Source organism: Flavobacterium sp. GCM10023249 (genome assembly GCF_042653365.1).
Classification (GTDB): Bacteria; Bacteroidota; Bacteroidia; order Flavobacteriales; family Flavobacteriaceae; genus Flavobacterium.
This window is the reverse complement of sequence record NZ_JBHSHZ010000015.1, coordinates 55701-107019: the sequence shown is the minus strand read 5'-3', so window position 1 is coordinate 107019 and position 51319 is coordinate 55701. Positions and strand designations below refer to the sequence as shown.

Below are 51319 nucleotides of genomic sequence, written 5' to 3'. Positions count from 1 at the left end.
TTTAGAGATTGTTTTGTTAGATTTGTTTTGAAGTGGATTGCGGGCACGGATTGCAAATCCGCGCTATCGGGGAATAGGGGCTTATCAACTAATGTTTATTTTAACAATGGAGTTGGTAATCGTGGTTTTCTTGATGTTCTTGATAGAACTAATGGAGTTATTTATGATTTTAAATTTGGTAATGCCGTTATGAGCCCTGCCCAGTTTGGCAAATATTCAAGAAACTTTGAATTACCTATACAAATAATTAGACCCTAACATGACAGAAGAAATTAAAGAGATTAAAAAAAGAGTTACTGAGGAATGGTTAAGTTCTGTTCCTCAGCTTTCAGCATTTGCACAGAATAAGCTTTACAGAATAGTTGGTTGTTCCATCATTGGAGTAGAATTAGTAAAGCTACCAAAAGTAGAAGATTACAGACCTCACTTTGTGTTATATCCATTATGGAAAAGTGATTTAAAAAATTGCTTAGATAGTCCTACAATACTAATTGAAGTATGCAACAAAAAGGGGTTGCAGTTTTCTATACCTTTCTTGAAACATAGTGCCTATTTTAATGAAGCTATTGAATGCTTAAAAAAACAAGTGCCAATTTTATTTACCGAAAATGTGCCGTTGAAATCTTTGTTTGATTTAATAGATAGTCGTTTTAATGATGTTTTGGTTAAATCAAATTCTGCACAACAAGCGAAACTATTTGAGTTAAAATTTTATTCAGCTCTATACACAGGGAATAAATCACAGGTTCAAGGTGTTTTAAATCAAGTTGAACAGGCGAGCAAAAATTGGAATATGCAGATGTTTGAAATGTGGTATGGAAATTTTGATTTGTGGTTACAAGTATTACAAGGAAAAGCTAGTAGCAGAGAAGATTTTTTAAAGGAGATAGAAGCAAATAAGAAAGACAAAAAAATATTGCAGTTAAAGAGTTCAGAACTTACAGCATAATAAAAAGCCTCCCGCGCTAACGCGAGCTTCTAGCTCGTGCACAAAGTAAAGTTTTATAATCTTTACAAAAGCTCATAAATTGTAAAAGGCTTACCTTTAAAAAAACCAGTTGAATTTTTCAACTGGTTTTTTTATTTACTTGACATTCTTCGAAAAACTCATGGCTAGAGTTTCAGGAATCAGGACACCTATTTCGACTTTATCGTTTAAGGCACCTTCAACTTGTATTGGACTTGACTTTCGTAAAATTCCCTGATGGACTCCAATTGCTTTTTTTATTGTTGGATAATTCGTTTCTGAAATTGTAAATTCAAAATGAACAAACGTTTTGTTTAAAATTCGGTATACAGCCATATTGATAAGATTTAGGATTTATTTTTTATTGAAAATTGTTGGTTCTTCCAGCCATTCCGGCTTTTGTTCGTAACCAAAAGGAAAACCGAAAGTATTTAAAAATTCCAACCAAACTGGTCGTGGTACATCTCGAGAATTGACAGTCATTTTAGTTTGTACTTTAAAGTCATTGATTAAAGTATTAAGATTTCCACGAATGGTTGTTGTGGAAAATTGCCGACCATACATTTCATAAATTTTGCCTTTTTTAGGTTGAGGCGGTAGTTCTTTTAATGGAATTTGAGTTTTCATTAGTGTGGTATTTGAAGTTAGTTTTTAGTATTCATCATTTAGGCCAAAAATGACAACCAGTAGTGATGTTCCCCAACTGATTACGGCCATAGGGTTTTTAAAATAAATACAAAGGCCAATCGAAAAGGCACATAATAGGATCATTGACATTCGGAGTAGTTTCAAGATTTTCATAGTTTATAGATTTAATAGTTGTTCGTGTAATTGGTTGATTGTTTTGGTTGCTGTGAACTTTTCAAAGTCTTGGGTTTCGTCTGCATTTTGACAGATGTCGACTAAAATGACCGCTTCTGTAATTGAAAAGCGGAGCGTAACCGGTTTTTGCTTTTTTGCATTTTCACTTTTGTTTCGCAGCTTCAGGAATATTGCTTTAGATTGGTCCAGTTTCAAGATGCTGTTGAAATAATTCTGTTCTTGTTTCGCTACCTCATTGTTGCGCTGAGCGTACTTATGGTTAAGTGACATAAGTGCAACTATTTCGCTTTGTGTTATTTTATTCAACTTTATCATAACTTGACTTCTGCAACCAGTTTTCCGGCTTCGTAAAACTGTAATTTGTTTGTTATTAGCTTCAATGTGGGGTTTTCTGCAAACCGCCTGACCATTCCTTCAATTATTGCTTTTGTGGGTTTGTGGTTCTGCTTAATAGGAGAGTACCACACTTTGTTTTCTTCGGTTCGGGTTGTCAAAATCACCATTTTGATTTTGGACAGTTTGGGATCGAAAATTGGCATCAGCAATTAAAATCATTAAGGTTATACTGTACATTGTTGTATTTCTGTTCCAGTTGTTGTTTCAATTGCAACTGGTTGCGCTCATTCAACAACTTATTAATGTGTATTGAAAGGTTTTCCTGGAACTCTTTCGGTAAATTGTTTTGGACATATTTTTTGAGCTGATCGTAATCTATCTTATTGTTCAAAAACTGGTTTACTTTAGTATTGTATTTGTAACTCAATGCACGACGTTTTGCTTTTGCTTCGGCTTTAGCACGCACCTGACCTTGTTTTTCTATTTTTTTCAGATGGTTCTTGTATTTCTCTTTGGTGTATTCGAACCCCATTTCATACGATTTGGTTCTCGAAAAATCAAAGTAATTGTTAGGGTAGAGGATTTGCATATTTGGATTCTGTAGGAACCATTTACGGGCGAATTCCAATCTCCAACGCAGTTCTTGAATATCATCAAGGATATTTACTTTCTGCATCGGGTTTCCGTTAAATAATCTGAATTTCGATTTCAAATACTGGTTGAGAGCGAGTTTCCAAGAACCAGGATAAGCGGTTGTATTGTTTTTCCATAGTTTGTTGGACGATTTAAAGAAATCCTGAACGACAACTTGAACAAATTCCTCATTGGTGAGTGTTCCGTTGTACGCTTCGTGGGTCAAGTAGCGAATATCAATCGATTTATATTCGATAAACTGGTTTTCAGCCAACTTCTCAGCAAGAATTTGTTCGTCTTCGAGAGTTCTCAATAAATTTTCTGAAAAATTTGCGCCGACCGCCGCCCCCTCCGTTTTTTTTGCTTGATTGCGTACTGGTGTTCCTGTAGAAAAATAAGTAATCGTGAGGGCTTTGCCCGAACTCCCTTCTTTCAGAAAATCGGTTGTACCGTTTTCTTTCTTCTCTTTTTTATCTTTAATTGCTCTAGTACTTACATCATTATCAGGTAAAATTTTCCCTTCTTCGGGGTTAATTGATTGGTTTTCAAACTTCCTCATTTGGTTGTTTTGGAAATCCAACACCGTTAAAATTTCAGGGTTAACGTGGCATTCTATAGCCGATTTTGAGCCTTTAAAACATCGTCCGGTTAATACACCAGCCTCGAAAAGTCGGTCGCGGTGGTTACGTACAGTTTTAGAGCATAAATCAAGCGCTTGGACACCGTTGCGTTTCATTTGGGTAATGAACCAAGAATTGAGCTTCATGGGCGAAATAGGACGCTCTACAGCAACCAAAAGCTTCATGTACTCGCTGTTCTGATTGATCAATTGTGCATTGTACGCCGATAGAATGGCCGAAAACAACAACTCAGTTGCATATTTAACCGGTTGTATTTTTACTTTTTCGAGTTGGATAGTTCGATCGTTGTAAAATTCCTCAACTTTTTGATTGTAGTCGCGAGAATTTAGGTGTGAATAATTCTTGTAAAACAGAGTGATAAAAGTGTTCTCCACTTCATTGCGCTCCTGGGTTTTATTGATCGTACTGTTCCATAGTTCAATTGCAGCATTTTCCTCCGAAGTTTGGGTGTTATATTTTGCAATGTACTTGCGGTAATTGTCCATTGTGATGGCAAAAGCTTCATCTACAATACACGGATAAACAGCCGAAAGAATAGTGGGATTTTCTTTGATGAATTCTGCTTTTTTAGCATCGATGGCCGCTTGTTGCGGTTCGGAAGTGTAGGCATTGAGAAGCGTATTTGCGATATTGAAAACGCTTGTTGCGATGGTGTTGTTGTGGTTTTTCATTTTCGCGGGGTTAGGTTTATCAGGGAAAGTTTGGGAGCTTTCCCTTCTAAACAATTACATAGCTTTGCTATACTGGTTTCTTTCACCTCGATGAATGGTTGTAGAGTGTGGTGAGCAACGTTGCATCGATACTATCCAACCAAGAATCAACCGGGTTTTCTTTTTTCCTTTTTTTGGTTGCAACCGGTTTTCCTAAATCTTTATCAATGGCAGCACGCAACTCGCTCAATTCCTCATCGGAAAGGAACATCTTGGCGTTCTGATAAATTGATAATACTTTAGGGTTCATTGTGTAGTTATTTTCCGGTTACAATTTCATAATCGATTACTTCGATATCCTGAGCGATTGTATTCTCCATTATTTTAAAAGTTCTTTAAGTTCCTTTTTGCGTGCTTCTACAATGTTCTTGATTTCGCGCATCGCTTCAATGTTACTTGTTCGGCCATCAATGATGGATAGCACGATTTGACGGTTAAATGCATTACCGTTTGAGGTTTTCATACCAATCTCGTTCAGCTTCACAGCAATGACTTTGGCAAATCGGCCTCCTAATGCCTCTTTAATTTTTTGTTTATTCATATCTCAATCTGTTTGTGTTTTGTAAGAAAAAACTTCTATATTTACTATTCGCCAGCGGTTAATTGGGGTAACTTTAAAAAACTGGCTTGATTCAATCAATTATGGAAAACACGAGTACAATCTCAGTTCGTGTTGGAAACAGTTGTTTAGTCTTGCAAACCAATGACAGCAAACTATTTGCTTATTTGATTTGTGGCGCAACAATTGGCTATTTGATGGCAAGAGCTTTTGAATAGTCCAACAAATTAGCATCGCATTAGCGGTGCTTTTTTGCTTTATAGAAGTTTCAATATTTTCAATGAACTTGTATTTGCCATTGGCATACGTTTTGCCTTATTGTATAGTTATCAGGTTGCTCAATTTTGCAACTGGTTGCAACCATATTTTTAGTATATTGGCATTTGTTTTAGTATTGTTTTTTGAATCATTTTGTATTGATTTCTAAAACAAAATAAAGACAAAATTTTGACTTAATAAAATAAAATGGACAAAATTTTTACAATAAAAGAAAGAATTTTACAATTCATTGAAAATCAAGGAATTAAAAAAGAAGATTTTTATAATAAAACTGAAATTACTGCTTCGAATTTTAAAGGAACTGGTTTAAAAAGTGAAATTGGAGGTAATAAATTGGTTAAAATTTTGACTGTTTATCCTAATATCAATCCTGATTGGTTATTGACTGGGAATGGTGAAATGTTGCGTGATGGCAACCAAAATTTGCAACTGGTTGCAACCAACCAGGATAATGAAGATGTTGTATTACTAAAGCAGCATATTAAACTACTCAATAAACAAATTGAAGAATTAACCGGTGATCAAAACAAAATGTCTGTGCAAAGCATGGTAGAGTTTTTGTATGATGAAGCGAAAAAACGCTCTATTCTTGAGGATTTAGAAACCTTGGAGAAAATGGCTAGGGAGAAGAAGAAGGAAACGAATGGGAAGAAATAGTTTACTACCTTGTTACCTATCGCTATTAATTTAAAAACGATCGAATAATTGTATTCAGCTCGTTATTGTTGTTCTTTTCATCAATCTCGTTTAGCTCTTCTTTAATCTTTGCAATAATATCAAATACCTCTTCTTGGGTAATCTCATTATTTTTTAGGGCATTTATGGCGTTTTGAGAGATGATTTTTAAATGATCATACTTCTTTTTAGGCTTCATTCGTCTTTTTACTTCTTTGGATTTGTAAATACGTCAAGTCTAAAACACTCTCGAGTAATGAAAGTCGCTCCTTTTGTTCTTTGTCTTTGTTGAAAAAACTAGATATGAAAAATATGCTTAGAGCGAATAAAAGCGAAGCTCCAAAAACAAACCAGTTGAAGATAGAAGTGTCGCTGTAAGTAGTTGAAAAGAAAATCCAATGCAATTGGAGAAAGCTTATGTAAATAGGGATATAGTAGCTTATTTTATAAGGTTTGAACTGATTGGCAAAAATCACAATTAATAATGCAATGGTTTGTGAACAAGCCCAAGCAAGTTGTTCTGTGTCTGCAAACCCGTAATTATTATTTAGTTTTATGTTGAAGTAAACACTAATTTTATCTAAAAGTAAAATTGCACCAGCGGCAATAATCAATATTGATGATAGTAAACGGCTCATTTGTTAAATTTCTGTTGCGAAACTAACGATGAGCCGTTATATTTTAGTACGGTAAAACCTCAATTTTTGTTAAAACTTTTCTTACATTAAGGCCTTCCTGATCCTCTGTTCAAATCATCTTCGACAGGTGGTTCTACTGGTGGAGTAGTGGTTGCGAATGCAGTTTGCATTTGGATAAACATTTCGGCACCGCCTTTGATTGTTTGCAACTGGTTGCGTGTCAGTTGGGTAAAAGTGTTTTTCATCTTGTTTATTTATTTAATGGTTAAATACTATTATGCAATTGGACTTAGTTTTGTTGTCCTGGTATGCGAATTTTTGGTTTTTCAACATCTTCGGTTTCTTGGCCACCATAGATTTTTTGGAGTTGCTCTTTGGTCAATTTCTCAAAGTATTTTGTCATCTTTTTTAGGTTTTTTTTCATTCAAATTTAAACAAACGCAAATATCCTTGTGCGTATTTTCTTTAAAATATTTTTTACTGCATTTAAGTATCAAGTAAAAATACCTAACTAAATCTAGGTATTTTTATTGAATTTAAGTTTTTTCTTACGGTATGTGGTGGTTTTTTTGTAGATTGGTTTTTGTAAGTAGTAACCACACTTAAAAGATTGTATTTTATTATTAAATCGTTTAGGTATTGCGCATATTTATTAGTTATGCGTGAGTTAAAACAGACATCCAAGTAAAATAAAGATATATGAAAATAGAAAGTTTCAAAGTACACGGACTTCATGGTAAATCAAATTATGATATACAGTTTGAGGACAATTCGTTAATTCTTGTTGCTGAAAACGGTTCCGGTAAGACAACTTTAGTGAATATGTTTTATTACTTTTTATCACGACAATGGAGAAAATTAAATGAATATCAATTTGAAAAAATCACATTGAGAATAAACTCAAAAGAGTTTTCCTTTGACAAAAAAAACTTTAAAGAAGTACTTTTAAGAGATTCAAGAATTTCAAAAAGATTTCCAATACGATATTCAAAAATTGCAGAAGAAATTATCAGTAAGTATAATCTCATCGAAATTAGAAGAAATCCAGAAGTTATCGAAAGAATTGCAAGTCAGTATGATGCTCCTGTCGGATTAATTCATGATATAATCATGATGTATAGCGATGAAGAACATCGAATAGAGAAAGATAACCGAGTACAACAACTTGAAGAATTTCTAAATACTGAATTCAAAAATATACAAATAGTATACCTACCAACTTATAGACGTATTGAAAAAGATTTGAAAAATATATTTCCACATCTTGAAGAAAGCATGAAGGAATATGAATACAAAAGGCGCAGAAAATTTTTAACGGAAAGTTCTGATTATATTGAATTAGTTGAATTTGGTATGGATGACGTTAAAGAAAGAGTGGAGAGAAGATGTACAGAACTAAGAAGCCATTTTTACAATAATCTAAGTGGAAAGATAACAGGTTCTTACTTAGAGGATATTCTAAATAAAAGATATAAGTCTTTTGATTCTGAAAAAATACAAAGTTTCAATGATGAAGCTTTGAAATATCTCTTAAAAAGATTGGATGACAGCATCATTAGTGTAGACGGCAAAAATGAATTGAGAAAATTCGTCGAAAAGGTTCGAGATGAAGGAGCAATTGGAGATGAAGATAAAATAAACGCATATTTTGTTTGGAAACTGTTTCAAATTTATGAAGAACAACAGAAGGCCGAGTTAGATATTAATAGGTTTGTTAGCATATGCAATGATTATATAAAAGATGGCAAACATTTTTACTATGATAATGATACTTTTAAAGTTGATATTTTTTTGGACGAAGATTTAAAACAAACATCACTACCATTTGAATTACGACCAGGAGAAAAATTAAAAGACGAGAAAAATAGAATAGAATATAAAGATTTATCATCGGGTGAAAAGCAAATAGTTTCACTTTTCAGCCATTTAATCTTAAGTAAAAAAGACTATTTCATTATTATTGATGAGCCTGAACTTTCTCTCTCTGTTCCTTGGCAAGAGAGATTTTTGCCTGACATAATCAAATCAGGTGGTTGTCAAGGCGTATTGGCCGTAACCCACTCTCCATTTATTTTCAAAAATAATCTGAAACAGTATTCACACTCATTAGAGGAATTTTTAATAAAATAATATCTTATGGCTTTTATAGACGTTTTAGAGAAGGCTGGAGATATCCCCGAAGCTTCATACATTAAATTTTTGCATCAATATAAATTTAAAGATAAAACACTTCATTTCTTTTTTGAAGGACTTGATGACCAATCATTCTATGTTAATTTTCTTGAAAATATTTTCCCTGAAGATTACACATTCCATTATTATGTTTGTAATGGAAAGGATAATGTTTATACAAATTATAATGACATAAATTGGTCTGTATATAATAAGAATAGAGTGCTATTTTTTACAGACAAAGACCTAGATGACATAATTGGAGTAGCAAACGTCAAAGATGAAAATATCTTTGAAACTAAATACTATTCAATAGAAAACTACCTAGTTACTGCCGAAGTATATGGCAGATTTTTAAGAGAAATCTGTTATGTTATGGAAGATCAAGTTATTGAAGATTTAAAAAAGGAGTTTATTAAACAATTAGACTTCTTTACTGAAAAAATGACGAGTATTTCTGCATGGGTAGTTTATTGCAGGAAAAACAAGCTGCCAGTTAACCTTAGTGACATTGACATATCAAAAATATTTTCAATTTCAAATGATTTCAAAATAAAAAGAAATCTTTCAAGTGGGCATAAAACTCCTTTTGAATATATATGCTCAACTACTAAAACAAGCCATTATAATTTTACTGAAATAAAAAAAATATCAAAAGATCTACGGAATATTAAACCTGCAAAAAAATTCTTGAGAGGTAAATATGAATTATGGTTCTTATACGCATTTTGTAAAAATACAATTGACATTACAATCCCATTTTTGAACAAAGAAATAAAAAAGCATAATTTATCAAACGAAGTAAAGAAAACTAAATGTAAAGTGACTATTCCAATTAAACCTGAAAATATTATCCAAATTACTGCGCCTAGAGTAAGACTTTCTGCAGACATTGCTGACTTTCTCAATGAGAATTTTCGGAAGGTAACTCACGCTTAACAGTACCTACAAGAAATTGGCGATTCATTGGTTAAATAACGCTGTGTGCTTCGTATCAAGTTAAGTGCTGGCAGACAGTTTAGAGCTCCGTAATCGCCACCTAAGGGTAGTTGCAAAACGATATGGGCAATTGTAAAAAAGGATTAAGTTGAATTAAGAAACAATGAATAAATTTCAATATCGATTATCACAAAATCAAAAGACTGAGATAGCTCATAATCTAATAGATATTTTACAGAAAGATGCTGACATTTTAGATTCTACCTTAACATTTATTTTTAATTGGATACGCACTGGACCTGATGAAAAAAGAAAAGCTTTTTTCGATGTCTGGGATATTGTTTTAAAGAATTATCTACCAGCAACAAGACCGATTTTATTTCGCTCATGTGGAAGAATTAGTAAGAACGGTAAGATTGCAAGTTTTACTGGAAGACTAGAATGTGCAAGAAGGATAAGTGAAAGTAGTGGCTTTTTAATAATTTGTGATACTAAAGAAACTCTTGAAAGTGAAAAACGTTTTTATAAGCTAGGTAGTTACAAACATACATTTTACCCTCTTGTTGATGTTTTAATTAAGGCAAAAAAATCCAGAGGAAGTAGATTTTCTCAAAGTTTCTTGGATGAGTTCATTGGCGAAGATGAATATATAATGAGGATAAATCTAGGTTACTCGTGCAGTTTTAAGTGGGTGAAAAATGCTTAAAAAATATTAATACAACAGCCTATAACAGCGGTTTTTAAGAAATTGAAATTTTAAAATTTAACTAATTTTTACTTTTAATATTAGTATTTTAGATTAAGATTGGATGTTAATGAAAATTTCAACTTTAGTAAAATAGCAGATCATTGTTAATTTTATGAAATATGAAGACTTTCAAGTATAAGAGTTTATCAAAAGAACATAAATCAAAGTATTGGTTTGATGTTTTTAAAGCTATTGAGAATAATAAAGAAGACAATAGAACTCTTATTCTCATAACGCATGGTTTTTTGGAAATAATGACAGAAATATTGATAAATGAATTAACAAAAAATAAAAGTAAAATTTTGAACAATGGCTCTATTTATTCCTATTCAGTTAGGTTGTTGATATTGAATGAAATGGGAGTGATAGGGGATTATAGGTATTGTCTTTTGGATTATTTTAGACAGCTTAGAAATAAAGCCGCACATGAAGCTTTGTTTAAAATAGAACTGCTAGAAATTAAAGATTACGTCAATTCATTGGAAAAAAAAGCATACGGTAATAAAACACCTTTAGAAGCAAAGCCATCTTTAGAATCAAAATCATCTTTAAAATCAAAAACATTTAAGGAATTTTGTATACATATTTTGGTGACATTTTGGGTTGACCACTCTGAGATTTTTGCTAAAAGTATTTTGGGAATTGATAATGAGTAGAGTTTATTGTAAATAGCATAATTTTACATGAGTAACGATGTGATTATTTACCTATCACTTTCACTTGCTGATTAAAAATCTATCAACTTTTAGCTATATATTTGAAAAAGTTTGTGAGTTTTTTACAGACTAACTTATATTACTTTAAGCCAAAATTTATGGAAAAAAATCACTTGGAAGATTTCTTAAAAAACTACCCTCTTTACAAATCATTTCGAATTGTAGAAAATTATCAAGCAGGAAATTCACATTATAATAATCCTTATTCTTTTATTGGTGAAACTTTCATGTATTATTGTGAAAATGAACTGGCAGAGAAAACCTTTGAATTGGAACTTCCAGAAAGTACTGAGAGATTTTGGGGGACTCAAGATGGTGAAAAGATACCTGAAAGTCTTTTTGATAATACAAAATGTTTAAATTTTGTTGAACATTTTATAGGATGTTGTAAATCTTGTAAAAAATATAAAATAAACCTCACTTTACATGTTTGGAGTGATAACAAAATTCCAAAAAAGAAGTATAGACTTTCGGGTGTAGCAGGAACTAGTTCTCCAAATAGTGAATTTGATGGAATTTCCTCAAATATATTTGTTGAGAAAATTGGTGTATTCCCTAAACCAACATTTAATGTTGATCAAGAAATAAAAAAACATTTTGATCGAGAAACAAATAATTGGTATTTCAAAGCTTGTAAATGTATTCAAGATAATTATGGAATTGGTGCATTCGCATATTTTAGAAGAATTATAGAGAAAGAACTCTTAACGATTGTTAAAGAAATTTCAGATTTAGATCCTACAAATTTAAAGATAAAGAAACTTTGCGAGGAATATAATTCTACTAATCAAGTATTTTCAATATATGAAAATATATTTGAATTTCTTCCTAAGTCTTTGCAATCTTTAGGTATAAATCCAATTAAAACTCTTTATAATCAGACATCGGAAGGGTTGCATTCACTTGATGATAAAGAGTGTTTATCGAGAGCAGAAAGTATAGATGTAATTCTTAGATTTGTTATAAAGAAAATTAATGAGGAACAATCTGAAATTCTTAAAGTTAAGGAAGCTATTAGAAATTTAAAATAAAATTCTTTGTGATTGCTGAACAGTTTTAGTATGAATGTTTTTTGAAAATAACTGCAGATCTATATCTAATTTGGAACACGAAAACGAACACGATTTCACTATATTTGATACAAAATAACGGCTTTGAAGCCCAATAAAATGGTTCTATTTTTTGAGTTTTACTATTCATAACCCTGAGGTCACGGGTTCAACTCCCGTCCTCGCTACAAATTACAACCCTAAACCCTTGATTTTAAAGAGTTTAGGGTTTTTTGTTCACGAGATTTTCACGAACCGCTATTCTAACTCCTCTATTTTCATCTTATTTAACCAATTCAAATTCAATTTAATATCTTTTAATATTTAATAGTTAAATTGAATTTTCAAAATATTTTGGACGCACAATTGTAAATTTATAAAAAAAATCAAACATGTTCAAAAGCCAACTGACTCGTAATTAAAGTGTCTTTTTTTATGAATTTAAAAGCGGAGCCCTTATGTGTAATGTCTGTTAAAAAATTAAACTCCAGACCACTTTTTATTGTAAATAATATATCGTCCAGATTCAAACTTTTTTCTTCAACGTATAACTCCAATGTAGCCAATAGACCTCTTTCTCTTTGCTGAATGATAATTCCAGATTGAAATTCATCTGCCAAAATCTCTTTACGAATTTGAAACAAGGGAAATAAAACCATTTCATTAAACAATTCAGAGGCGTACCACTTCATTACTTTTTTTCGATCGAACCAAATTTCTAATTGATTTTTAGGGGTATCCAACATTCCTGAAATACTTTGAAAAGGAATATCATCAATTGATTTATATTTAGGGTTCTTCAAATCATAAAAGAAGAAAGGATCAACAATTTTATCACTTAAACTACTGTGTTTTTTCTTTGCAAGTTCTTTCCAATTTACGATAATATCGTCGGGCAAGTATAAACGCCTGATCTCTATTCCTTCTCCGAATAAGTTGATTTTGATTTTTGGCAATGATTTTTAATTTAAATTTATTAAGCATGTTAGATTTCTTATCCGCCAAGGTATGTAAGAACATTCAATATTCTAAATCCTTTTTAAGTTGCTTGATTAACATTTCATCTTCATAGTTCTGTTCTATTCCACTAACAAAATTCACTAAAGCAGTAACTTGCTTTACATAGATAGTTCGAAGTAATAACATTTCTCTCTTTGCAGATTTATAGACCCAACCGTACTGCATTTCCCATAAATTTCTAAAATAACTGATATCTGCTTTGCCCTTGTTACATCCGAGAATAAATAACTTTTCAGCAATTTCAAATCTTGAAATCAAATGATTTCTGCTATTGTCTACGACTGTTTTTGTAAGCAATGATTTTAAATTTTCTAAGACTACATCTCTTGCTTTTGCACCTAAATACTCAAGTCTCTCCTTAACATCTTCTGCTTTATTACTATTTGTTTTTTCAATAAAATAACTAAGAAGATTATAGTTCATGTTTTCAATATTCCAAAATTCTTTAGTGCTTATGTTGTGAATCCTTTTTGCTGTTTTAATTTCTTCTTTGAAATAAGGTGCAACTGTTTCAATACTTTCCCACAACTCAGTAAAATCCTGAACAAAATAGATAATTCTAACACTGCAAGAATCTCCAAAAGATTGCAAATATTCTAATTCTTCAAAATAGTGGTTTCCCAAATACTCCCGACAGGAAATGTATTTTTCCCGTCCCGCTTTTAAATCCTCATAGCAAAATTCTTTAAGTTCTTTAAATCTATGTTTCGGTAACGTGTAAATATTGAATTGCTGATCATAATTGAAATGTAACAAATCATGCAAAATTATGTAAGATGCTTCGCAGCAAATTTTAACTTCATTAAAAAGAAAATTGTATTTGGATTGCAAATCAAGTGATACATTTTGAGGTATTCCGTTATTTTTAGTAGATGTCCCAGATAGATTTTCTATTTTTCTAAAACAATGAAGCAAGGCAAAAGAATCAATAGCAGAGTTAAAAAAAACATCTTTTTTTTCAGGTAATTCAGGATAACTACAATAATAACTTTGTTGCTTTGTAATTTCATTATAAGCGGATATGAAAATTGAAAAATCATAATTCTGACTTCTTTTATCAATAAGAAGCTCCCATTGCTGAGAGCTTTTATTAAATACCTCTACATAGCAGTATGCAACTTCCATAATATCTAACGTTTATGCCAGGAAGCCCCTTTGTTTTTGGAATAATAGGTTCCTTTTGTAGTTGTTGCTAAAAGTTCATTACCGTTTTCCATTAAATCAATGAATTCAAAAATTGATGATTTTGAGGATCTGGAATGCCATGATCTGCCGTCGTTTTTAGAATATTCAATACAATTTTTTGAAGGATTAATGCGTAATAATTCTCCTTGGTGTGCGACCATTTGTCCCATATTTTTGAATTTAAAATTATGTTTCAAATCTATAGTGAGACACCGCCAATAAGTGGCAGTTAAAACCCAATTTTTACGGTTTTTGTTTTTTTATCCCATTTTTCATTTTCACAAAATGAGACAATCTCATCAAATGATATTTTGGAGCCAGTAACCACTTCCGTCATAATACACTTCCGAGTTATATTTTCCATTTCTCCACCCGAAAACTGAAATTGTTCTGCTAATTTTTTTGCTTGCTTTATGGAAAGCCATGATAATTTTGATTTCCAAATTTTTGCTGCAATATCAATACCCGGAACATCAAATTGTACTTTAAAAAGAAATCTTCTTTCAAATGCTCTGTCCAAATTGTCCACCAAATTTGATGTAGCAAACATAATACCGTCGAAATTTTCTAATTCTTCCAAGAGTATATTTTGTATGGCATTTTCAGTATCCGCAACTGAGGAAGCACCTGCACTTTTTCTTTTACCAATAACCGCATCCGCCTCGTTAAAAAGTAAAATAGGACAAACTTTTTCCTTTTTTTTAAATTCATAATAATCGGTAAATATCTTTTTTACCAGTTTTTGACTTTCACCAAACCACATGGATTTCGTTTCTGAAATTTCGACTTTAAAAACGGGACGGTTGTATTTTTTTGCTAATTGGTAAACCGTTTCTGTTTTACCTGTTCCTGGTTCGCCATATAAGAGTACTGTTAAACCAGATGGCATTTTATTTTCGTTTAATTTTTTTTGCATTAAACTAAAAGCTTTATGAGACATGCTTTTGAAAACTGGTTCTAATTGCAATTTTTCTGACCTATTATAATACAAATTGGTCTTATGAATTTTTTCTGGATATAATAATTTTTGATTATTATTATCTGCATAATCAAACTTTATCCCCTCCATATTATACAACATATTTATAGCTTTTTGAGTAAGTCTAATTTTATGTTGATTTGAAAATTCGGCATTATTTTTTTCAATTAGATTCAAGGTATTCAATTTCGTTTTGCCTTCTAAAAATTTGCTTATATAATCAAAAGTATCTCGATTACGATTAGTGAAATCATTTACGGTTGATTGTAGTCCGGAATTAAAATTGTTATCGCCAGCATTTATAGCGTCGAGTATCACATCAAAAAAAACAAAAGAGTCGATTGCTTCTAAATTATTTAATGCATAATTCACCAATTTATATTTTTGATTACTTATTAATAACTTATTAAACTGATGTTTAAAATAGCGATAGTCAATTTCGTTATTGTCCTTTTTATTGCTTAATTTATCCATATCTGCAAGAAATTCATTAAATGTATCTTCCTTTGATTGAATTTCGATTAAGTGTGGTGGAATTGGTTTATTTTCCAAAATGAATTCCAATAAATGGGATGGTAAAAAATAATCTTCTCTTGAAAGATTGCGGAAGTTCTTTTTGCTTAATATATTTTTTTCTTGCAGTGTCACTAAATGATGAGTGTACTGAAGAAACTCTATTTTTTCCAATTCAAAATACTTTATAACCTCAATAAGTTCGATTTCATCTAAACATGAAAGACCTATAAAACTTGCCAATAAAATACTTTGTATTTCATTTAGTTTAAAATAATCTGACACAAGAGCAATTTCACTTTGCACTTTTTCATAGTTCTCTAATTTTAACTTTGAATCTTTTGAAGTATAATGAATATTCTCCAAAGCCTTTAAAATTGTCATTCCTTTTGTTTTCATAGCCTATTGATTTAAGTATGAAACAAAACTAAAACGACACTCTGCCAAAGAATGTCGTTTTAATATAAGCTTGATATTTTACAAACTACAAAGTATCTAAATATTCAATTATTTCATTTCTACCGATTATAGCATTATATAATTCAGTTATATTATTCATAATTCCATAATCTTCTGTATTCAAAACAACTTTACCATTGTCGAGAAAACCACCATTATAATGTAATCCTTTATAGATTTTTTGACTCTGACTCATAATTTCATCATTTATTTCATGCGCTGCTAAACTCAAATTCGCATTAAAATCAAATTGCTGATCTTCGTCAATACTTTTATAATAAACTGAATAACTTTCTTCAAAAAGACATTGTAACAATTTCATTGAACCTTTCATAACTGCTAATTGGAAAAAAGGGTTTTTATCGCCATCAATTACTCCTAATTCATAATCAGATTTAAGAATTATACCTAAACAATAATCCATAGCATCTTCTTTAAAGGATGTATAGTTATTTGAAATTAATTGCGCCAGCTCGGTAGCTAATTCACTTTTAGAAAATATTTTTTTTGCTTCTTCAAAGTTTGAAATGAAAGAACTAAAAGCTCCTTCCTCTAAATCAAGCCTTAATTCCTCTAAAATTGCTTCTTTGTTCATTTTTATATTGTTTATTTTGTTTCTAAATGTAGTAAAAATAATTCAGCACAAGCCTTTGCGTCACTTAACGCATCATGATGATTTAGTTCAATATTATATTTTCTACAAAGAGAAGCTAAGTTATCTTTATACATTTTGTAAGTGCAAAACTTGTTGTATTCTGGGACATTCATCCCATAATATTCCAGTGTTTTGTTCAATACCGGAAAATCAAAACCAAAACCGTTGTGAGCAATCACGTTTTGATTAATAATATAAGGCGCAATCTGATTCCAAATCTGATTAAATGTTGGTGATGAAACAGTATCTCTTGCTGAAATTCCGTGAATTTTGGTAAAGTTATACCAATAATAATTATCCGGAGGTTGTACTAAAATATCCAGTTCTTTGGTAATGATTCCATTTTCAACCCTCACCAAACCTACTTGGCAGATACTCCAGCGGTAACCTTGGGCTGTTTCAAAATCTATGGCTGTGAAAGAATTCATTAAGAATATAGTTTTATCATCTCTGACACCCGATCTCTGATCGTATTTCGTAACATTTCCGGTTCAAGCACTTTAACCTCAGCCCCGAATCTCATTAATTCCATAATTAAATCATTTGTAGGATGAATAAACAATTCAACCAATAATGCGTTATCAGTATCCGATAACACTTTTTGAGAACTGTGTAATGGAAACGATTTTATATAATTTCCTTGTTGCCATGTAAATTCAAGCACCACTTTTTGAGCCGGAGCATAAGTTTCCACTCCAAAAGCATGACGGTATTCTTTTTCAACATCAAAGAGTATTGTTTTGAATTTGGTGTCAGAAATTCTCAAGTTAGATATTCGGTCAAAACCAAAATTTTTGATGTTCCCATCTTTGTTATCGAAAGCAATCAAATACCAACGGTGTTGTGACTCCTTAATCGCGATGGGTTTTACCGTTCTTTGCGTTGTTTCAACATCCCAAAACTTGGTATGGGTAAAGGTGATTTGCAAATTATTTTGAATAGCGTATAAAATCCCGTTTATCAGGTTGGTTCCTGAGGATTTTCGGCTTTCCAAATAAATACTTGGGGTAATTTTATTTCCTTCTTTAAGTGCTTGATGAATCGAAAACGCCTCCACCATTCTGGAAGCAGAGGTATCTTCAATTTCATCTTCAATATAATAGACTTTATCCTTTCTGTTATACTGAATCAGAATGCCGAATAGGTCGAAAATATCCTTTTTATCTCTGTCGAAAGTTCTAATGGAAAAATCGAAATCTCTTCCTAAATCATCCCGTTCCAAACGATTCATTACATACTCTTGTAATTCCTGAAAATTGCTTGGTACCGATTGTAACCGGTCAATGATGTATAAATATCTTTTGTAAAATCCTACTTTGGCCATATTTTGAAGTTTATGTTTGGCTAAGGTAGTTTTTTACTCCGACAAAATATGGCAGTTAAAAAAGAAACTGAAATATTATGCTTAATTAATAAACTTCTCGAGTTAATAAATATCTTTAGAGAATTCTTAAAAATTACTTTATCAATCAATGGCCATCACTAAAAATCCACTTATTCGCTATAAAATTTTAGATGGGTGTTTTCGAAATCCTTTTAAAAAATTCACAATTGATCAATTGCTGCAAACAGTAAATGATAAACTTTATGAAATTTCAAATGATGAAAAGCAATGCATTAAGTTACGTCAATTACAAGATGACATTGCTTTTATGAGAAGCAATGAAGGTTGGTCTATCGAATTAAGCGAATTGTTCGAAGGAAAAAAACGTATTTATCGTTACGAAGATTTGAATTTCTCTATACTTAATGCACCTTTGAATGAGGTAGAAATAGATCAGTTCCAATCTGCTATTCAAGTTTTATCGCAATTTGAAGGCATGCCACAATTTGAAGGTATTCAGGAGATAATCGCCAAATTAAAAACTGGTTTAAAACTAACCACTAATGAAACTCCATTTATTGGTTTTGACAGTAGTCAAGATTTAAAAGGAATTGAGTTTTTTAGCCAATTATATCACGCAGTTCAGAACAAACTTCCTTTAGAAATTACATATAAAGATTTTAAAACAGAAGCTCCTTATTCTTTCCAATTTCATCCTCATTATCTGAAAGAATACAACAACAGATGGTTTTTATTTGGATTACATCAGACAACTGGTAAACCTGATTGGAATGTTGCTATAGACAGAATCATAAAAATTATCAATACAGATATTAAGTTCATAGCCAGCACAATAGATTGGCAAGACTATTTTTCAGATATGATCGGGGTGAGCAAACCTGAAAATTCGGCTATTGAAGAAGTTATTTTACATTTTAATTCTTTGACTGGAAAGTACATGGAGAATAAATCCTTACATGAAACACAAAAACACAAATGGTTAGATGAAAATATTTTTGAAGTTAAAATAAAAGTACTGCTCAACTATGAACTTGAACGGTTGATATTAAGCTATGGCGATAGTGTAAAAGTAATTGCTCCAAGTACATTATCTAAAAAGATACAAGAACGATTGGCTTATGCCATGAAGCAATACTAAGCGATACCTGCATTTTTATTGACTTCTTCTATTAACTGTATCACTTTAAAGATCTTATTGTCTTCGTCATTAAAAACACCCATAATTCCTTCATCGTTTTGATCTGTAAAAGGTGATTGTGTTAGCATTTGTTTTTCCAATACACCGTTGATATTTAAATAATTAATTATTTTTTGGACAAACGTAATTTGATTGGGCGTCAAATTTTCTAATTGTATAAAAGTTGAAAAGTGTTTGTTTGCGGCTTCGATATCTAATCCAATAATTTTTCGAATAAAAATTCCTAAAGAAAGGTTACCGTATTCTTTTTCGAAACGGTCTTTACTTTCTAAGGCTTCTTTCATTAGAAAATGCTCTAAAAGTTCTAACTCCTTTGGTGTGATTGGAATATTTTTGTAAAGTTTGTCTATTACCAAATGTGATTTATTCTTTCTGATAAAAGCTTCCACTCGATCTTTATAACTTTGTAAATTGGTGTAACTACCCAGAATATCTTTTTCAGTGACATTGGCTTCAAAAAATTCATCATCAAATTCAGAATAGACTGGCGTTTCCTTGTTTTCGTCTTTTAAAAAATGTACAAGGCTTCTTATATCTTCTCGGATTTTTTCCAATCGTGGCAATGAAATGGTTTTCCAAAACTCAGGTGATTTTACTGCATTAATTACCTCGATTTTTTGATGAACAGCCGGAATATTTCGCTTCACAAATAACAGTTGACCTATATTACTAATATTTTGAATATAATTAACCTGAGATTTTGAATTGTTCAGCAATGCCAGTTGTAAGCGATATACTAATACATCGAATCGTTTTGCCAATTCGTCTGTATCTTCATTGTATGCGACAAGATGCGACAAGTGTTTATGCATGTCCAAAACATCGGATTGTGTAATAGTATCCCAAGACTTTCTATTCTTGTACTTTTTTACGAATTCCCAATGTTTTCTGACTTCAAATCGGTCTTCATCCAAGTTTACAATACTTTGAAACAAATCTTCTGTATATTGCAAACCTAATTCCTCATCCTCATTATTTGGTTCCTGATTGTTCAGAATCGTGACCACAACCTCCAATTTCGTTTCGAAAAGTTGCTGTGAAAGTGATTTTACCGGAGCAGGTGTATGCCCGTTTGGAAATTCTTCAAAAAATTCAAAATTGGCACAAATGTCAAAAATTAAAAAGAACTCTTTATCTTTTCCTTTTCCGAAAATATCCGGACATAAGCGAGTTCCTCTTCCAATCATCTGCCAGTATTTAGCATAGGACTTCACTTCCTTAAAGAAGACTAAATTCAATACGCGTGGTGCATCCACACCTGTATCCATCATATCAACAGAAACAGCAATTTGCGGTTCGATCTCATCTCCTTTGTGTGCACAGAATTTCTCTAATAAATCTTGTGCTTTGTCTTCGTAATTATCAATTACCCTTAAAAAAGTACCTCCATATTCGGGATAATTTATATTAAAACGCTCCTCTATAAAAACTGCGTGTTTATGATTTTTAGCAAAAATGATTGATTTTCCAAGTTTATCTCCTCCTTCAATCTTTAACCCATTGGTCATCAGATAATCTAAAACCGTATCTATCGTATCTTTATTGAACAAAAATGAATTGACTTTGCTTTTATCGATATCAGGCAGACCTGTTTCCAACTCATCGGGCTGAATACCAAACAATTCCTCGTAATGGAGTTTGTCTTTTTCGCTTAATTCGGCATATTTTACCCCTTCACGAGGAAACTTAACCGGAACAGTAAAGGCTTTTGGCGGCACTAAATATTTACTTTCTACGGCTTGATTGAGCTCGTAAGCAAAAGTTGGATTATCATCTTCTATTTCAAAAAGAAGATAGGTGTTTTTATCTAAATCTTTTTTAGGGGTAGCTGTTAAACCAATGAGAATACTGTCAAAATAATCAAAAATTGCCTGATACTTTTGGTACACGGATCGATGCGCTTCATCAATGATAATTACGTCAAAATGACCTATTCCGTAAAAACGTTCGTCTTCATTTTTCAGATTATCAATTTTATTCATGATGGTTGGATAGGTGGAAAAAACCACACGTGTTCCTATATCTTCTTTCTCTTTGGTTAAATCGATAGCTGACAAATGCGGTAAATGCTCTTTAAAGGCATTCTTGGCTTGTGTCACCAAAGCATTTCTATCGGCTAAAAACAAAATCCGTTTAGCCCAATTGCACTTAGTAAACATATCTACTATGGCAGCAGCGGTTCGTGTTTTACCGCTACCGGTTGCCATTACCAAAAGTGCTTTACGATGTTTACCTTTTAATTGAGCGTTGTTCGTCGTAACTAAGGTATCCGCAATACGCTTAATCGCCTCTAATTGATAAGCTCTACCAGCAATGTTTGTATTTACTGAGAAATTGCGCAAATCCTGTCGCTCGTATCGGCGACGAATTAAAATTTGCAACTCCTCTTTCGTATAAAACCCTTGAACTAATCGATCAGGATAGAAAGTATCATCCCACAAATGAGTTTCAAAACCATTGGTATAAAAAATAATCGGTCGCTGACCTGTCATTTTTTCTAAGCAATCTGCATATAGACTGGCTTGGTGTTTCCCTTTGCGAGCATCGTGTAACGTACTTTTAGCTTCTATCACCGCTAATGGTTTTCCGTTATCATCCCACAATACATAATCTACATAACCTTTTCCGGTAGCATTGGTTGATAATGGCATTCCGGATACTTCATATTCAATCTCTTTGCCTTCACGCAAAGTATCCCAACCCGCTTCTTTGAGTAATAAATCGATTAAAATTTTGCGAGTTTGATGTTCAGACGTTAATTTCGGAATCGCTTCTTCAAAAGTAAATTCCTGAGCGCGTTGCTCTTTACGACTTGTAATTAATTGTGTTTGCTCGGCAATTTGTTTACGCAGTAAATCGTTTTCTTCTGCTAAAAGTTGTCTTTCTTTTTCGAGTTTTCGTGTTTGCTCTCTTTCCTTTTCGAATTGTCCCGACAGCGATTCAAGTTCTTTAACCGTTTTATCATTTATATCACCATACGGAATAAACGCTTCATTAAAAGGTAAAATTTCCGGATTGTTCTCACTGTAATATTTACTTAACCAAGAAAGGAACCTAAAAGTATTTTTAAGCGATTGTAAGGCTTCGAGTTGTTTTACGTTTTTACCGTGAGCAGCATTGTTTCCATAAAGTCTAACAACATTAAGCTCGACCAACATACTTGGTTTTAAAATGGCTTTAAAACTATCGTTATGAAGTAAGGCCGCTAACTTTGTGTCGTACGGAAGTTCTAAATCTTCATCATTTTTGTATAACCAAAAAACCGTTTTTTCCAAAACCACCCTACATAACATTGCGGCATAACGTGGGGCTGTAAAAGTATTCTTTTCAGCTTCAATAATTTCCTGATATATTTCAGGAAATTCGTTTTGGAGAAACGTAAAATTGGTTTGCATTTTTAACTTAGAACTAAATTCATTTCTCCAAATTTAGAACAAATTGTCTTTAGTAAGATTATTACCGCATTTTTTTCTTTAATTCCTGTATTTAAATAATAACGATTGCCTTCTTGTTCAAATCTTAAATTATTTAGCAAGTCAACTAAAGTTTCTGGATATTCATTTTCATTTCTATCAAAAAAACTTAACACAAAACTATTCTCATAAATAAAAATATCCAAAGCAAAGTTATGTTTGTTATTATAAGTCCATTGATCTAAAAATGCACAAGGTTCATCTACTGTTTCATGATAATCACTATTCGTAAAAGGCTGTATAGGTTTATTTCTTATAATCGTTGTAAAAAAATCATAAGTATAAAGTTCTGCTTTACGTTTCCAATTGTTTGCATGACTTCTGGATAAATAAATTTTTTCAAAATTCATCTTAATTTGATAATTACAACAATATGGCAATATTTCCTTGTTATTAATAAAAATATTTTTCCAATCGTTTTCAGAATAATTTTTAATAATCATATTTAAATCTTCTTCAATTGTTTCTATTTGAATATGATCCAATAAAGTTTTTAAAACCAAAGTTTTATTCTCATCATTAAATACTTTTCTCCAATTATCATTTTTTGCACGAAGTCCTAATTCAAAATTACAGAACGTTTTATTGTCAACTATGTAATTGCCACAAGCCAATAATGCTCTTTGAAAAAGAAATTCATTATTTTCTTTAAAATTTGTAAATAGAATATCTAATTTATTTGCGTAATTCCTAAATGTATCCAAGTCATACGTTCCGTTAACTTTTGCGTAATTTAAGATAAAGCCAATCTGTCCGTCGAAATATAAGTTTTTTTCAATTTTTAGAATTTCTTTTTCCCAATCGAAATCTTGCTTCTGAATTAATTCTACTTTAATTCGTTCTTCTTCTTGCTGATTTTTTATAAAACCAGAAACAAAATTATTTCCAAGGATGTAATTATACACATCATTCAACCCTTTGCTTAATTGATTTACTGACCTTATGGCTGTATAATATTCCGTTGGGCTTTGAATTAGAGTATTATTTATTAAGTTACAACATACACGCATCCAATTTTCATAAACGGTCTTATTACTTTGATTAATTTCTCCTTGACTAATAAAAAATTTAGTCAAAGCATAAAATCGAACTCTTTCCCAATAAGAAATAGAGGTACTTTTAATAAAATCCTTGAAATAGTTTTCGCCATCTGGGTATGTTCTTAAGGCATCTAAAATTTCTTTTATATGAGCTATTGATGAATTAGAGTTATGATAAACAGATTCATAATGTTCAAACAAATAATAACTATCTAAAAAGCTTTTATCTGCATCATTTTTTTCCACATAAAAATTAAGAGTTAGATTATGGAAAAAATTATAAAATTGATTATCAATATTTTTAATTTCTAATGATTCATTCAAACTTTCAAGTTTCCAAAAAATGTCGTACCAATCATTATCTAATTTGGACTTTTCATCATCATGCAGAAAATACGAAAAGTTAGCTTTGAAGTTTTCAAATTCAGTTAATGGCTTTCCTCTGGAGTTCATTTTTATATAAAGCTCATCAGTTAACTTAAACTTATCTAAGGGCAGATAGTTAAATGTTATTGAGCATTTTTCACCTATAAGGTTTTCAAAAAGCGAAGTTTCCACATCTAAAAATTGGTTTTGAATAATATCCAGCATATTCAAAATCGCTTTTATAGTCGGATCAGATTTCCATGACAATGAAAACCATTTTTGATCTTCAATTTGATCACTTACAATTTTGATTTTATCAAAGTCTACAATCCCTTTCAAGACTAAGTTTTTACAAAAATCTTGTGAGCTTGCCCTTGTCTCATAACTAAAACCAACTAAGACATCCTTAACGTCTTGAGTTATTTTTCCTTCTTTTGTTGCTATATACCAATGAAGCAGAAATAATGTTGTTAAACGTTGCTGACCATCTAATGGGATAAACTTATTTTCGCTTGTTTTCCCATAAACGAAATCAAGATTTAATATTTCGTTTTTAAGTATTTTACTCTTGATTTTTGCAATAAAACCATTCGCTATTCTACTTTCCTCTTTTCTGCCTTGTGCATAATCACGCTGAATAATTGGAATTTCGATTTTATTTTGAGAAATAAGCTTCCAAAAACTAATTTTCATTGGTATTTTTTTTAGGTAAATAATCAGTCAATATTTTTTCAAGTTCCTGATAATAGGCGTTTTGATCTTCAAGATTCCAGCTTACATTTTGCTCTACATTTTTGGAATAATATTTCATAAAAACATTTTTGGTTCCTATAGGAATAAAAGAACCTTTTTCATCCAGCTCTTTAATTCTGTCTTTTTTTATTGGAAAAATATTATTGTTTAAAGAAGAATTATCATCCCTGCTTAGTAACGCCATGTTTTGAATAGAATGTTCTGCATTTATATCTGAAAACTTGGAGAACAAATCATTTTGTAACGTATTAAATTCCTGATCACTAATTTCCCTTTTTTGCAGTAACTGAAGGATATTTTCAAAAACAACTTTGTCTGTATTCTCAAAATATTTTTTTTGATCTTCTAACAAATAACGCCTTTGTTTTTCTGTTTTTAAATCCTCAGAATTTTGTGCGTGGATGTGCTCCAAACTCCAATTTTCTTCTTTAAATTTTTCGAAAGGGAATCGGTTGTAATTGCTTTTCATTGTTGTGAGTACATTAAACAGCAACAAAGCATTATGAGTCTCATGATAACTATCTTCATAAGACAGTTCACTTAATTCACAGCTAAACTGTGAAGTAATCTTCTTTTTTAATGATTCTATAAAATTGGTTTTAGTTTCATTTGCAGCGAGAGAAACAATATCTGAAATATTGTTTTTATGATTAGAATGAATTAAGTAACCAATTAAATGATAATATTCGTTATGATTATAAAAATCTATAAATTGACGGTAGTGCGATTTTATTTTATCCCATAAATATTCCTTAGCCTCTTCAACCGTTCCGGGATTCTTTTCTGGAACAAGTTTGTTATTTATCAACTCATTAAAAACATAAAAAGTATACAAATCATCGTCTTTATGTTTTGAATCTATTGATGTTAATTTGGCATATTTATGAGCCATCAGATCAAAAATAAGCTCTATATGATTGGAGCCTTTATATGATTTTGAGGTTAGAAAATACCAGAAATTCTTATCCTGCAAGTTATTTTCCATCTGATCCCATTCGTAACCCATTTGTAGCTGATATCTTAGTTTTTCTTGATCTTCTTTATTAGTGACAAAAAACAAGGCTTTAACAAGTTCTGCATTAGTTAAAGGTATTTTGCCCATATTTAAGCGAGTAAAAATTTCAATAGGATCTTTAATTTCCTCAACCACCTCATACCAAATAAAACGAACGTTATTAGCGCTGTCTATACCTTCTTTATTGTTTGTTTTTAAAAGTGTATTTAGAAAATCAACAATATTTATTTCTCCTTTTGCAAACCAATTTTTAATAGTGAGGTAAGCTTGGCTCATATGATAAAAATCGGAATTGGTTTTATCCAGATCCTCAATATTTGCAAGATTGTTTAAGAATTCTTTACTACTACAACCCTCTTTTTCGCGAGTTTCATACTCTATTGTATATAAAGCATCTGATTTAAACATTAGCTTTCTTTCTTCTTTTAAACATGACAAAAGAATGAACAATGTTGTCAAGCGTTGTTGACCATCAATGACTTCATAGTAACCATTTTTTTTGATGACCACTATGGGTTGTAAGCAATAAAACTCGCCTTTTTCTTTATTTTCCTTTTCTTGGAATTCCTGAATATCTTCAAGTAGATTAATCACTTCCTTTTGGGTCCAGCGGTAACCTCTTTGATAGGATGGAATAAAAAAGTGATTGTTTAAAAAATCAGGCTCTCCGATGGCTTTTAATGTGATATTGTTCATGCTGTGTTTTTAATTTAACTCCCCCTTAAACGCACGTTGCAACAAACTCTGAAACAACGCCTCACTTTTTCCCAAAGCTTCCTGCGCTTGTTGTTTTTGGGTTTCAATTAGTTGTACTCTTTCCGCGAATTGGTTTTGAAGTTCAATAGAAGGTGAAATGAAAGGAAACTTTTTAAAATCAGACATTGGTGGAAAATTTGGAATTCCAGCACCTCTATTGGCATCAAAATATTTTTCTCTAAAATTTTTATGTGTAAAATGGAAAATGAAAAAGTCATTTCTCATAATTGTCTCATCTAAAGCTACTTTTAATAGGGCTTGATTAATTATACCTTTTTTTGCATTTTTTGGAATAACAGCAAGTTTACCAAGATAAACACCTGAACAACTAATAATAATATCTCCAGGCTTTACTTCAAATCCTTTTAATTCATTAAATTTCTCTTCATTTATGAAATATCTCGCCATAGAAAAATCATTGTTTAAAGCATGAAACTGTTCATAAACCAAATAACCTTCTTCAACAAAGATTTCCTTTTTTAATGCACCACCAAAAGGCCCTCTTTTAATAGAACCTTTTTCTTTTTTGGTCAGTTCTTCAATGGTTTTTGTTTTCCAGTATTTTTCATTTCTAACCGGATCCCCAAACATATCCAAAAACAAACTTTGCGTTAAGGTATCATATTTTTCAATAAGTTGTTTGTTGTATTGGCGCAGTGCATTAGCTTTGTCGAGAATGGTGGCTATTTTTTGTTGGGTTAGGAGGTCGGGGAGGGGGATTTCAAGTTCTTTAACTATTCCTAATGAAATATTTTGCAATGCAGCACCAACTGCTCGATTTAATAATCTGTTTTTTATTGTTGTAAACCAAAATCTCAGATATTTAATATCTAATTTAGATTCATCTTTTATATTAATTCCAAGAATAGCTTGATTTGTTGATAAATCAATTTCTGCAATAGCTGTCTTACCAACTGAACCATACATTGCTAAAAGAAGTGTGCCTTTTTTGAATAATCTATTATTGATAGACTTCAAACCCTCAGCGGTTATGTATTCTTCGGTTTCGTATATGTTTCCGTCGTTACTTTTTTCCAAGTCGCTAATTTTAGACCACGGAATTGTACCTCCATTGTAAAATTCAGATTTACCTCTCGATGGAGTTCCTCCACTTTGCATTTTACAAAGTTCATGTAATTTAACCATCTCCATTACCCTAACATTTTTTCTAAATCGGCTAAGGCTTCTCTACGTTTGGCATCAATCTCTTTAATATCAGCAATAATGGTTTGTGGTTTTTCATACTGTACTTCTTCGTACACCATTTCCTTATAACGATTTATGCTCAAGTCGTAATCGTTGGCTACAATATCGGCTTTAGGAACTAAAAACGATTTTTGGGTACGATCTGAAAAACCTTCAACCTGATTTTCTGAATTTGAGATACGATGATAATCCAGTAAAATATTCGGAATATCACATTTATCTTTTACTTCATCCAAAATATTTTCCGGCTCGGTAAAACATTGCTCTAATGCATCTTCAGATACTAATAAATTACGTTTGTCGTCTAAACTAAAACCATCGGCCTGCATGTCGTAAAACCAAACCTTATCGGTACCGCCACTATTGGTTTTAGTAAACAATAATATCGCAGTACTCACGCCGGCATAAGGCTTGAACACACCACTCGGCATAGAAATCACTCCTTGAAGCTGTTGGTTTTCCACCAATTCTTTTCGGATACTTTTATGTGCGCCTGAACTTCCGAACAAGACGCCATCCGGAACAATAACGGCCGCTCTTCCACCCAATTTCAGCATGCGCAGAATTAAAGCCAGGAACAATAATTCGGTTTTCTTAGTTTTGGTAACTTGTAATAAGCTACTTTCTACCTCATCATAATCCAAAGCACCTTTAAATGGTGGATTTGCTAATACTAACGAAAACTGCCCGCTGATGTCGTTGCTTTCTGCCAAAGCACTACCGCCAATTAAATTGGGATTTTCCATACCGTGCAATTGCAGGTTCATAGAAGCAATACGCATCATGGAAGGGTCTATTTCCAGTCCGTTGAACATATTGGTATTGAAATGATCACGAAAGTCTTTCTCCAAAAACCAATTCGGTTGTGTGTCGTGCAAATATTGTCCGGCAGCTACCAAAAAACCGGCTGTTCCTAATGATGGGTCACAAATAGTGTCTTCTTTTTGCGGTTGCGTCAACTCTACCATCATACGGATAATATGTCGCGGGGTACGGAATTGTCCGTTGGTTCCCGCTTCGGCAATTTTGCCTAACATGTATTCGTATAAATCGCCTTTGGTATCACGGTTGTCCAAAGGCAACTTGTCTATTTGCTGTACAACTCGGTCTAACAGTTTAGATGTAGCAATCATGAAAGTTGCGCCTTTGATGTATTCGGTAAATTTACCACCGTCGGCACCAAGGGTTTTCATAAAATCGAAAACGGTTAAATCATTCAAATGTCTCTGCGGGCGTGTAAACAATTCGAACATTACTTCCGGATCTTTATCTTTAAAATACGACCAACGTAACTCTCTTTGTTCGGCGGTATAGATTGGTTTTTTATGCGTACCGCCTAACATAGCAATTTCCTTTTCAATCAGGATTTGACGGTCGTCTAATTGTTTTAAGAAAATAAGATAGGTAAACTGTTCGATAACTGTTAACGGGTTGGAAATGCCTCCTGTCCAGAAGTCATTCCATATTTTGTCTATTTGAGATTTTAATTCGCCTGTAATCATTATAAATCTTTGTTTTTTAATAAGTGTATTACCACTCGAATTTGGCATTCGGGGTGTTCAGTTGGGTCGATTTGTTGAATGCTTGCTTCAAAGATAGTATTGTATCCCATAATTAGCAACTTATAAAAGATTCTGTTTTCAGATTTTGGAACAAAACCCAGTTTGTGCTCATCAAAATAAATAGCCACGGCTCTGGCGTCGAACTTATTATCTTGTTCTACTTTTAACTGAAGTTTCGTTCCTATCTTTAAATTCTCAAAACATTGAGTGGCTTCATAATATGTTAGTCCTGCAATGTTGAAATTCGCTAAATGTTCTCTTGTGTTTGTCATGATTTCTTTTTCTTTATGATTATATAGCAAAGCTATTTTATAACTATGCAGAAATAGTGCAGTGATTTATTCTTCCAATAAGTCAAATTGATTTTCGAGTTCTAAAGCTTTTACTTTTTGTATCGCGTTTCCAGCAATACCTTGAATGGAACCGTACATACCTATGGTATTATCAATAACCTTTTCAATTTGCTTTTCACGTTGTTTCCAACTGCGTTGCATGGCGTTTTTTTCTTTTTGTAAATCGGATTGCATTTGCGAAAAACCTTCTACAATACCTTCAATTCGCAAACGAAATTCATTACTGGTCAAGAAATTATACAACATTTCCATTTTATCGCCTTTGTTTTCTTGAGATTGTAACGCCTGACTAACTTGGATTAACGATTGTCGAAGTACGGCACTCAATCCTTTAAATTCTTCAAACGTACAAATCCAAATTCCTTCTTTCATACCCATTCTTTCCATATCCGCAGGCATTACTTCGGTTACTAATACTCCAATATTGGCTTTCTTTTCCCGAATATCATTTTTGAATTTCTCAATCCAAGCCGGCTGGAAGCTTTTGGTTCGTTTACTTTCGTAATAAATGGTTCCGCAATTTTGCTGTTCACGTGTATTTACAGTTTGCAAACAATCGGCTCCTGAAACTCCTTTTTTAATTTCCTCTATAAAATCTAATGGAAATTGTGCTGATAGATAATCTTCAATAGCTAATTCCAGTACTTCTCCCTGCATTTGCATAGAACCTTGTTCCTGCTTGCGCTTCATCTCCTCAGTTAGTTTTTTCTGATCTTCTATTTGTTTCAGCAATTCTTTTTCACGCAATTCGCTTTTCTCTTTTTCCAACTTCTGAATACGATCACGCTCCAAAGTAAGTTTTTCATTTAATTGCTTTTCGGCAGCAGCTTCCAAAGTATCTTTCATTTCGAGTTTTTCGCGCTCCAGTTTTGCTATTTCTGCGGTCATTTTATTCAGATCACGAAGTTTTTCAGATTTCTCTGCTAATTCTTTATTGAGAAGTTCCAACTGATCTTTTTGCTCATCAGCTAATTTTGCTTTCAGTTTTTCAGTTATAATTTTCTCAGCTTCTTTCTTTTCTTTTTCCAAACGTTCAGCAAACAATTCGTTTTCTTTTTGCTTTTGAATTTCGAATTCAGCTTTGGCAGACTCAAGAGCTTCTTTTTTAGCGATTAGTTCTTTTTCCTGTTGATTTGCTTTTTGCTGAAATTCTTTACGTAAACTATCTTCTATCTGATGCTTTAGTATATCATTTACATCGATAGAATTTCCACAATTAGGACATTGAACGGAAGATGAAGTTGTGTTCATAATTTATATTTTAAGATTATGAGACAAACTTATTAATTAACTATGCAGAATTAGTGCAGTGATTTTTTTAGCTTTTATATGATAAATTCAACTTAACAGAATAGGTAATTTTTAGATTATTCAAATAGAATAAGCAACCTCATATAAACATATAAGATCAATCAAAAAGGGAATTATTCCAGTGTTCTTTAATATTATGAAAAACACTTGAAATGAATTTATTTCTATGAAATATTGGTTTCAAAAATTTAAAAAGTGCACAACAATAGAATGATAGTATTTATAATATTTAAAAAATATTTATTTACAATATAAAAAATATTTGTTTTGTATTTATTTTTAATATAAATTTGCATCATAAAATTTTATTATGGAAAATAACAAAAAAGGGGTTGGAAGAAAGCCTAAAATTGATAAAAAGGTGACCATCAATTTATATGTTCTGCAAAGTGTAGTTGATGAGTTCGGTGATGGATATGCATTAAGAGATTTTCTTTACAAGAGTATAGAAGAAAAAATTAATGGCGTACCAGATCTTGATCAGATTGACGATAAAAAATTTTTAGCTGAAATGTTACACTGGTGGAAAACAGAACAACGAAACAAAGTTATTGATGACATTTTAGGACCAAATAACAATGGTAATGAGGATGTTGCTAAGAAAAGGAATGATACAATAGATGATATTTTAGAATAAGATGTTAAAATACACGAGAAAAAGAAGAATATTGATAAAAGAAAAACTATATAAATTATGAAGAAAGAAACAATAATTAAAAGAATTGAGGCCGCAAGAGGGAATGGTCATTTTTCCTGGATGGGAATTGATGTGATAAATGGAAATCTTGTTAGGCCAACAAGTACCGAAAAACACAGGCGTTTTGGATATTATACGGACTGTAGGAAAGATGAAGTTACAGCCTATTTAAAGTTATTAAAAATAGATTATATTTTAGGAAATGATGCCCCACGTGGAGGAGCAACGGGAAATTACATAAAACTTTCTACAAAGGGCATGAGACAAACAAAAGAATACAGAGAGTGGATAAAAATGGATGAAGCTCAAAGAATAAGAGTTACAACAATAAATCAAATTTTAAACTAATTAAAAATTAAAAAACAATTAATATATGAATAAACAAAAAAGCAGTTTTGGTTATAACCAAAAAAAATACTTAAGCTCAGTAAAAAATCTTACTAAAGTTAAAATTGACTCAAATCAATTAATGAAGAAATATGGTTTAACTATTGATGAGATTAAACTTTTAAATCAATTAGATGTATTTAAACAATACGAAAACATTCCTACAAGAACTAATGGTATCAAAAATGGCAAATTTGTAGAAGCGCATCCTATATCTGTTGCAGCATATGATCTATATTATGGAATGCATAAAATTTTAAATAATGGTGTTCAAATTTCTAACGACTATATTATTTTTGGAAATTTAGCCTTTAATCTTTTGGAAACTAAATCCAATATGAATTTAGCAAAATCTATATTCAACAAAGTCTCACCACACTTATATTCAAAATGTTTTTAAACCTAAGCTATGAAAACTAAATAAAAAGCCTATCAAACAAATGATAGGCTTTATTTTTTAACATCAATTAAATCTTTAACTTTTAGACACTTCATATTTAAAAAATGTATCAAATTGACACTGTATCAAAATAAATCTACAACACTTAAAATAATACATTTCAAAATGTATCAATATTAGTCTTTGATTTATTTTGTGAAGTCACGAAAATGCTGTAATTTCTGGCAATAAATAATTTCGGTATGGAAAAAGCGGTAATTATAGCCCGGTGTTCAACTAATGAAAGCAAACAAGATGTTAGTCGTCAAAGTAAAGAGTTAATTTCAAATTATGGTAGCCAATACGAAATTGTAAAAGAATTTACTTACTACAAATCGGGAACAAAAAATGATGAAGTAAATGGTGAGATATTAGATTATGCCATCAAACAAAATGTGAAGCATATTATTGCAATTGAAATTTCAAGGATATCTCGTAAAATCTCAACATTCGCTTTATTTTTGGAAAAATGTAACGAGAACAAAATCAACATCATTATTGACAACTTTAAACTTCATACACTCCTACCATCTGGAGAACCTAACGGAATGGTTCAGATAATGCTTAGTATAGCTTCCACTTTCGCATCGTTAGAATTAAGCTTGATTAAGGAACGTCTAAATTCTGGCCGTGAAAAATTCATTAATGAAGGTGGAAAATTAGGACGAAAGGTTGGTTACAAAAAAACTGATGATAAATTTATCGATGAAAACAGGGACATTGTTAAATATCTAAAAGGAAATCAATCGATTAGAAACATAATGAAACTTACCGGTAAATCCTCTGGTACAATAATGAAAGTAAAAAAGATGGTAGCATAGCATATAATTTGCTATATGGTTTTTAATTACTTTAAGGTTACACTTAAATTCAGATTACTGAATTCATCTCTAATTATTTTTTTTAAATCATCATAATTATCCCTTGTCGTCATGACACTATCGTGACGTGTTATTTTTTTGAAAGGTAGAACTCCAATCTTCTTAACGAATATTTCGCTTTCTATTTTCTGCAACATTACAGCTAATTTATTCTCTTTTTTTAGATTATTAATCTGATCTACTAAATTTGGATACATCTGATTTAAAGCCTTATAAATCAACCCTCCTTTCAAAGGCCTATTAGAAAAGAACAAATATCTGTATGACATTATTTTAAATCTATCAGTAGTCCAGCCAATTAAGGAAGCCATTTTACTATAAAAAAGCCCCTCTTCAACATCTTTTTTATATTCTTCATTATCAATTAAATGTGCTAACAAAAGAGGCTGACAGTTGGCAACATCTAATTCAATGATTTCTTCGTTGTAAAGCTGGAGAAAAGGCAAGGTTACCGATGGCAGGTTAGTGAAAGAACTATAAAACCTTCCTTCCTTGGAAACTTTAAACCATAGATTTTTATATTGTATTTTCAGAGCTGTATTTATATACTTTATTATTCTATCTGGTGTAAGAAATCTTTGAATGAACACTCCATTAATCAATTTGCCTTTTAATTCCATTCCTTCATTCATATATAACCAAGAAATGAATTCGTCAAGTTGTATGGTTGTGTTGTAACTATCAATAATTAAAGACTTATACTCAGGATACAGATCAATCCAAAATTCCATCTTTTTTGTGTTGCGAAAAATGATTTCAAAATCAATTTCTACTTCTGTAAATTGAGTTTGACTAAGGAAATTTGTTTTGACTTTATATGACTTTGAAAAAGGACTATGATTATTACTTCTTAAATTAGAACTATTAGGACTGCAATATTTATGGTTAATTTCAATAAGTTTCCATTTGGACAAAAAGTTTAGAAGTTCATTATATTCGTATGTTTTAGGCTTATAATAAAACTTTATAGGCTTAAAACTATTTCTTGATATATTCACAAAATGTCTTAGTGATTTTTCAAAATTATCAACTTGATGAGAAAAAATTATATACCACAAATTGATTAGTTTACTATTTAACTTTTGTTTTTGCTTTATATTTATATGTTCGAATTCTTTCTCATTGGATATGCAGAAATTTATCGATTCTATTAATGCACTTGGCAATTTGATTTTCATTTGTACTTTCTTTTCTGTTATTAGGTCACTTATTTTATATTAACCGTATAAAAGAAAGTTGTGTGTGTTTTATCTTTTTATGATGATAAAAGACGAATTAGAAAATTGGGACACATTTGATATATAAATAATAAAGAAGTATTAATTGTACTAAATTGATAATTTTGATTTTGATATATTGAACTTGCCATTTAGAATAAGTTCCTATTCAAGATTTTTACCTATTAAATAACCAATATTAAATGGTAAGTGAAAGAGTTAAACTCACAAAAACCATTAATAAAAAAACCGAAATTTATAATTCCGGTTTCATTAAACAAATCAATTAAGTTCTATTTTTTTCATTATTTCATCCTTGTGATAATACACCTTTCTCCCTATTTTTTGGGCAAGTAATTCCCCACTATTATTCCAATGGAAAAGAGTCGTTAAAGAAACTTGAAGTAGTTTAGCCGCTTGCTTTCTTGTTAAAAGCTTATCCTCTTTCTTCTTTTTTTCTTTTTTTGGCTTGTTTTTAAGAGCCTCTTCTACTGATTCAGCAATCAACTTTTTTAAATCGGCAACTGTAATTTGCACCAACATTGTATTTTCTCCCATAATATTCTTTTTATTAATACTTATATGAAGTACATATTGAAAAGTTTATTTTTTTAAAAAAAATACTTTGAAGATGTACCAACTTAATATATAATAATAAAAACGTATCATGCTAACTACATATTGTTTAATAAACTGCGATGGAGATATCTTCAAAATCAATTTTAAAAAAAACAAAATTACAGCTCAAGCTTTGCTGAAAAATGGTGAAGGAAAAATAATCTTCGATGTAAGTAAATTTTCAATAATTCAGTATTTACATTCCGGAATTACTCTAAAAGGACTTTTAGAAAAATCAAAACAAATTGAATTTTATGATTTCGCAACAAGATCAATTTCAACAATTAACAAAATGAATGTTGGTAATCTTTCTTGCGGTGATGATCTATATAACGATTTACCAAGCGATATGATATTGTCTTTTCCTAAAAGGATTGAATTAGCCGTTAGGGTAAGTCATATAGACAGTGAATATGCCAAAATACTGGAATTGGTTCGTCATTATTTTTATTTAAGAGAAAAACATGAGTTTTTATCATTAACATTTTCAAAAAAAAAATTTGAAATAACACACGGCTGTTATCAAGCTATGATTGATTTGCGCCATTTTTTAATCGAAAGTGAAATACCCATTTTATTTGCCAGCGAAAGAGATATCAAGTTTTTAAATATTGACAAACTTGATCTCAAAAAAGAATGTGGTTTATGTCTAAAAAAAATTGGCAGCAAAGATCTTTTCGAATTGACTAATATAGAGACAAATTATTTGGTATATCATCTGTCAGATCTTGTTGCTGACTTAAACAAAAGGCCAAGGTTTTGGAATAAAACTGCAAAAAAGGAATATTTAAAACAATATGCAGATCATTATTTACCTTTTAAACGAGATTTAATAATTAATGATATTTTAAATTAAATAAAAAAATAGAAATATATAGATATAATCATTCTATTGTTCCTCAGTTTTATATCTGAAATTATTTTCTTCACCGTTTTTAGTGATGTGAGCATCATTAAAAATAGTGATTAAAATTTCATTTTATTAATATTCTTAGTTTTTCATCTTAGTTTTTATCAAATTTGAAAACAGTTATTGAATGATTTAAAATTGGATCTAAAATAATTATTAATTTAATGGATTTTAAAATTCTACTTTCGAATTTTTTATAGATTAATAAAAAGAGTTTTATGATGAGTTTTAATATTTAATTCCGCTAAAAACTTTTCATAATCTTAAAATGTTTTTCAACAAATCAACTGAGATTTAAATAATGAGTGAAAGAAGCATCCGAATAAATAAAGTACTTAGGGAATTAAATATTTCTCTCGATAGAGCTGTGGATTTTTTAAAAGATAAGGGTATTCTAATTGAAAATAGTCCCAATGCAAAAATTTCTAAAGCTGAATTTAATATTCTGCAAAATCAATTTGCAATTGATAGGAGAAAAATGGAAATTTCTAAAGAGGTAGGGGAACAAAAAAGAAATGAGAAAAAGCTACTTCAAATAAAAAGAGAGAAAGAAATTGATTACAAAATAAAGCTAAATGAAGAGTGGAGGAAACCAAAAGAAATTGTAAAGCCTAAAACTATTTTATCTGAGCATGTTAATTCAACAAGAAAAGATGGTAAGTTTTTAACTATAGGTGAAAATGTTAATGTACAAATAACTAAAATAGTAGCTCCTTCTCAAATCTTGACTGATTTAATTGATGGTTATATAGGTAGACTTTCCTTAATTAATATTGATTGGTCATTTCCTCAAAGTGAACAAATATTTAAAAAATATAAAGTAGGAGATTTTATTAATTGCGAAATTTTATATGTTAATGAAGAAAGTAAACAAGTTGTCTTAAGTCAAAAGAATCTTGTCACACCTTTAACACGAACTGTTAAATGGGAAAGACTGGAACGAGGTGAAGAATTTGATGTTGAAATTATTCAGGATTTAAATAATATTTGCGTTGTTCAAACTAAAAACAAATTATTTGGAATCATTAGAAAATCACTTCTAAGCGACCAAAAACAAGAGTTACGATTAAAAATCAATGGGAAATTTGAAGGATCAAGTTTACTGGATTTTATACCGCCATATCAGGAACAATTTGACGATGTTGAAATTGAAGAACCTTTTGAGGATCATTTAAATTTTATTGAAGAAGAATTACAATCGTTTAGTAAATTCAAAAAAACACTACTGGGGCAAAATGCAACAGATAAACAAATTCAAATAATCAAAAATGGATTTGATTTAGATACTAAAATTTTCAGCAAAGAAATAGATACGGGCTTAACATTATACATACAATTTTTAATAAGCGATGGATCTTATGAAAACACGTTAAAGAATCAGGCTATTCCTTATTTTTTAAATGGGGAGTTCTATAGCGAACAAAATGAAAAAAAAATACTTGAAAAGTTATCAAATGAAAAGTATTGGTTCAGAATTAATAAAAAAGATAAGAATTCTGGGAGCAATAAAGAAACAAGCGAAGTTGTTGAATTTTCATTGTATAATGACGAAACTAATTTTTTTGGAGAAGTAGTAGTGTCAAAAGACAAAAAAGACGTTAGATTTCTTATCAAAAATTTCAGTTTCGGTCAAAGTTTTTCATCTGCAACTAATGCAAAAAAAAATAATGCGAAAAATGGTTCGTTTCTTTTTTCTAATAAATTAAAAATACTTGCTCCTTTAGGAGCATTACCATTTGATAATTCTCAAAAAGAGTTCTTGAACTATAGTTTAACAAAGCTGGAATGTTTCGAAATAATTGAAAAATTAAAAATTGAAACAGGAGAAATATTAAGGCAAGAGGGAAGAACCTTAACAATAATTGATAAGTTTTTGGAATATCAAATTAGTTTATTAGCCAACGATAAAGAAAATAATGCTTTTGTTGAGAGATTCGATAAAATCAATAGTAGCAATGGCGGAATTGCAATAAAACTTCCGAGAGAAGTTGGGGATAAATTAGATCTTGAAGAAGGAACATTTGTAAATGTAAAACTGTATCAAAAAGAAAAATTAGCAAAATTATCAGAAGGTTTTATTTCTATTCAAGAAGACAATTACATATTAAACTTTAATAGAGATATTAATGTAGAAACATTGCAAAATGGATTTTATTTAGACAAAAAGGTTTCAACCAAACAATTTGATATTCAACGTGAAATAATCAAAGATTTTTTAGAGAAAAAAATTAAAATTGATCACATAGAATCTTTATTGGTAAACCCTTCAAAAATTAAAACCCCAATTCTAAAAAGTCTGAGATTTAAAAACAGTGATTTAGCACGAACGGAAACAGAACAACCAGATAACATTCAGGTTAGAGCAGTCAAAAAAGCAATTGGAAATAAAAATATTTTTTTAGTTCAGGGTCCCCCAGGTACTGGTAAGACTACTGTAATAGCAGAAATTATAGAGCAATTAACCGCTAACAATGAAAAGATATTAGTTTCTGGTCAAAATCACGTCGCAGTAGATAACGTGCTTGAAAAAATAGCTAAGAATCCTAACTTAAATTTACTTCGTGTTGGTAATCCGGAACGTATCGATCAAAGTTTATTAAAATATTGCTATGATAATCTGGTCGAGGAATACAAAATTGACTACAAGGCTTTTATAAAAAATCAAAAATTACTAACTGAAGTGTTTTTGGAATTTATTAAAATGAACTTTGAAAAGATAAGTATTGTAGAAGCATTTAATGTGAAAGTAAACGAAGTTATCAAAGATTATATTTATTTAGAGGAAACGTTTAAACAAAAGCATTTTGCTTTAAGAGATAGCTTAATGGGTTTGTCAGTTAAAGAACTTATTGAAACTATTGAAGCTCTTTCACACTGGGAAAACTCATTTAATAATGAATATGAAATTTTGTTGCAACCAATCATTTATAATTCTGTTGATGTAGTTTTTGCAACTTGTATTGGAATTAAAGGAGATAAAATATTTAAAGAAAGTAATTTCAAATTCGACACGGTAATTATTGATGAGGCAGGTAAAGCTAACATAGCTGAAACATTAGTTGCTATTGAGTTAGGCAAAAAAGTAATATTGGTGGGAGATCAAATGCAGCTACCGCCATATATGGACAGTTCTTTAATTGATAGGGAAGATCTAAACAGTTTTCCAAATTCAATTTATGGGATGGGATATGCCCAAGAAGAAATCATACATGCTTTAAAAACATCTTTTTTCGAATTCTTAATCAACAGAATTGAGGGTGAACAATTTCCGTCAGAAAACAAAGAAATGTTGAATTACCAACATAGAATGCACCCGAATATAGGAAACTTTGTATCGGAGTCATTTTATGGTGCCAAAGTTTTCATGGGTAGCAGAACCCATCTGAATAGGATAGACATTCCGGCTCCTTTTGATAAAGAAATTGTATTTTTTGACACTTCAAATTCCAAAAACCCTTTTGAGCAGAAAGATGCTAATGCTGTAAAAAATGATACTGAAGCGGAAATTATTACCGAATTTATTTTACCTAAATTATTAGAAAATAATATTAAAGCAGAAAATATTGCAATTATTGCGCCTTATAAATTTCAAGTAGCCAACATTAAAGGACATCTCGCAAAATCAACAGCATGTCAAAATACAAACATTGATGTTGCTACTTTAGATTCATTTCAAGGAAAAGAATACGATATCATTATTTTTAGTTTTACCAGATCATCAGATCACAGTAAAGTGAAACCTATTGATGGTAAGAAAAAATATATTAAAGTAGGATTTTTAGATGATGCAAGAAGATTAAATGTGGCTTTTAGTAGAGCTAAAAAGAAATTGATTTTGGTGGGTAACGAAGCGACACTCACAGACAAACGTTCTCATTATGATGGCTTGTTTAATTACACAAATCTTTTTACAAAATTAGTGCAGTTAAGTAAAAATAGTGAAATGGGCAATTTCATAAATATTGCCGATTACCATAGTGGTTCTTCTCCATTTGAAAATTTTATAAAAAAACATACAGAAAAAGAGGTAGTCAATGCTAAATTTAAATTCTTAGGTAAAAAAAATGGAAAACCGTATGGAGTTCATTTTGAAGTAGATAATTTTCTTTGCTTACTTCCAATTTCATATATTTCTAATCATTCATTAATTGAATTTCAATCATTTAAAATAGATCAAGAAATAGAATTAATGATTGATGTTTTTAATAGAGAAAAAGAAGGTGTTATATTAAAATTTCCAAAGCCGGAACTAAAAAATAATGTGATCAAAATTGCAAAAAACTTTAGTAGAAATGAATCCATTATTGATAAAAAGAAAAGAATTTGGTCTGAAAAAAAGGATGATTTAGTAATAGGAAAAAGAATGAAAGGAAAAGTCGTTCACAAAGCTGAATATGGATTTATAATTGAAATGGAAAATGGAATAAGTGGATTATTGAATTATACAAATACCCCAAAACACATAGAACTTAAAACATATGAAACTATTGAGGTAATAATTATTAGAATAAATTATGAAAAACAGCAAATTTCATTAAAAATATAATATGGGATTATTTAGTATTGATTTTGAAAAATTATATGAAGATTTATCTTCAAAAGGAGAACAAATTTTAGGTATGTTTTGTATTCAGTATCCAATTTACTGTATTCATTCTGTCATTTTAGATGAAACTAAAGATCCTTTAGACAGTTTAGATAAAATAATTGTTGATTTTTTAATAGCGAAACCAAATTATTCACAGCTACAATTAGCGGCTTTATTGGGTGCGTCTAAAACATTAATTGAGATTAGATTGAATAAGCTAATTTATGATGGCCATATTATTACAGAAGGCAATAATTATTATTTAAGCGAACTTGGAAGGGAAGTTTTTATTGATAAAACAGTTACGAGACAGCATAGAAAGTCATTTGATTTTTACATTGATGGTATTTCACTAAAACCGCTGCCAAAAATGTTTTATACATTTTATAGTTCCAAGTATATTAACGAGAGTGATTCTGTTCTACGTACATATTCAAATGGTGAAACAAAATCATATAAGCCATTTGGCCCAGATATCGTTCACACGCCACTTTCAAAATCAAAAATAATTGATGAAATAAAAAAAATTGAATTTCAAAATAGAGAGGACATGAACATTCCTTTAGGTCTAATGGAAATTGAAGATTTGTCATTTTCAAAACTAACATTGCATTGTATAGTTAATGTTACAAAAAAAGAGAATGTTCTCAAGAAAGAACTTTTAGATGGGTACCCATTTTTTTTATTATCGGATAATAATACTTATTATGAGGCGGCAAGAAGGAATATGATCTTTTTTGAGAAAAACATTAAAGATAAAATTAAAGACCTTCAGTTTAAAATAGTAGTGCCCAGAAACAAACTGGAAAATACAGAAAATTTTAAACCAATCTTAACATCTAATTGGCAGGAAATTGACAGGCATAAAGACAGTGAAAATAAATGTTTTTCGTTTAGTAGTGAAGATTTAGTTAAAGTAATTGAAAAGACTTTTGATATAAAAAATGTAGATCCTGAGAACATTGTAAATGAAGAATCCGAGATAAGTATAGATATTAATAAAGAAATGTTGCTAAATGCTCCGGATAGAAAAAAATTAATCTCTAATATTATTAGAATGAGGGATTATAAGTTCGGGAACACCGATAATAATGTATTCATTTTATACATATACTATAAAACTACAGATGAATTTGTAAAGAAAGTGGTAGCACTAAAAAAAATATTGAATAGTATGAAAATTTCCGAAATAGATGTAGATACCTTCAATAGCAATTATCCGGAATATAAAGACAACTTAAGAAATTACATGGTAGCCGCTGGTGAATTTGATGTATTGGAAAAGTTAGATATTAAACAACATATGTTAGCTATATAATAATGGTAATCAATATAAAACATACCGATAATTTGGAATCAGGTGCATTTATCAGTAATGAAAAGGCAGAAGCTTTTAAAAATTATGATAAGAACGAAACAATTTTTATAACCCAAAGCAATAATGTGGGGCTAAAAAAGGAAATAATTAAAATTATTAATAAAAGTACGACTGTTCTCAAGATTTGTAGTTTTATTATTACCGACAAAGAGATATTCGATTTAATACTTGAAAAAGCAACAAGTTCAAATATTGCAATATTTATTTTAACACAATTAGATAAATCAAAGCTTAATAATCTTACCTCATTAAGTGATTTTTTAACTGAAGAAGAATTTAATGATAAAACCCATTCAATTCATTTAAATAATATTAAAAAGCTATATGATAATGGTGTTCATTTAAGAGCCTCTGAATCCGCTCATGCCAAATTTATTGTTTCAGACAGGGATTTAGGATTTATTATGAGTGCTAATTTAACTACACCATCATTAAACGAAAATACAGAATCAGGAGTTTACTTAGACAAAAAAAGTAGCGAAGAATTGGACAAACTTTTTGATTTAATATTTCTCAAAGGAACGAACTACACTAAATTTATTGATTCGACTAAGAAGAACAAAATGATGGTGGTAAATACTCAGGTTAATTATGCCTTTGATAACCTACCAAAAGCAACAGATTCCAATTTGAGATTCACATATTTAGACATAACTAACAATCTTCTTGACGAAATTATTAATATTATTGATAACGCTAATGAGTATCTATATATATCGACGTATAGTATTGTTGGATTACAATACATTCAAAAGTTAGTAGATGCGTTAGAAAATGCTGTAATAAGAGGAGTCAAAGTGTTATTATTCTGTAGGGGAATGAATTATAGAAATGATCATTTATCAGCATCGGAAATTTTGGCTAAGTTAGGATGTGAAATTTTTGCAAATTTTGACAACCATTCCAAGGGAGTAATATCTGAAACTGATGGATTAATTTTCACAGCCAATATTGATGGTAATCACGGTTTAATTAATGGGTTCGAAGTGGGTTATAAATTAAGTAAAAAACAAAGAGAACATTTTCTTGATTTTCATAGATATTTAATTAGTCATAGTAATTATAGATATATTACTACTCCGAAAAGAATCGATTTAATTAAAACATATATTAATTATGAGAAGTATAAAAAGATTTCTCCTCCACAGATTCCAGGGAACCTCATTGTAAAAGCAAAGGCGAATTTAAAAGTAGAAAAAGATGATTTAGTAAAACTTCCAATATTTTATGGAATATCAGACAAGAATACTCATTTAACAGTTGGTAATCACACTTATGATTGCGTTTTCGAGGGCAATACTTTTACAATACTTAAAAAACAATACTTTCAATTTAATGGAGAAAAATATTTTCTTAAATTTTTTAATCTAACATTAGAAATAGAATAATGAAAAAGAATATCCCATATTTAAATGAATGGCTTGAACTTGCAAGTTCAGGGAATTTCAGTAAAGCGCAAGAACTCTATTATGAAAATCTTTTTGAATCAGTTATAGATAATTTTAAAAGTAATTATCAAAATAGTATTCATTCAGGCGGTGTATTATTTTCAATTTTAGGATTTTCTCCTGAACCAATTATTTTAACGGCAAAGGCAGTGGATCCTGAAAAGCATATCATTTTTACAACGAATAACAAAAGTGATGGTAATGATTATCTGGAAAAATTTTTGGAATCAAATTATGAGATGATTTATATTGATGACGAAAATTTTAATACAATTTACAAAGCCCTAAAAGAAAGTTTGATTTTAAATCCAAATTCAAACATTACTCTTGATATTACAGGAGGTAAAAAATCTATGGTCGCGGCAGCCAGTATCTTTGGAAAAGATTATGGTTGTAAAATTGTATATGTTGATTTTAAAGAATATCTAAAAGAATTACGGAAACCAATGCCGGGTTCTGAAGTTTTAAATGTAGTATATGATCCTTTAATAAATCAACCCGAAGTATTTCTATTATGAAACATCAAATAGCTTTAGTAGGTGGTCAACTGTTACCAATTTATGTAGGGATTAAAGAATTCAACCCTGATAAAATTCATTTTATTGTATCAAAAGAATCTGTAGAAAGTCTAAATAATTTAAAACCAATGATTATAGGTGTATCACAAAGTGAGTACAAATGTAATCCATTTGATTTTTATGAAATAAAGGCAATTTGTGAGAAGATAATTCAAAAGGTAAATTCAGAAGATTCAATAATTTTTAATCTAACCGGAGGAACCAAAATTATGGTTTTAGCATGTCAAGCAATTATCCATGAAAAAGGTTTAAACGGATTTTATATAAATCAGGATGATTCTTTTTTAACACTGCCTTCTTACGATAGAAAAAGTATTGGTTATGAGTTATCTGTTAAAGAGTTTTTTGATATCAGCGGACATAGCACATATAATTATAAAACAATAAATGACTATATTGAAGATGATTTAAGAACTGCTGAAAAGATTAAAAACTTTGCAAATACCGATAGTAGGTACAAATTAATTATCGGAGCTTTTAGAAAAAAATATTTTAACAAAGGTGATTCATTACCAGTAAACGGTAAAGAATCAATTAACAATAATCTAAAAGTTATTTGGGATCAAATTTCAATAAACATTGAATCTAATAATAAGAATATTTTAAAATTAAATTCCAAGATTGTTCAAGAATTATTTTTCAAAGCTGTTTGGTGGGAGTTAATAGTTGCAAAAGAGATTGCAAATTCAAAAAACTTCAAAGAACTTTTTTTAGGCTTTGAACTTACTTTTAAGGCCGATAAAAATGTGACTAAGAATGAAATAGATGTTTTGATTAATACAGGAAAAAAACTAATTTTTATAGAGTGTAAATCTGGTCTTGTCAAGCAAGAAGATATAAATAAAATGAGAGTAGTTAAACAAACGTATGGTGGTGTAATTGCAAAATCTATCCTTATCTGTCGTGAATTGCCCAACCAATCAATAATAGAAAAGTGTAAAGAATTAGATATTGAATTGTTTTATTCATTTGCAATGAATAAAGAGGTCAATCCATTGAGTAAATTATCAAAAGTTATTAATGATTTGGAAAGAAAGACTTCAATATAAATTTAAAATCAGTTTAATGAATATCATTGCCTAATTCTATTTGGCAAGAAAGGTTTATTTTCATATTATTAACCATAATTATTCGTTCACTTTAATAACATACTATTTTTAAATAAACTCTAAAGAATCTCGTTTTAAAATTATCTTTTTATTTCTTCCACAACAAACAATCTCAATTTTAACCACTCCCTTTTTTGTATAAAATTTATGATTTTCCACCACATCTCCTTCAATCTGATAATATGATGTCTGTTGAATTTCTCCTATTTGTAAACACTCTTTTTCGAATATTTTTATGGTCTTAAATTTTTTATCCATATTTTCAATTATCATTATACTATCATTAATAATGAACTTAACTCCCATTTCATTGTATGTTTGACAGAATGAAATTGTTGGACATAAAAGAAAAAAGTAAAGTTTAAATCTCAACATATTACATCTTTTTTGATAAATCATCAAGCTCTTTTATTTGTTCTTCTGATAACGATTCTATACCAAAAGATGCTATTTGATCCAAAAACATATTAATATGTCCAAATTTATTTTTTTTAAAGTAATTGGTTTTCGGATTGAAGGAAACGGACTGTTCTTCACTGTTAATACAACTTATTTTTAAGATGCTTTTTGAAAAATCATCATTATAAACAATAGTCTCGTCATTGTTTGAATGACCCACAAACAAGAAAAGACCATCCTTTTTCAAAAGGATAATCTTTTTAATCTTATGAGAAAAAACCAAATAATCCTGCCATCTTATCCGACAGTATTTTTGGCCATTTGCAGCTATTGATTTAGCAACAAAATCCGGATTGATTTTCAGTGACCTCAGCACACCATTCATTTTTTTATAAGGCAGATCCTTGACTGAAATTACAATTAAGTTATTTTCCATTTCCTTTTGATTTTAATGAATTCCTCCAAAGTTCTTCCATCTTACTCGCAGACTCATCTGTCGTTGTTTTTATGTACTTCATAAATTGATTATAACTTTTATGAGTTGTTATTGCCATTATCGTTTTATCATCTATTTTTCCGTAATGATTCGTCACAAAAGATCTTCTGCAAGTATGAGAGCTAATTAGCTCATATTTTGGATAATACGATTTAACTTTTCTGTTTTTACCCGGAACTCTTTTTCTTCCTACCATTACCTCATTTATTCCGGCCAATTTGCATATTATTTTGATGTCCTTGTTAAATTTCACCTCATTAACCCTTACAAACGGGCGATTCCCTCGAGCTTCTAACACTTCCTTAACCTGATAATGCAATGGAATTGTAGCCTTTTCTCCGGTTTTATCCGTTGCAGTTATGACTATTCTGTCTTTAATAATTTTAAATTGATCAAAACGTATTAAGTCTCCCAATCGTAATCCCGTCCACAAACCAATTATAAACAAATGGTGTGAATCTCTCAATTCAAGATTTTGACTTAAATCCAAGCTGAAAATTTTGTCTATTTCTGTTTCATTTAAATAGGTGTCAATAGGAGTGCTTCGTTGGTAAGTGAAATTTTTGCTTTCAATTTCGGAGCTTGTTTCATAACCAAATGATTTAGCTTCCCTGACAAACTGCTTAACATGTCGGACGTATTTTTCAATCACAGTCCCTCCGTATTCTTTTTCAACAGATAAATAAGCCGTAAACCGCTGATGAAAATTAAGATCTATATCCTTTGTTTTTATGGTTATCCCCTCTTTATCCTGAAACTCAACAATTCTTGCTAATGTGGTTTTGTAAGCTTTTATGGTATTTTCTGCAATAATCTTATTAGTCAAAGGATTAACACGATTTGTCGAATTTTTAATAAAATTATCAATAAACGGAACGAAGTAGTACCTAAAATCATCGACTCCAGTTGGTCTTTTGTAAAACTCATCAACTCTCTTTTTCAGCCATTTTGAATCTATCAACTCTCCCTTAGCGTAATCTGGGTAAAATTTTTCAAATATAAAATCTGATATTCCTTTTATTTTTTGGTTGATATCTTCTCTTATCTCTAAATCAACTCTCTGTTTTAATGAGTTAGTCGTGTTACTCCAACAAATATTTTCAACAAAAATATTTGAAGGCGCATAACAATTAATCTCACCATGATACAACCTCATATTAAGATTTCCCACCTCTTTTTTTGTGTTTAATTTAAATTGGATTTTTGCCATTTTATAATATTTGATTATTATATTTTGGCGCTCAAAAAAGTTTAAAACTGATGAAAAAAAAATCACGGTATTTTCACGAAATTTTTATTAACCGCATTTAATCTCCCTTGAAATTTTAAAATTAAAAACCGTTAAATCCCTTTAAAACATAGACTTTTCATCATTTTTAAGACTAAAGTAAGCTCAATAAAAACAAGTAAGAAATTTCCGTCTTCGCTACGAAAAGGTAAACCCTAACTAATTAAATAGTTAGGGTTTTTTTATTGTCTAAATTTTGAAAATAAACAAAAGTTATGTTGTGATATTCCTTTATTTTTTTTGATAATCAACTTTCAAATATGAAATTTCTGATTTTAAAATAAGTTTGTTTCGTTGGTGCTAGGAATATGTTGATGAAATAGGGTTCTTTTTCAGTGCTTGTCTTTTATATTTTCAATAAATTTATTAATATTGTGTAACAACATAATTAATTTTAGAAGTGAAGGAGGCGAGATTGAATGCAATTGATGAGGTTTATTTGAACAGGATAATTTCTAAACAGCCGTATATTTTCTTTCAATTTACAGTTGATGCCGATGATATGCTGCATTTTGATTATTTAAATGGACAGATAGAGGAATTTTGTGAAAGTAGTTTTTCTGAATTTGAAAAAGACCCATTTGAGGTCTTTAAACGCATTGTGCATCCTGAGGATAAGTCTAGATTGATTAAATCAGTTAATGAAAAGCGTATCTCTTTGGGTAGTTGGGAAATTGAATTTCGTATTATTCTGCCAAAAGCCGGGTTACGTTGGTGTAAAGTGATGGCTTCAACTGAAAAATTGGATAATGATAGTGTGATTTTCTTTGGTGTCAATTCGAATATAACAAATCAAAAGAAACAAGAAGAAGATCATAAGATTTCGGAACTCCGTAGTCAGTTTGCTAATTTGGCTTCAAGTATTGGTGTTTGGGATTGGGATATGGTAACCAACGAAGTATTTTATTCTGCTCAATCACTTAAGATTTTAGAAATCGATGATAATGATCACGATTTAATTGATAATCCGGAAAAATGGGATGAATTGGTTCATCCAGATGATAGAGCGGCTTATTTTGGAAATATTCAGGAGCATTTTGATGGAAAAATACCTTATTATGAAACCTATCACAGGGTTTTATGTAACGGTCGCTATAAATGGATTTTAGATCGCGGTAAGGTTATCCTTCGTGATGAAAATGGTAAGCCTTTACGAATCATTGGTACACATACCGATGTAACTGCTCAAAAAGATAAAGAACAAAAACTTCAGGAGACTTTTGATATGGTGAATAACCAAAAAGGGAAACTTTTGAATTTTGCCCACATTGTTTCGCATAATCTAAAAAATCATACAGGTAATTTTAGTACGCTATTGACCTTTCATAAGAATGGGTATTTGACGACCGAGGAAGTTATTAATAGTTTGCAAACCGTTTCGGATGAGTTGACTGGTACAATCGAGAATTTAGTGGAATTGGTCAATGTGCAAGTGTCTGCTAGTGTTGAAAAACAGGATTTGTGCATTAAGGAATATTTGGCTAAGGTTTTATTAATTTTGAATGAAGAAATTCAGAAGAAGAATGTGTTAATTTTCAATAATGTTCCAGATAATGTAATGGTGTCTTTTATTCCGGCTTATCTTGAAAGTATCATTTTGAATTTAGCAACAAATGCGATCAAGTATTATGATCCTGAAAAAAAAGAAACAAAACTCGAATTTTATTTAGAAACGCGGGAAGAATTTATTGAGTACAATGTGCTTTGTGTAAAGGATAATGGATTGGGGATTGATTTAGTTAAATATAAGGATGTTATTTTTGGATTGTACAAAACATTCCATAAACATAAAGATTCGACGGGAATCGGCTTGTATATAACCAAAAATCAGATAGAGGCTATGGGTGGAAAGATAGAAGTGGAGAGTGAAGTGGGAGTAGGTACTATTTTTAAAGTGTTTTTTAAAAAGTAATACTATGTTATAAAGTAAAAAAGACCATCAATTGATGGTCTTTTTTATTTCTCAAAAGAGAATATTATTTAGCAATGTTGACTGCTCTGGTTTCTCTGATTACTGTAATTTTTACTTGGCCAGGATAAGTCATTTCCGTTTGGATTTTATGTGAAATGTCGAAAGATAATTTAGCTGCCATTTCATCAGAAACTTTTTCGCTTTCTACGATAACACGTAATTCTCTACCTGCCTGAATTGCGTAAGCGCTTTTTACTCCGCCAAAACCATAAGCGATATCTTCTAAATCTTTCAAACGTTGAATGTAAGAATCCAATACTTGACGACGTGCTCCTGGACGTGCTCCTGAAATAGCATCACATACTTGAATAATAGGAGAAAGTAAAGATTTCATCTCGATTTCGTCGTGGTGCGCTCCAATAGCGTTGCAAACTTCTTCTTTTTCGCCGTATTTTTCAGCCCATTGCATACCTAATAATGCGTGTGGTAAATCACTTTCGGTATCAGGAACTTTACCTATATCGTGTAATAAACCAGCTCTTTTTGCTAACTTCACATTTAAGCCTAATTCCGCAGCCATTAGACCACAAAGTTTGGCTACTTCACGGGAGTGTTGTAATAAGTTTTGTCCGTAAGAAGAACGGTATTTCATACGTCCAACGATTTTAATCAATTCAGGGTGTAATCCGTGAATTCCAAGATCGATTACAGTACGTTTACCAACTTCAATAATTTCGTCTTCGATTTGCTTTTGCGTTTTAGCAACTACTTCTTCAATACGTGCCGGGTGAATACGTCCATCTGTTACTAATTTGTGTAATGCTAAACGAGCGACTTCACGGCGTACAGGGTCAAAGCAAGAAAGGATAATGGCTTCCGGTGTATCATCAACAATGATTTCTACTCCGGTTGCAGCTTCAATAGCGCGGATGTTACGACCTTCGCGACCAATGATACGACCTTTCACATCATCCGATTCGATGTTAAATACAGATACACAGTTTTCAACGGCTTCTTCTGTTCCAACTCTTTGAATTGTATTAATGATGATTTTCTTCGCTTCTTGTTGTGCTGTTAATTTGGCTTCTTCAATAGTTTCTTGGATATGAGCCATTGCACTTGTTTTAGCTTCGGCTTTTAAGCTTTCTACTAATTGTTCTTTGGCTTCTTCAGCAGATAAGCCGGAAATTGTTTCCAATTGCTCCACTTGTGAACGGTGCATTTTCTCTACTTCGACAGCTTTTTTGTCTAAAGATTCGATTTTAGTTTGGTATTCAGCTGATTTTGATTCGAATTCGTCATTGACTTTTTTGGCCTTTGCTAATTCGTTAGAAACTTGTGATTCCTTATCGCGAATTCTTTTTTCTACTTCAGCTACTTTTCTGTCGCGTGCAATAATAACTTGCTCGTGTTCAGCCTTTAGTTCAATGAATTTTTCTTTCGCTTGTAGAATTTTATCTTTTTTAATGTTTTCGGCTTCAAGATTTGCGTCTTTTAAGATGGAAGCAGCTTCCTTTTTTGCGTTTTTGATAAGATTGGAAACATTGCTTTTTTCAATGAATTTCGCTATCCCAAAACCACCTGCTATTCCTACAACAGCTGCAATGATTATCGTTAAAATGTCCATAAGTTTGTTTGTGTTTATATATAAAAAAAACCTACATTAGAAGAAATGTATAAACTCGTATGTACAAGTTTTGAGTTAACTCGATGTTCAAGCTTCCTACTGAAAGGCTTGCTATAGTACCGAAGATTTACTCATTTTAAAATGTTAGTGTTGAGTTTATCAAATAATTACTAATGTAGGTAGTATTGTTAGTATATGTAAAGAACGTTATTTTTCAAGATATTCAGTCAATAAATCATTCAAGTGCTCTAGTTTTAATTTGGTCGATTCTTCT

Annotated in this window: 51 protein-coding genes and 1 pseudogene (1 of these 52 running past the window's edge); 21 read left to right on the top strand and 31 right to left on the bottom strand. The window is 30.7% G+C overall.

The window, feature by feature from the left end; all coding sequences use genetic code 11:
• A pseudogene (locus ACFO7M_RS13505) lies at positions 1-258 on the top strand (hypothetical protein); the annotation flags it as partial.
• A 1-nt stretch (position 259) separates the two neighbouring features.
• Positions 260-949 carry a hypothetical protein gene (locus ACFO7M_RS13500; protein WP_379736211.1) on the top strand — a complete coding sequence of 230 codons (690 nt, stop codon included), beginning with the start codon at positions 260-262 and terminating at the stop codon, positions 947-949.
• A 135-nt stretch (positions 950-1084) separates the two neighbouring features.
• On the opposite strand, the gene ACFO7M_RS13495 is transcribed toward ACFO7M_RS13500, so the two are convergent.
• The 6 genes from ACFO7M_RS13495 to ACFO7M_RS13470 all read right to left on the bottom strand — a co-directional run bounded on the left by ACFO7M_RS13495 (position 1085) and on the right by ACFO7M_RS13470 (position 4650).
• Positions 1085-1303, bottom strand: coding sequence for a hypothetical protein (locus ACFO7M_RS13495; RefSeq protein WP_379736209.1), 219 nt, complete (start codon positions 1301-1303; stop codon positions 1085-1087).
• Positions 1304-1321: 18 nt separating this feature from the next.
• Positions 1322-1594 (bottom strand): hypothetical protein, encoded by a 273-nt coding sequence (locus ACFO7M_RS13490; protein ID WP_379715757.1) that lies wholly within the window; start codon positions 1592-1594, stop codon positions 1322-1324.
• A gap of 177 nt (positions 1595-1771) precedes the next feature.
• Positions 1772-2059: a hypothetical protein gene (locus ACFO7M_RS13485; protein WP_379736207.1), complete on the bottom strand. Its 288-nt coding sequence runs from the start codon at positions 2057-2059 to the stop codon at positions 1772-1774.
• Between the two features lie 268 nt (positions 2060-2327).
• Positions 2328-4070: a hypothetical protein gene (locus ACFO7M_RS13480; protein WP_379736205.1), complete on the bottom strand. Its 1743-nt coding sequence runs from the start codon at positions 4068-4070 to the stop codon at positions 2328-2330.
• Between the two features lie 82 nt (positions 4071-4152).
• On the bottom strand, positions 4153-4359 hold the full coding sequence (locus ACFO7M_RS13475) for a hypothetical protein (protein WP_379715748.1): 207 nt from the start codon (positions 4357-4359) through the stop codon (positions 4153-4155).
• 69 nt (positions 4360-4428) lie between these two features.
• Positions 4429-4650, bottom strand: coding sequence for a hypothetical protein (locus ACFO7M_RS13470; RefSeq protein WP_379736203.1), 222 nt, complete (start codon positions 4648-4650; stop codon positions 4429-4431).
• 101 nt (positions 4651-4751) lie between these two features.
• Between ACFO7M_RS13470 and ACFO7M_RS13465 the strand changes: the two genes are divergently transcribed.
• Together ACFO7M_RS13465 and ACFO7M_RS13460 are read left to right on the top strand one after the other, a co-directional pair.
• Positions 4752-4886 (top strand): hypothetical protein, encoded by a 135-nt coding sequence (locus tag ACFO7M_RS13465; protein WP_379736201.1) that lies wholly within the window; start codon positions 4752-4754, stop codon positions 4884-4886.
• A 247-nt stretch (positions 4887-5133) separates the two neighbouring features.
• The gene (locus tag ACFO7M_RS13460) at positions 5134-5604 is read left to right on the top strand and encodes a hypothetical protein (protein WP_379736199.1); all 471 of its coding nucleotides are present in this window, start codon (positions 5134-5136) and stop codon (positions 5602-5604) included.
• A 25-nt stretch (positions 5605-5629) separates the two neighbouring features.
• Here the strand turns inward: ACFO7M_RS13460 and ACFO7M_RS13455 are convergent, their stop codons facing one another.
• The 4 genes from ACFO7M_RS13455 to ACFO7M_RS13440 all read right to left on the bottom strand — a co-directional run bounded on the left by ACFO7M_RS13455 (position 5630) and on the right by ACFO7M_RS13440 (position 6663).
• The gene (locus ACFO7M_RS13455) at positions 5630-5821 is read right to left on the bottom strand and encodes a hypothetical protein (RefSeq protein WP_379736198.1); all 192 of its coding nucleotides are present in this window, start codon (positions 5819-5821) and stop codon (positions 5630-5632) included.
• Positions 5811-6260, bottom strand: a complete 450-nt coding sequence (locus ACFO7M_RS13450) for a hypothetical protein (protein ID WP_379736196.1) — start codon at positions 6258-6260, stop codon at positions 5811-5813. The genes ACFO7M_RS13455 and ACFO7M_RS13450 overlap by 11 nt, the downstream gene beginning before the upstream one ends.
• 86 nt (positions 6261-6346) lie before the next feature.
• Positions 6347-6505 (bottom strand): hypothetical protein, encoded by a 159-nt coding sequence (locus tag ACFO7M_RS13445; protein WP_379736194.1) that lies wholly within the window; start codon positions 6503-6505, stop codon positions 6347-6349.
• 44 nt (positions 6506-6549) lie between these two features.
• Complete coding sequence (locus ACFO7M_RS13440; protein ID WP_379736192.1) at positions 6550-6663, bottom strand: bacteriocin; 114 nt, start codon at positions 6661-6663, stop codon at positions 6550-6552.
• A 296-nt stretch (positions 6664-6959) separates the two neighbouring features.
• Between ACFO7M_RS13440 and ACFO7M_RS13435 the strand changes: the two genes are divergently transcribed.
• From ACFO7M_RS13435 to ACFO7M_RS13415, 5 genes are all read left to right on the top strand, one after another.
• Positions 6960-8390, top strand: a complete 1431-nt coding sequence (locus ACFO7M_RS13435) for an AAA family ATPase (protein ID WP_379736191.1) — start codon at positions 6960-6962, stop codon at positions 8388-8390.
• Between the two features lie 6 nt (positions 8391-8396).
• A complete protein-coding gene (locus ACFO7M_RS13430; protein WP_379736190.1) occupies positions 8397-9371 on the top strand; it encodes a DUF4435 domain-containing protein in 975 nt (324 codons plus the stop codon).
• Between the two features lie 163 nt (positions 9372-9534).
• Positions 9535-10077, top strand: a complete 543-nt coding sequence (locus ACFO7M_RS13425; RefSeq protein ID WP_379736188.1) for a hypothetical protein — start codon at positions 9535-9537, stop codon at positions 10075-10077.
• Positions 10078-10238: 161 nt separating this feature from the next.
• Positions 10239-10775 (top strand): hypothetical protein, encoded by a 537-nt coding sequence (locus ACFO7M_RS13420; RefSeq protein ID WP_379736187.1) that lies wholly within the window; start codon positions 10239-10241, stop codon positions 10773-10775.
• Positions 10776-10933: 158 nt separating this feature from the next.
• Positions 10934-11866: a hypothetical protein gene (locus ACFO7M_RS13415; protein WP_379736185.1), complete on the top strand. Its 933-nt coding sequence runs from the start codon at positions 10934-10936 to the stop codon at positions 11864-11866.
• Positions 11867-12270: 404 nt separating this feature from the next.
• On the opposite strand, the gene ACFO7M_RS13410 is transcribed toward ACFO7M_RS13415, so the two are convergent.
• The 7 genes from ACFO7M_RS13410 to ACFO7M_RS13380 all read right to left on the bottom strand — a co-directional run bounded on the left by ACFO7M_RS13410 (position 12271) and on the right by ACFO7M_RS13380 (position 18019).
• The gene (locus ACFO7M_RS13410; protein WP_379736183.1) at positions 12271-12840 is read right to left on the bottom strand and encodes a hypothetical protein; all 570 of its coding nucleotides are present in this window, start codon (positions 12838-12840) and stop codon (positions 12271-12273) included.
• 64 nt (positions 12841-12904) lie between these two features.
• On the bottom strand, positions 12905-14029 hold the full coding sequence (locus tag ACFO7M_RS13405) for a hypothetical protein (protein ID WP_379736182.1): 1125 nt from the start codon (positions 14027-14029) through the stop codon (positions 12905-12907).
• 5 nt (positions 14030-14034) lie between these two features.
• The gene (locus ACFO7M_RS13400; RefSeq protein WP_379736180.1) at positions 14035-14259 is read right to left on the bottom strand and encodes a hypothetical protein; all 225 of its coding nucleotides are present in this window, start codon (positions 14257-14259) and stop codon (positions 14035-14037) included.
• Positions 14260-14318: 59 nt separating this feature from the next.
• On the bottom strand, positions 14319-15980 hold the full coding sequence (locus ACFO7M_RS13395) for an ATP-binding protein (RefSeq protein WP_379736178.1): 1662 nt from the start codon (positions 15978-15980) through the stop codon (positions 14319-14321).
• 85 nt (positions 15981-16065) lie between these two features.
• Positions 16066-16635: a hypothetical protein gene (locus ACFO7M_RS13390; RefSeq protein ID WP_379736177.1), complete on the bottom strand. Its 570-nt coding sequence runs from the start codon at positions 16633-16635 to the stop codon at positions 16066-16068.
• 11 nt (positions 16636-16646) lie between these two features.
• Positions 16647-17123, bottom strand: coding sequence for a 3'-5' exonuclease (locus tag ACFO7M_RS13385; RefSeq protein WP_379736175.1), 477 nt, complete (start codon positions 17121-17123; stop codon positions 16647-16649).
• A complete protein-coding gene (locus ACFO7M_RS13380) occupies positions 17123-18019 on the bottom strand; it encodes a helix-turn-helix transcriptional regulator (protein WP_379736174.1) in 897 nt (298 codons plus the stop codon). Before ACFO7M_RS13380 ends, ACFO7M_RS13385 begins: the two co-directional genes overlap by 1 nt.
• 148 nt (positions 18020-18167) lie before the next feature.
• Here ACFO7M_RS13380 and ACFO7M_RS13375 point away from each other — a divergent pair, with 148 nt between their 5' ends.
• Complete coding sequence (locus ACFO7M_RS13375; RefSeq protein WP_379736172.1) at positions 18168-19178, top strand: helix-turn-helix transcriptional regulator; 1011 nt, start codon at positions 18168-18170, stop codon at positions 19176-19178.
• Here the strand turns inward: ACFO7M_RS13375 and ACFO7M_RS13370 are convergent.
• The 7 genes from ACFO7M_RS13370 to ACFO7M_RS13340 form a co-directional block, all read right to left on the bottom strand.
• On the bottom strand, positions 19175-22633 hold the full coding sequence (locus ACFO7M_RS13370; RefSeq protein WP_379736170.1) for a DEAD/DEAH box helicase family protein: 3459 nt from the start codon (positions 22631-22633) through the stop codon (positions 19175-19177). The genes ACFO7M_RS13375 and ACFO7M_RS13370 overlap by 4 nt on opposite strands.
• Positions 22634-22635: 2 nt before the next feature.
• Positions 22636-24810: a GmrSD restriction endonuclease domain-containing protein gene (locus tag ACFO7M_RS13365; RefSeq protein ID WP_379736168.1), complete on the bottom strand. Its 2175-nt coding sequence runs from the start codon at positions 24808-24810 to the stop codon at positions 22636-22638.
• Positions 24800-26581 carry a DUF262 domain-containing protein gene (locus ACFO7M_RS13360; protein ID WP_379736167.1) on the bottom strand — a complete coding sequence of 594 codons (1782 nt, stop codon included), beginning with the start codon at positions 26579-26581 and terminating at the stop codon, positions 24800-24802. Before ACFO7M_RS13360 ends, ACFO7M_RS13365 begins: the two co-directional genes overlap by 11 nt.
• A 9-nt stretch (positions 26582-26590) precedes the next feature.
• On the bottom strand, positions 26591-27793 hold the full coding sequence (locus tag ACFO7M_RS13355) for a restriction endonuclease subunit S (protein WP_379736165.1): 1203 nt from the start codon (positions 27791-27793) through the stop codon (positions 26591-26593).
• Positions 27793-29349: an N-6 DNA methylase gene (locus ACFO7M_RS13350; protein ID WP_379736162.1), complete on the bottom strand. Its 1557-nt coding sequence runs from the start codon at positions 29347-29349 to the stop codon at positions 27793-27795. Before ACFO7M_RS13350 ends, ACFO7M_RS13355 begins: the two co-directional genes overlap by 1 nt.
• Positions 29349-29681: an HIRAN domain-containing protein gene (locus tag ACFO7M_RS13345; RefSeq protein ID WP_379736160.1), complete on the bottom strand. Its 333-nt coding sequence runs from the start codon at positions 29679-29681 to the stop codon at positions 29349-29351. Before ACFO7M_RS13345 ends, ACFO7M_RS13350 begins: the two co-directional genes overlap by 1 nt.
• A 66-nt stretch (positions 29682-29747) precedes the next feature.
• Positions 29748-31013 (bottom strand): DUF2130 domain-containing protein, encoded by a 1266-nt coding sequence (locus ACFO7M_RS13340; RefSeq protein ID WP_379736158.1) that lies wholly within the window; start codon positions 31011-31013, stop codon positions 29748-29750.
• A gap of 370 nt (positions 31014-31383) precedes the next feature.
• Here ACFO7M_RS13340 and ACFO7M_RS13335 point away from each other — a divergent pair, with 370 nt between their 5' ends.
• The 4 genes from ACFO7M_RS13335 to ACFO7M_RS13320 all read left to right on the top strand — a co-directional run bounded on the left by ACFO7M_RS13335 (position 31384) and on the right by ACFO7M_RS13320 (position 33417).
• A complete protein-coding gene (locus ACFO7M_RS13335) occupies positions 31384-31710 on the top strand; it encodes a hypothetical protein (protein WP_379736156.1) in 327 nt (108 codons plus the stop codon).
• 57 nt (positions 31711-31767) lie between these two features.
• On the top strand, positions 31768-32118 hold the full coding sequence (locus ACFO7M_RS13330; RefSeq protein ID WP_379736154.1) for a hypothetical protein: 351 nt from the start codon (positions 31768-31770) through the stop codon (positions 32116-32118).
• Between the two features lie 25 nt (positions 32119-32143).
• A complete protein-coding gene (locus ACFO7M_RS13325) occupies positions 32144-32557 on the top strand; it encodes a hypothetical protein (RefSeq protein ID WP_379736152.1) in 414 nt (137 codons plus the stop codon).
• 242 nt (positions 32558-32799) lie between these two features.
• On the top strand, positions 32800-33417 hold the full coding sequence (locus ACFO7M_RS13320; protein ID WP_379736150.1) for a recombinase family protein: 618 nt from the start codon (positions 32800-32802) through the stop codon (positions 33415-33417).
• Positions 33418-33443: 26 nt separating this feature from the next.
• On the opposite strand, the gene ACFO7M_RS13315 is transcribed toward ACFO7M_RS13320, so the two are convergent.
• Positions 33444-34655: a hypothetical protein gene (locus tag ACFO7M_RS13315; protein ID WP_379736148.1), complete on the bottom strand. Its 1212-nt coding sequence runs from the start codon at positions 34653-34655 to the stop codon at positions 33444-33446.
• A 321-nt stretch (positions 34656-34976) separates the two neighbouring features.
• Positions 34977-35252, bottom strand: coding sequence for a helix-turn-helix domain-containing protein (locus ACFO7M_RS13310; protein ID WP_379736147.1), 276 nt, complete (start codon positions 35250-35252; stop codon positions 34977-34979).
• A 109-nt stretch (positions 35253-35361) separates the two neighbouring features.
• Between ACFO7M_RS13310 and ACFO7M_RS13305 the strand changes: the two genes are divergently transcribed.
• The 6 genes from ACFO7M_RS13305 to ACFO7M_RS13280 all read left to right on the top strand — a co-directional run bounded on the left by ACFO7M_RS13305 (position 35362) and on the right by ACFO7M_RS13280 (position 45263).
• Entirely contained in the window at positions 35362-36168 is an 807-nt protein-coding gene (locus tag ACFO7M_RS13305) for a hypothetical protein (protein WP_379736145.1), read from the top strand.
• Between the two features lie 355 nt (positions 36169-36523).
• Positions 36524-40768: an AAA domain-containing protein gene (locus ACFO7M_RS13300; protein ID WP_379736143.1), complete on the top strand. Its 4245-nt coding sequence runs from the start codon at positions 36524-36526 to the stop codon at positions 40766-40768.
• Position 40769: 1 nt separating this feature from the next.
• Complete coding sequence (locus tag ACFO7M_RS13295) at positions 40770-42128, top strand: hypothetical protein (protein WP_379736141.1); 1359 nt, start codon at positions 40770-40772, stop codon at positions 42126-42128.
• A 2-nt stretch (positions 42129-42130) separates the two neighbouring features.
• Positions 42131-43576: a phospholipase D-like domain-containing protein gene (locus ACFO7M_RS13290; protein WP_379736139.1), complete on the top strand. Its 1446-nt coding sequence runs from the start codon at positions 42131-42133 to the stop codon at positions 43574-43576.
• Complete coding sequence (locus tag ACFO7M_RS13285) at positions 43576-44154, top strand: hypothetical protein (RefSeq protein ID WP_379736137.1); 579 nt, start codon at positions 43576-43578, stop codon at positions 44152-44154. Before ACFO7M_RS13290 ends, ACFO7M_RS13285 begins: the two co-directional genes overlap by 1 nt.
• Entirely contained in the window at positions 44151-45263 is a 1113-nt protein-coding gene (locus tag ACFO7M_RS13280; protein WP_379736135.1) for a Card1-like endonuclease domain-containing protein, read from the top strand. The genes ACFO7M_RS13285 and ACFO7M_RS13280 overlap by 4 nt, the downstream gene beginning before the upstream one ends.
• A 108-nt stretch (positions 45264-45371) precedes the next feature.
• On the opposite strand, the gene ACFO7M_RS13275 is transcribed toward ACFO7M_RS13280, so the two are convergent.
• The 3 genes from ACFO7M_RS13275 to ACFO7M_RS13265 all read right to left on the bottom strand — a co-directional run bounded on the left by ACFO7M_RS13275 (position 45372) and on the right by ACFO7M_RS13265 (position 47428).
• Positions 45372-45629 (bottom strand): hypothetical protein, encoded by a 258-nt coding sequence (locus ACFO7M_RS13275; RefSeq protein ID WP_379736133.1) that lies wholly within the window; start codon positions 45627-45629, stop codon positions 45372-45374.
• A 70-nt stretch (positions 45630-45699) separates the two neighbouring features.
• Positions 45700-46158: a hypothetical protein gene (locus ACFO7M_RS13270; RefSeq protein ID WP_379736131.1), complete on the bottom strand. Its 459-nt coding sequence runs from the start codon at positions 46156-46158 to the stop codon at positions 45700-45702.
• Positions 46148-47428 (bottom strand): tyrosine-type recombinase/integrase, encoded by a 1281-nt coding sequence (locus tag ACFO7M_RS13265; RefSeq protein WP_379736130.1) that lies wholly within the window; start codon positions 47426-47428, stop codon positions 46148-46150. Before ACFO7M_RS13265 ends, ACFO7M_RS13270 begins: the two co-directional genes overlap by 11 nt.
• A 478-nt stretch (positions 47429-47906) precedes the next feature.
• Here ACFO7M_RS13265 and ACFO7M_RS13260 point away from each other — a divergent pair, with 478 nt between their 5' ends.
• Entirely contained in the window at positions 47907-49418 is a 1512-nt protein-coding gene (locus tag ACFO7M_RS13260; RefSeq protein ID WP_379736128.1) for a sensor histidine kinase, read from the top strand.
• Between the two features lie 64 nt (positions 49419-49482).
• Here the strand turns inward: ACFO7M_RS13260 and rny are convergent, their stop codons facing one another.
• On the bottom strand, positions 49483-51045 hold the full coding sequence (rny, locus tag ACFO7M_RS13255; RefSeq protein WP_379736126.1) for a ribonuclease Y: 1563 nt from the start codon (positions 51043-51045) through the stop codon (positions 49483-49485).
• Between the two features lie 207 nt (positions 51046-51252).
• On the bottom strand, positions 51253-51319 hold the 3' end of the coding sequence (locus tag ACFO7M_RS13250; protein WP_379715704.1) for a cell division protein ZapA. The gene runs 227 nt beyond the window's last position; the window shows 67 of its 294 coding nt (coding positions 228-294); its start codon lies beyond the right edge, outside the window; the stop codon is at positions 51253-51255.

Excerpts from the sequence above, each read along its gene's own strand:
- ACFO7M_RS13435 (WP_379736191.1), top strand. The coding sequence starts at position 6,960 with ATGAAAATAGAAAGTTTCAAAGTACACGGACTTCATGGTAAATCAAAT.
- ACFO7M_RS13340 (WP_379736158.1), bottom strand. The coding sequence starts at position 31,013 with ATGAACACAACTTCATCTTCCGTTCAATGTCCTAATTGTGGAAATTCT.
- ACFO7M_RS13475 (WP_379715748.1), bottom strand. The coding sequence starts at position 4,359 with ATGAACCCTAAAGTATTATCAATTTATCAGAACGCCAAGATGTTCCTT.
- ACFO7M_RS13465 (WP_379736201.1), top strand. The coding sequence starts at position 4,752 with ATGGAAAACACGAGTACAATCTCAGTTCGTGTTGGAAACAGTTGTTTA.
- ACFO7M_RS13305 (WP_379736145.1), top strand. The coding sequence starts at position 35,362 with ATGCTAACTACATATTGTTTAATAAACTGCGATGGAGATATCTTCAAA.
- ACFO7M_RS13380 (WP_379736174.1), bottom strand. The coding sequence starts at position 18,019 with ATGGCCAAAGTAGGATTTTACAAAAGATATTTATACATCATTGACCGG.
- ACFO7M_RS13450 (WP_379736196.1), bottom strand. The coding sequence starts at position 6,260 with ATGAGCCGTTTACTATCATCAATATTGATTATTGCCGCTGGTGCAATT.
- ACFO7M_RS13500 (WP_379736211.1), top strand. The coding sequence starts at position 260 with ATGACAGAAGAAATTAAAGAGATTAAAAAAAGAGTTACTGAGGAATGG.
- ACFO7M_RS13335 (WP_379736156.1), top strand. The coding sequence starts at position 31,384 with ATGGAAAATAACAAAAAAGGGGTTGGAAGAAAGCCTAAAATTGATAAA.
- ACFO7M_RS13460 (WP_379736199.1), top strand. The coding sequence starts at position 5,134 with ATGGACAAAATTTTTACAATAAAAGAAAGAATTTTACAATTCATTGAA.
- ACFO7M_RS13400 (WP_379736180.1), bottom strand. The coding sequence starts at position 14,259 with ATGGGACAAATGGTCGCACACCAAGGAGAATTATTACGCATTAATCCT.
- ACFO7M_RS13300 (WP_379736143.1), top strand. The coding sequence starts at position 36,524 with ATGAGTGAAAGAAGCATCCGAATAAATAAAGTACTTAGGGAATTAAAT.
- ACFO7M_RS13320 (WP_379736150.1), top strand. The coding sequence starts at position 32,800 with ATGGAAAAAGCGGTAATTATAGCCCGGTGTTCAACTAATGAAAGCAAA.
- ACFO7M_RS13325 (WP_379736152.1), top strand. The coding sequence starts at position 32,144 with ATGAATAAACAAAAAAGCAGTTTTGGTTATAACCAAAAAAAATACTTA.
- ACFO7M_RS13405 (WP_379736182.1), bottom strand. The coding sequence starts at position 14,029 with ATGGAAGTTGCATACTGCTATGTAGAGGTATTTAATAAAAGCTCTCAG.
- ACFO7M_RS13375 (WP_379736172.1), top strand. The coding sequence starts at position 18,168 with ATGGCCATCACTAAAAATCCACTTATTCGCTATAAAATTTTAGATGGG.
- ACFO7M_RS13275 (WP_379736133.1), bottom strand. The coding sequence starts at position 45,629 with ATGGGAGTTAAGTTCATTATTAATGATAGTATAATGATAATTGAAAAT.
- ACFO7M_RS13480 (WP_379736205.1), bottom strand. The coding sequence starts at position 4,070 with ATGAAAAACCACAACAACACCATCGCAACAAGCGTTTTCAATATCGCA.
- ACFO7M_RS13395 (WP_379736178.1), bottom strand. The coding sequence starts at position 15,980 with ATGAAAACAAAAGGAATGACAATTTTAAAGGCTTTGGAGAATATTCAT.
- ACFO7M_RS13485 (WP_379736207.1), bottom strand. The coding sequence starts at position 2,059 with ATGTCACTTAACCATAAGTACGCTCAGCGCAACAATGAGGTAGCGAAA.
- ACFO7M_RS13430 (WP_379736190.1), top strand. The coding sequence starts at position 8,397 with ATGGCTTTTATAGACGTTTTAGAGAAGGCTGGAGATATCCCCGAAGCT.
- ACFO7M_RS13415 (WP_379736185.1), top strand. The coding sequence starts at position 10,934 with ATGGAAAAAAATCACTTGGAAGATTTCTTAAAAAACTACCCTCTTTAC.
- ACFO7M_RS13490 (WP_379715757.1), bottom strand. The coding sequence starts at position 1,594 with ATGAAAACTCAAATTCCATTAAAAGAACTACCGCCTCAACCTAAAAAA.
- ACFO7M_RS13425 (WP_379736188.1), top strand. The coding sequence starts at position 9,535 with ATGAATAAATTTCAATATCGATTATCACAAAATCAAAAGACTGAGATA.
- ACFO7M_RS13370 (WP_379736170.1), bottom strand. The coding sequence starts at position 22,633 with ATGCAAACCAATTTTACGTTTCTCCAAAACGAATTTCCTGAAATATAT.
- ACFO7M_RS13470 (WP_379736203.1), bottom strand. The coding sequence starts at position 4,650 with ATGAATAAACAAAAAATTAAAGAGGCATTAGGAGGCCGATTTGCCAAA.
- ACFO7M_RS13330 (WP_379736154.1), top strand. The coding sequence starts at position 31,768 with ATGAAGAAAGAAACAATAATTAAAAGAATTGAGGCCGCAAGAGGGAAT.
- ACFO7M_RS13355 (WP_379736165.1), bottom strand. The coding sequence starts at position 27,793 with ATGGAGATGGTTAAATTACATGAACTTTGTAAAATGCAAAGTGGAGGA.
- ACFO7M_RS13290 (WP_379736139.1), top strand. The coding sequence starts at position 42,131 with ATGGTAATCAATATAAAACATACCGATAATTTGGAATCAGGTGCATTT.
- ACFO7M_RS13310 (WP_379736147.1), bottom strand. The coding sequence starts at position 35,252 with ATGGGAGAAAATACAATGTTGGTGCAAATTACAGTTGCCGATTTAAAA.
- ACFO7M_RS13315 (WP_379736148.1), bottom strand. The coding sequence starts at position 34,655 with ATGAAAATCAAATTGCCAAGTGCATTAATAGAATCGATAAATTTCTGC.
- ACFO7M_RS13385 (WP_379736175.1), bottom strand. The coding sequence starts at position 17,123 with ATGAATTCTTTCACAGCCATAGATTTTGAAACAGCCCAAGGTTACCGC.
- ACFO7M_RS13420 (WP_379736187.1), top strand. The coding sequence starts at position 10,239 with ATGAAGACTTTCAAGTATAAGAGTTTATCAAAAGAACATAAATCAAAG.
- ACFO7M_RS13390 (WP_379736177.1), bottom strand. The coding sequence starts at position 16,635 with ATGAACAAAGAAGCAATTTTAGAGGAATTAAGGCTTGATTTAGAGGAA.
- ACFO7M_RS13445 (WP_379736194.1), bottom strand. The coding sequence starts at position 6,505 with ATGAAAAACACTTTTACCCAACTGACACGCAACCAGTTGCAAACAATC.
- ACFO7M_RS13295 (WP_379736141.1), top strand. The coding sequence starts at position 40,770 with ATGGGATTATTTAGTATTGATTTTGAAAAATTATATGAAGATTTATCT.
- ACFO7M_RS13285 (WP_379736137.1), top strand. The coding sequence starts at position 43,576 with ATGAAAAAGAATATCCCATATTTAAATGAATGGCTTGAACTTGCAAGT.
- ACFO7M_RS13365 (WP_379736168.1), bottom strand. The coding sequence starts at position 24,810 with ATGAAAATTAGTTTTTGGAAGCTTATTTCTCAAAATAAAATCGAAATT.
- ACFO7M_RS13280 (WP_379736135.1), top strand. The coding sequence starts at position 44,151 with ATGAAACATCAAATAGCTTTAGTAGGTGGTCAACTGTTACCAATTTAT.
- ACFO7M_RS13495 (WP_379736209.1), bottom strand. The coding sequence starts at position 1,303 with ATGGCTGTATACCGAATTTTAAACAAAACGTTTGTTCATTTTGAATTT.
- rny (WP_379736126.1), bottom strand. The coding sequence starts at position 51,045 with ATGGACATTTTAACGATAATCATTGCAGCTGTTGTAGGAATAGCAGGT.
- ACFO7M_RS13265 (WP_379736130.1), bottom strand. The coding sequence starts at position 47,428 with ATGGCAAAAATCCAATTTAAATTAAACACAAAAAAAGAGGTGGGAAAT.
- ACFO7M_RS13360 (WP_379736167.1), bottom strand. The coding sequence starts at position 26,581 with ATGAACAATATCACATTAAAAGCCATCGGAGAGCCTGATTTTTTAAAC.
- ACFO7M_RS13440 (WP_379736192.1), bottom strand. The coding sequence starts at position 6,663 with ATGACAAAATACTTTGAGAAATTGACCAAAGAGCAACTCCAAAAAATC.
- ACFO7M_RS13455 (WP_379736198.1), bottom strand. The coding sequence starts at position 5,821 with ATGAAGCCTAAAAAGAAGTATGATCATTTAAAAATCATCTCTCAAAAC.
- ACFO7M_RS13350 (WP_379736162.1), bottom strand. The coding sequence starts at position 29,349 with ATGATTACAGGCGAATTAAAATCTCAAATAGACAAAATATGGAATGAC.
- ACFO7M_RS13270 (WP_379736131.1), bottom strand. The coding sequence starts at position 46,158 with ATGGAAAATAACTTAATTGTAATTTCAGTCAAGGATCTGCCTTATAAA.
- ACFO7M_RS13345 (WP_379736160.1), bottom strand. The coding sequence starts at position 29,681 with ATGACAAACACAAGAGAACATTTAGCGAATTTCAACATTGCAGGACTA.